We start from the raw sequence: 48,241 nt of genomic DNA on the forward strand, positions 1-48,241 counted from the left end.
GTCAGATGTGTAGTACTCAGTGATTTTACCGATAAGTACACCTGCTACCAAACCAGCGACAATCGCTGAGAAGATTCCAGTTGCAGTGTATTCCACTATACCAGAAGCGGCGAACTCAACCACACCAGTAGGCAGAAGCTGCTGAGTGAGGAACCAAGTTGCGATAATCATCAGAGTAGATGAAATGTACATTCCCATATCGAGAGCGTGCTGTGGGTTACCGCCTTCTTTTACCTTCACAAAGAAAGTACCGATAACGGAAACCAAAATTCCAACCGCTGCGACAACGAGCGGGAAGAAAATTGCAGCGCGTTGTGCGTTTAAGGCATCGCCCTCTACGCCTGTGCCCTGGAGGCTTGCCCATGCAGCGGCCGCAAGTGCCATAGCCGCAATGATCGAGCCAACATAGGATTCGAAAAGGTCAGCACCCATTCCTGCAACATCACCTACGTTGTCACCAACGTTATCAGCGATAACTGCTGGGTTACGTGGATCATCTTCAGGAATACCTGCTTCAACTTTACCAACAAGGTCGGCGCCAACATCAGCTGCCTTGGTAAAGATTCCGCCGCCTACGCGTGCGAAGAGTGCGATAGACGAAGCGCCCATTGAGAAGCCGCTTACGACAGCAACAATTCGCTGCCAATCGCCGCTGATGCCGCCTACAGTTGTTTCACTCAAAAGAAGGGTCAAACCTGCTACGCCGCAAACACCGAGACCAACAACGCTCATGCCCATGACGGTTCCGCCAGAGAATGCTACGCCGAGTGCCTCAGAAAGACCGGTGCGCGCTGCGTTGGTAGTACGAACATTCGCTGAAGTTGCAATGCGCATACCGAAGTAGCCTGCGAGTGCAGAGCAAATTGCGCCTAGAATAAACGCTACAGCTACCAACCAGTGAGAGCTTGCGCTTCCGTTGTTTGCTACACCTAGCAATACGGCTACCACGAGAGCAAAAACGGCCAAGATGCGGTATTCGCGATTCAAGAACGCCATTGCGCCGTCACGAATGTGGCCAGAGATTTCACGCATTTTGTCTGTACCGACATCATGCTTGTTAACCCAGTTAGACTTCACCAATGCGAAAATCAGGGCGATAACACCTGCAACAGGTGTAAAAAAGAAGAGCTGTTGAGCTAAAGACACGTTGGTCTCCTCCAGTTGTTTATTTCGAACTTCCGTTGAATCGACTCATGGCTTCTTTCACACCATGTTCGATAATCAACTCCACGGCACTTGCCGCATCCTCGATTGATTCGTCAATGAGTTGCCGAGTTTTCTTGTCGAAAGGGGCCAGAACATGATCTGCACCTCTTTCAACCTTCGGGGGCTTTCCTATACCAAGCCGAACCCGATGAAAATCTCTTCCAAGGTGATCAATGATTGATCTCAACCCGTTATGACCACCATGGCCACCACTTGTCTTGATCTTCACCGTACCTGGGTCGAAGTCGAGTTCGTCGTGTATAACGATCAAACTCGACGGCTCCTCTTTATAGAATCGCAACTGAGGTCCTACTGAGTCGCCGCTTAAGTTCATAAACGTTTGCGGCTTACTGAGAAGAACCTCTTCTCCTGCGATTCTCCCTTTGGCAATCTCACCTTTTTTCCAAGCTTTATAAACTGGGTACCGGTGTCGATTTGCCAACAGATCCACCACATCAAAGCCAACGTTGTGCTTTGTCCCGTCATATTTTTTTCCCGGGTTACCGAGACCAACGACTAGGAACATGGTGTGACCTGTTTAAGAGGTAGGGATCTTACTTGTCTTCTTCGGCTTTAACTCGGCCTGCCTTAGGAGCAACAACCATTGCAACCGCATGGTTGTCATCAGCTGTTGGCGTAACACCTTCAGGTAGGTCCAAGTTTTCCAAGCAAATTGACTCGCTTAGGTCCAAATGGCTTGTCTCGATAGTGAGTGAATCAGGAATCTTGCCTGGCAAGCCCGTAAGCATCACTGCTCGGCGAAGACCGCGGAATGTACCGCCCTTTACAACACCTTGAGGACGTCCTGTGAACTCAAGAGGTACTGAAAGGCTGACAGGTGCATTTACGTCTACGCTCCAAAAATCTACATGAAGTAGCTTGTTGCGAAATGCATCTACCTGAACGTCTTGGATCAGTGCAGGAATTTTTTCGCCGCCTTCAATATCGATGAAATACAAGTGACTCAGACCGTAATGCAGTCGAGACTTTGCAAATTCCTTTGGATCAATGCTGAAATAAACGGGCTCACGTCCCTTGCCATAGGCGATTGCTGGAGCTTGACCAGCTAGACGTAACTTTCGTGCTCCGCTTTTGCCGGCTGGCTCACGTGAGGTTGCTTTAAATGTATCAAGAATTTCGGACATAACGTCACTCCTCTGCAATCAATTCCTGCCCTTAAACAAAGAGAGAACTGACAGACTCTCCTAAATGAATGCGCCGCAAAGCTTTAGCCAACAGCGGGGCAATAGACAGAACTTCGATTTTTCCGCACGCTTTCGCTTCTTCACTAAGCGGAATCGTGTCGGTTACAATTAACTTTTCAATGGGTGAATCAACCAAGCGCTCAATCGCTGGACCACTGAGAACGGGGTGTGTCGAATATGCTAGAACTCGGCGGGCACCCTTATCTTTTAAGGCGCGAGATGCTTCGGTAAGTGTACCGGCAGTATCCACCATGTCGTCGAGTAAGATGGCATCGAGACCTTCTACTTCACCGACAATGTTCATAATTTTTGCGATATTGGCCTTTGGACGACGTTTATCGATGATCGCAAGGCCCATTCCGAGAACCTTGGCATAGGAGCGAGCACGCTCAACACCACCAGCATCTGGGGAAACAATGACCGCTTCATCGAGATTCTCGAATTCCTCTCGCATGTGACCGAGTAAAACTGGCTTAGCGAATAGGTGATCGAATGGAATATCAAAAAAGCCTTGAATCTGGCCGGCGTGTAAATCAACCGACAAAACCCGTGAAGCACCTGCCGCAGAAAGAAGATCGGCAACCAATTTTGATGTGATCGGTGTTCGCGGTGCAACTTTGCGATCTTGGCGGGCATACCCATAGTAAGGAATGACTGCGCAGATGGTTTTTGCAGAGGCTCGCTTCAGAGCATCGATCGTAATCAAGAGCTCCATGAGGTTTTCGTTGGCTGGTGTACAAGTCGATTGAACGATGTAAACGTCTGAATTTCGGACGTTTTCTCCAACTTCAACGTACATTTCCCCGTCGGAAAAACGCATCGAACGCATCGCCCCAAGCGGGACATCCAGTAGTTCAGAGATCTTGCGGGCTAGGTCCGGATTAGACGTACCTGCAAAAACCTTGATGCTCTGCTCATTGGCCATGGCGTGTTGATCCTCGATCTCCGAGATAGGTAAAAAAGAATGGTTGGGGTACTAGGACTCGAACCTAGGAATGCCGATACCAAAAACCGGTGCCTTACCAACTTGGCGATACCCCACCAAACCTACCTGAATTCATAATGAAATCAGGACCTTAGAGTTGCGCTAAACAGATTCCTAAGATTTGCATCTCGAAATCTATCGGAGACGGGAATGCCTCTTGCGCTACTCGCTGCGCGCATTTAACAACAACTTCGAAAGCTGTCAACGAAATTGGAATCGAGAAAAGCCGGTGTTTCGAAGTAGTTAGGGCAAATTTTACCGGATGCCGATCAACCGAGGGGAAATTAGGGCGGCCTCGACCAACACCACCTGCTTATGTAATAGTGTCGTCATGTCTATTTCCTACATGGTAGTGGCCGATCCTGTGCCTGAGGTCGCCAACAGAATTGCGGCAGATTGTGGCAGATTAACCGAGCACACCATCGTTACGACCACCGGTGACGACACCATCAAGGCGATCAAACGCTATAAACCACAGATTGTTATTCTCTCCTTAGAGCTTCAATCGCCCTCAATTACCGAGGTTGCCGCGACGATTCGGAAGAAAGTGCGACGCTGCGTGGCCATTGGTACCTACCGAGAGCTCTCCATCCCGACCATCGAAAAGCTCAAGAAGGAAAATGTTGTTGAATTTGTGGCACAACCGGCCAAACGGTCAGAGATATTTCGAATTGTGGCCAGAAGATGCGGTGTTCAGACCCGGGTTCATCCTCGATTCGAGGCCAGCATCGAGGTTCACCGTGCTGACGGGGTACTCATTGGCAAGACTCGGAATCTCTCACGAGAAGGTATGTTGATCCGCACAATCCATCCGGCCGTCGTCAATCAGTCACTTTTCGTAAAACTCAGCCTCCCCACACAGGAATTGAGGCTTCGATGCAGAATTCTCGACGCAGAACCAACCTCTGGCGGTGGAACCATCGCTCGAGCCATGTTTGAACAGGTACGCGGGCCGGAGCGAATGACCCTTTTTCGCTACATTGACCACTTGGATCATAAAGGCCGTGAACTGCGTTAGAGACGAAGCTTCCGAGTTAGCCTCTCACCGGCTATGTAAATTTCAAATCAAAGAACGTTAACTTCCGGCCTAGACCATGCTTGATGAGTATCGGTGCTTGCATTAATGGGTTGCAGGCACATGAATGCCCCCGGGAGCTTGACCATGAAAAAATCTGTCTTCGTACTCATTGTAACCATCAGTCATTTCATAGCTTCGCTTAGCTTGGCCGCGCCCAGTGCGGGTCACGCCGGAATGGTCGTCAGCGCTCACCCGATGGCGACCCAAGCTGGTGTTGAGATCTTACGCGGCGGCGGCAATGCAGCAGATGCGGCAGCAGCAGTGGCCTTTGTTCTCGCAGTCGTTGAGCCCTACTCATCAGGCATTGGTGGGGGCGGATTTGCACTGCTTAAAAACAACAACGACATCCGCTTCTTGGATTTTCGCGAAGTAGCGCCCAAACAAGCCACGCGAGACATGTATATTCGAGACGGTAAAGCAGACACCAAACTCTCGCGGGACGGTATCCTATCCGTTGCGGTGCCCGGCGCTGTTGCCGGCTATCTTGAGCTCCAGGAGCAATACGGAAAACTAAGTCGTCAGGATGTTCTCAAACGCGCCATCGAATATGCCCTCGATGGTTTCGCCGTAACCACGCGCTACCAAAACTATGCAAAGAAACGTTTAACCCAGCTTCGCAAAGACCCAGAAATCAGCCGTATCTTTTTGGTCAAAGATAAAAACGGCGAATACCAAGCGCCAGCCATTGGCCATGTTGTCAAACAGCCCGAGCTTGCTCAAACGCTTTCCTTAATTTCAAAAGACGGAGCGTCTGCTTTTTATAAGGGCAGTCTTGCCGACGCGCTGGCAGCAGATATGAAAGCCCGTGGGGGTATCGTCTCAAAACAAGACTTAGAAACTTTTAAAATTAGATACCGTGAACCTTTAGTTGGCTCTTACCGGGGGCATGCATTGGTTTCGTCTCCGCCTCCATCGTCTGGCGGCCAAATTATTTTGAGCCTGCTTAATGTGATGGAGCAAAGGTCGGTGAGTAAGTCGTACCGCAGCGTGGACAGCCTTCACCTTTATATCGAAGCCAGTAAGCGAGTGTTCGCAGACCGCGCTCTCCTGGGCGACCCTCACTACCTTTCATACCTTCCCGGACTCATTCCACATCTCATCGCTAAAGACCGCGGTCCTCTTTTACTAGAAGCCATTGAACCCACCGCCACTCCAGCTACAAGCATCGCCCCTGCTCAAGGCAGCGCATTGCCTATCGATGTGCCACGTACACAAGGGGCAAGTCACTCGGCCGGGATGGATACCACCCATTTAAGCGTGGTGGATAAAGACGGGAATGCTGTGGGTATGACCACAACCGTGAATTACAGCTGGGGCTCGTGCATCGTTGCCAAAGGCACAGGCATGATTTGGAACGATGAAATGGATGATTTCGCGGCAGCTCCAGGGGTGCCCAATGCTTACGGAATCGTGGGAAGCCATGCAAACGCGGTTGAGCCTGGTAAGGTCCCGCTCTCAAGCATGTCGCCCACATTTGTTTTCCAAAAAGACTCGCTCACGAGCCCGCTTCAAATGGTGATTGGCTCACCCGGCGGCTCACGTATCCCAACAACTGTTGCTCAGGCCATCATGCACGTGGTCGATCACGGTGCTAACGCACAAGAGGCCATCAGTATTGGGCGTATTCACCATCAGCACCTTCCTGATTTGGTCTTCGTCGAAGACTTCGCATTGGAAGAGGCAACACTCAAAGCACTCGAAGCCAAAGGTCACACCCTTAAGCTTGGAGGTCGGTGGAGCAACGCAACCATTATCACCATCGATCCCAAAACGAATATTCGCTACGGCGCAGCCGACCCCAGAGGAGTAGGCACCGCTCTCGCAGAATAAAGCCCTAAGCCTTGAAGCAAAAAAAAGCCCACCCAGTCCGAGGACCAGGTGGGCTTTAATTGTTTAATCTCAGAAATTACGGAACGACATCAACCAATGGGTTGCCTGTGCCGCCTCCTATGGTGTTAACCTCAACGCTTTTACCTTCGCTCGCGATAAACGATGTAATCTGACTCCAAGCTTCTTGGCGAAGCTCTTCGTTTGCCGCATTACATGCGAGGTCCAGCTCTGCCACGCCGCAAGCATTGGTTACACAGCCAAAGTACGGAGCAAGAAACGTTGCATGAACGCCCCAGCTGTCGTCGGTGTTCAAGCGTGTAATAGCTCGAACCGGACTATCTCCGTCGGGATCGTGGTTTGTTGCAATACGGTCTAGCCCGAGCTGCTTAGCCAAGACACTGCTGCCCGCCAACGGCCGCTTAGCAACCTCGGCTGGGAAGAAGTCATCGTCTTCAATCTCAACAATCAAGAGCGCTTGATGGTCATCTAAGTGCTCGGTGAAGTTGATTGGATCCACTTGATCCAAAGCAGTTTGAAGAACAGCAAAGAATGATTCCCAGAGTGGGGTATCAGGGTCTAAACCAGCGGCTGCTTTCAGCCCGTCCACCAAGAGTGGGCGTACTGTATCAGAATACTCGAAAGAGTAAGCAAGCGCGCCCGAAGGAGCAGCCATCGCTACCTGAGAAATCCCTGGCTCCATGGTTGCTGCTACAAAACCGAGTGCAGCGCCCACACCGTGGCCTGTGACAGAGATGCGTGAAGCATCAAACATCGGCACGCCAACGTTCCAAGCCGTTAATGCCGTAGTGATATCACCCGTTGCTCCCGAAAGAGCCGTGAGTGAATCGAGGGCACCTTGAGCAGCTGCCAATAGGCTATAAGCTGGACCAATCACTGTCTCTGGGTCAACGGGGTTTTCAGCATCGGCAACTTCCGCCGCGAATAAAGCAACACTTCCTGCCGCATTACCAACTGCTGTGACTAAATCACTGGCCGCTGTTGCCGCGGCACCCAAAGGTGCCAAGAGCGCAGGGTCTGTACAACTACCCAAGCGGAAGTCCACAATAGCGGCCGATGCGGCCGCCCCAGTTGATGCATAGGTGGCAAGAGCAGTATCCACTGCCGCAGAAGCACCGGCCACTGTCTGTGAACCGGTATCCACGTCTTGAAGCTGGAGGGCAAGGTTCGCAATCAAACCGTCCCAGCCCGCTTCACCTAAATCCATAACCGCTTGGGCTTGGTTATAGGCTGTTGCAGCCGTGATGTACGTAGCCAACAATGAGTCCCGCGTACCTGCCGAAATATTACCCGTGTTGGGGCCCAAACAAGCAACCTCGCCTGGAGCGCAACCTACTGTGGTGATTCCGCCCAAAGCTGCCAGAGCATCAACGCCGCCGCCAAGCGAACCCACGCCTTGTCGAAAATCGGGGACGTATGCGCCGCCCTCAAATGTTGCGATATAATTTTCCAGCTGCGGTCCCATAGCCTGAGCAGAGGCCAAGATGGACGCCGCGTAGCCTGTCCAATCACCGTTGCTGATATCTGCAGTGGCCGCAGCAACTGCCGCTGCTGCATTATCCGATGCTGCCTGCAGCGCTTCATCCGCTGTGGTCGCAGTGCCAAGTGCCGCCGCAACATCTTCTTCCGTAACGTTTGGTACGCTGTAGGGATCTACGGCTCCTGGAATCCCAAGACTCCAAGCACCCGATGGGCTTAAGTTACCACCCGCTCCCGAAATTAAACTGAGTGTCGCCGTAACATTTGCGCTGATAGTCGCAGCATTCACTTGTCCACAGCTGTTCAGGTACTCTTCCGAAACCTGACCGGAAATAGTCAGTGCCTTAATCGCATCGTAAAGAAGACCAGAGGTCGGAACTTCCGCGTTTTCATGGTTCAGTTCAGTGGTTGCAATAACTGCTCCCGCCGAAGCACCGGCTGCAGTTAAATCGCCAACGATGGATTCAACCGTGCCGCCATTCGGGCCCAACAAGCCTCCCTGATCTGAAATCAATAAAGCCGGGATACCCGTGGTAATCAGAGGTCCACATGACGGAATCGAACTACCTGCGGGCATACAACCGTCAGGAATCAGAGGAACAGTCGATAATTGAACACCTAAGCCGTAAAGAGTACCTGACCAAGTATCCGTGATCGTCGGGATGGATTTAGCCGCCACCATAATATCGACAACAGACTGACGCATGCCATCTCGAAGCGAAAGCATCGCGGCCGGGTTGAAAAAGTGTGAACCCGTTGCATCAGCAATTCCATCAGGCCCGTTCTCGGCACCTTCCACTGGAAAGTTCGCTGTACGATCTACGCCGAGCGTTCGCTCCCGTACGGTGTCACGTACATCGTTAAACCATGGCATCAACTGATAGAGTCCCAAGCCGGTTTGCTCGTCACCCGTATCACCACCCGCTGTGTAAACAGCGTCGCCGTCAGAATCTACAGAGCAAGTACATGACTTCGCTGTATAGCTCGCCGGTGCATCAGCCGAAAAAGCGTAAAGGGCATCAACAGCGCCCTCGCAACCAGGTTGGCCTGCGCTTGCCGACATTTTATCGATACCGTGAAGCGGTAAATCCATCGCAAATCCTGCGATGCACTTCTTCGATACGATGTCGGAGATGGCAAACATATTCCAACGTGCTTGAGTCATCGTGTGTACAAACATATTCACGGGCCAGCCATCAGCAGGCTTCGTACAGCCAGAAGTATCGTTAGGTACAGTCATGAAAAATGGGATCGTCTCAGTACCTTGTTGCTCAGGTCCGTACCCACCGCCTAGATAGTAAAATCGCGTCGGGAAGTTTCCTTGGTAACCTCTCCAGCGACCCGAAATAGCCGGGCAGGCTGCCGTGCCATCATTTCCTTCTGTCTCAAAGTGACATGGCTCGCTGTTCGGGCTGATGTAGTAAGGAACATCGAGGGTTCCCATAAAGACATCGCCTTCGCCTGTACCGAGCGTCAGAGAAGTTGTCACACGTGCACCAGTCGCATCGATGGTTGGCCCAATTCGAACATCTCCGGGCTGCAGGCTTGCTGCAACGGCTTCGAGCATGGTGGAGATGGACTGCGTGGTAAAGCCGAAAGTCATGACCATCTTCTCGGTCGGGACGCCCGTTGCCGTACGAATCGCTGTCTCAAAAGAAGAGTTGATTTGACGAAGTGGCTCTAATGCCGCTGCTTGTTCATCGCCAAGCGACCCTACTGCACCCTCGACGTGTTCGACGATGGTATGACCATTTTCATCGAGGAGAGGAGTTTGGCTTTTGCTCACGCCGTAGATGAGGTCATATACCGCGCGGCTACCGTCTGGCGACCGGATGTCGTTTGTAACCATAACCAAGTAAGCAGTTTCAGGCTTAAGAGGTGCTGTGGGATTAACGGAAACACCGTCGTAAACAAAATCATCCGCAGTACCTTCTTCGCCATCTGGCCCTACATTCACTGCGGTGAAGACAGAAGTTGTATACTCCCCAACCTTACCTAAAAGCGCATCAGGAGCGTCCAACTCGCGAACAACTTTGGTTGCGTAGAGAAAGAAGCTAAAGAGTTCAACTTCAAACACTCGGATGCTGTCGCCTGCGATAACGGTGCTTTCATCAACAACACCGCTAAACGATAGCGTCATCGGTTGCATGGTCGAGAAGCCGTCCAAACTATTTAGAACCACTTGCGGGTCACCGTAATCATCTGGATTCGAGACAGGTATATTAATCGTTCCGTCGGCCGTACCGCTGAACACAAGATTCGACGGGTAAGGCAGAATACCCGCCAGTGGATCATAGTTTGCTATGAGCCGCTCTGGTGGAGCGTTACCGTATTGCTGGTTTAACTCTTCCGCCGTTGGCGATTCGTTAATTAAGAAACAGCCAGTGCTCGTAAAAGCGAAAGTTAGTAGAGTCGCAAGGCCAAGTTTGCGCATCAGAATCCCCCTGAATATTAATGCAATCTAGTTGCCCTTGGAGCCCCCGAGAAAAACAGTTGTCCCCCGCAACCACTCCAAGTGACGATAAGAATAGCCGCAATCAAAGGTCACAGCAATTATCATACAATATTCTTGGGACACTTTTTTAGGGGAGTTGGAGGACGGAATCAGTCCTCGTAACGAAATTGACCGATCAGTCCTTGAAGCTCGCCCGCCATCATTGAAAGATCAGCTGCAGCTTCTTCCGTGTGCCGAGCACCACCGGCGGTAGCGTCGGTAGTCGTTGCAACGGCAGTAATGTGCCGAGCAATCTCTCCAGAACCACCGGCAGCATCCGACACGCTGCGTCGAATGTGACTCATCGTGACACTTTGTTCTTCAACCGCGCCGGCAATCCCAACTTGTAAGTCGTTGATCTGCTCGATGATCTGCGTAATTTCGGCGATCGCTTCAACCGATGCCGTGGCTTCTTCTTGAATTGCTAAAATCTTACCGCTGATCTCACTTGTCGCCTTGGCTGTTTCTTTGGCCAAATCTTTAACTTCTGTGGCAACAACAGCAAAACCTTTACCTGCGTCACCTGCCCGCGCCGCTTCAATGGTTGCGTTAAGTGCCAAGAGATTCGTTTGCTCAGCGATGGCGTTAATCACCTTCGTGATCTTACCAATGTCTGCGCTGCTGCGACCAAGCTTTGCAACGGTCTCGTTGGTACTCATCGATACGGTCACAGCTTCTCTGGCAACACTTGCTGCTTTGTTAGCGTTCAGAGCAATTTCATCAATGCTGGCGCTCATTTCGTCCACGCCGCTTGCCGCTGTTTGAGCATCCTGGCTCACCTGGTTTGCGGAGCTTGCTACATCTGAAGCTTTGGAAGATGCATCTTTTGCACTGTTGGTCATTTGCAGCGCATTCGAGGCCATCTCTTGTGCGGAGTGCGTAAGCGTTTCAGTCGTTTCCCCTACACTGGAAATGATCACCTGCAGCTTTTGCACAAACTCATTGATCCAGCTGGCCAATTCACCCACTTCATCACTGGAAGCAACACGAATACGCTTGGTAAGATCACCCTCGCCTTCTGCAATATCGCGAACCCGCGAGACCATCATGCGCAGCGGGCCCGTGACATATTTACCCATCACGTGAACCAAAATACCAAAAGCGACTAGAACCATAACAATAAAGACGGACAATCCGACTTGGCGGCTGCTTGCTGAGGCGTCAGCCAAACTCTCAAGCTCTGAATCAAGATCACTCGCGAGACCATCGGCCAGTTTGCGTAATTTATCCGCGATCGCTGTCCAATTTTCTCGGACCGGGGCCAACGCTTCCAAGTCTACGTCTTCTACGTCGGCCAAAGGCGCAGCAATCTGCTCTTCGATCTGAGGTGATAACTCGTTGATATTTATAACAATTTCTTTAGCGAGCTTTTGGCGAGCCTGGGACAATCCACCGCCTTTACCCATCTTTTTAAGCTGAGAGAGAACCTCATCAGAAAACTCGACCCCACCGGCCAAGGCGTCCTCGTCTCCAGCCATGACAGCATCTTCGTAGCCCCGGATAGCCTTGCCGTAAGTAACTGTTATACCCTCGGCAAGCCGAAACGCCGGAAAAACAGCGTCACGGGTATCGGCGATACGCATCTCGTTGCGAAGCCCAAGCCCATAACTCACGGCAGTATTTACAAGGTATCCTAAAAACAAGACCCCAATGCTCAACCATATTTTGGTGGTAATACGCACCGAACCACTCCTTCGAGCTGTTATCAAAAACAGGCCAGTCAGTTCAGTTAACCTCACAAAAATGGGTGCAAAGTCCTAACAGCCTGATCCCATTGTGCCGGGATCTTCGTAGAAGTCGAATTTTTGGATCGTTTCGGCACCCGTTTTATCGGCTCCCCGAAACTGTAAGTAGATATATTCCGCATACCCACAAAACTCATTTAACAAATTTCTAGCGTCACCATCCTGAGATCAGTATATTTATTGTCCCATGGGGAAGTTTGGGACTTCTCCAGGGACGGTCTTGTAGGGGGACACTTTCATTTAAAAAAAAATCACGCCGAGGCTGACTTTTGGTTTGGGGTGATTGGCTATTGAATGATGTGTCAATTCGAGATCGTAAACTAATAAGATCCTAACCGGGGAGGATTCTCTCGATGACCCAGAAAAGGACATGCATGCTTCGGAGGCGTAAACGCTTCCGGGCCAGTCTTTGGGGTCCCTTGGCTGCTCTCATCGTAACGATGGGCGCCAGTCCTGGACAAGCTCAGGATGTCGACATCCACGGCTTTTTCAGTCAGGGTTACCTCAAGTCCACAGGCAACAACTTTCTTAACCAAAGCACCAAAGGTGACTTTGAGTTTGCGGAAGTTGGCTTGAACTTTGGTACTCAAGTTACCGATGATTTGCGTTTTGGTATTCAACTATACGCGCGAAGCTTAGGTGACATTGGTAAGTTCATGCCAGCGATTGACTGGGCCTTTCTTGATTATAACATCACAGATTGGTTCAACATCCGCGCGGGTCGAGTGAAGCAGCCGTACGGGCTCTTCGGAGAATATCAAGATTTGGACTTAACACGGGCAACGGTTATTTTACCGCAGTCCGTTTACTTCCTTGGTATTCGAGACCTTTTGGTTAACTACAACGGTGTTCAAGCCTACGGTAACCTTGACCTTGAAGATTGGTACTTAGGTAACTTCGATTATCAATTAAGCCTTGGTGCGGTTATGGGAGCTCCGGTTGATGGAGATGAAAGCTCGATGAAAGCTTTCTTCGAAAACGACGGGTACAACTCCTACACCAAAACTTACGCCGTTGAATACCGGAACATTGATAACTCTCTCTACGCAGGCTTGGCGCTTCAATGGAACACTCCATTTGAAGAGCTTACAGACTACGATTGGGGCTCGCTTGTACTTAAGGTAACCTTCTCCTTCTATGAAGCGACGGTTGACCTGAAGGCCAGTGATAACCTCGTCGATGAGCTTAAGCTTATTGGGGTTGTCGATAATAACTATGACGGAAATCTTGTCATGGAAGTTCCGTATCTACTCTTCTGGGTTGGTTCACTTGAATACACCTACGAAAACTTTGTTTTCACGGCAGAGTATACGCGGTACTTCGGAAAGTTTAAGTCCACAGCCAACGAAGCTGGGACTGTTCCTAACAGCTTTCTAAACCAAGAATCATTCTATGTGCAGGCATCCTATCGCTTCAGCGATTGGCTGCAGATGGCTACATACTTATCCATTCAGTACGACCCAGATTGCCGAGACGGCTTGAACGGTTCAAACTGCGGAGATTATGCGCCTGACCTGCAAAATAACCCAGAACAACTGCAACCACGTCACGATGCATGGCAAAAAGATCTTGCTGTTTCATTGCGCTTCGACGTGAACGACTACTGGCTCATCAAACTTGAAGCACACTTCATTGATGGTACAGCCAGAGCCTACGAAACTATGAACCCTGAACAAGAATCGCTAGAGCGGTATTGGACCATGTTTGGTGCCAAGACCACTCTGACATTCTGATGCGGCGGGAAACGAACATGAACCGAAAGGAACACCACAAAATGATGTGGAATAAGTTAAAATCGGCTCTGCTCGTGCCCGCTCTGTTGTTGAGCTGCACGCTCTTCAGCGGGACTGCACTAGCAGACGCAATTGCCATCGTAAAAGCGGATCACCCGTCTGATACGATATCCAAGAAAGATTTGAAGAAAATCCTTTTGGGCAAAACCAAGAAATGGGATGACGGCAGCAAAGTTATGCTTGTTATCTTAGAAGGCGGTGATGCTCACGATAAGTTTGTGAAAAAGTTCGCAGGCAAGACGGCTAAACAGTTTCAGAACTTTTGGCGAAAGATGGTCTTCTCCGGTAAAGGTAAAATGCCTCAAGCATTTGCCAGTGAGGCAGATTTAGCTGCCTTCGTTGCCGCTAACCCTGGAGCTATCGGGTATGTCGCCAAAGGCGCTGCCATAGATGGAGCCAAAGAAATCAAAGTAGATTGACGTAATAATCATCTACACATTGAAAATATTAAAAGGGGGCCTCACGGTCCCCTTTTTTTTGGCTTGATGAAACAGACTACAGCTAACCCAACAATTGACCGTATTACTGCACACGCTTTATGTAAGATTTGGCCGCCTTAGGCCTTGTAATCAAATACCGCCTGCGAGGATAATCTAAAGGCAGGGGTAGAACTGGTTATGAAAATTCTGATTGTGGATGACAGCAAGCCGATGAGACGGCTTGTGGAGCGCACGATGCACCGCGCGGGCTTTGACGAGCACGAATACGCCGAAGCTTGCGATGGGCTGGAGGCTATTGAACAAATTCAGGTGTTTGAGCCCGAACTGATTCTCTCTGATTGGAATATGCCCAACATGAATGGGCTCGAACTCTTGCAGGCCGTTAGGGCCGATTATCCAGAAATCAAAATAGGCTTTGTAACTTCAGAACAAACCGATGAAATGATTGAGCTTGCCATGCAAAATGGTGCCCTCTTTACCATTGGTAAGCCGTTTACCGTTGAGATCTTTCAAGAAAAAATCTCCCTAATCATCGGTGAATCTTAAACTAAGCGGATAAAGCCTCGCCGTGCTCCATGCCTTCTACGCGGCGCGATATATCGACGGTAGCATGCCGTAGAATCCTCACGACTTCATCGATATTGTCCAGCTTACCACTGAGCGGCTCGAAGGATGCACGAACCTCTTCGCGAAACGCATCAAGGTCGCGAACATGCTCCGAAAGCATGCCTATCCACTCCAGCGACTTACGATTGCCGTTCTTTACGGAGTCGACCTTAATCTCGATCTCGTCGAGCCGGCTTTCAATTCTTCCTAATACTTCCAACAACTTTTGCTCTTCGTTCATGTGTGTAGTCTGACACTTACTTTGTCTTACATCAAAATATTCGCGATCTGCGATCTGCACTTTAGATTGAATTATTCATAAAAAAAGATAGTCGTAGAGGTGGACCTTCAGATGAATTGATCCCATACTTTAATCATTAAGGGCTAGGTGCCAAGCCGGTCGGACGTTCTAGAGCCGATTAGCGCTTCATCTAGATTGTTTGGTGAAGACATTTGGAATTTTATAAGTTGCCAGTTTGTTTACCGTTCGATTCATTCAAAAAAATCAATGCAATCTTTTATCGTGACGAAGCATCCCAATCGGGATTTCTTCGTCGCTAAATTAAATCCGCGTCTAAGACGCGCACGGAGGCTCTATGAGAGTTATTGTGAAAGGCCGGCATTTCAACTTAACACCAGCAGTGAAAGAACATGCCGAGGAAAAACTTGGTAAGTCTTTGATGAAGATTTTCGACCGGCCCGCCGCAAAAATTGAAATCGATCTAGGATTTCTTGGGGAAAACAAGGGAGAGAAAAGTCACGAATGCCACGTATCGGTATTCATGCCGCATGGTCGGCCAATCAATATTAGAGAAGTAGACGACAATATCTATAAAGCAATCGACCTCGCACGAGATCGCCTCATTGAGCAGGTGAAACGGGAGCAGGGGCGCAAGCGTCATACAAGCCGTACTCGCAAGGAAGCTGCGCAAATGCGCGACGATACTGCACGCAGTCAAATGACAGCTGAACCAGAAACCTGGGAAGCCGAGGTTCAGGAGTACGAGCACTCGCTTTAAGGTGCAGATATGAGTAGATTCGCTTTGTAATGGGTGAATCTAAAGCAACGAATAAAGAACGTAATCTTATTATAGGAGCGGGCCTGGCCGGGTTGTCCTGTGGACATCACCTGCCGGGCCCCTCTTGTATTCTCGAGAAGCAAACCGTGGCTGGAGGACTTGCTCGCTCTTTTGAGCGAAAAGGTTTCACGTCAGACTTCACCGGTCACTGGTTGCACATGCGTGATCCAAGCATCCGCACCTGGATTGAATCCTTGATGGGAGATGAGTTGATTACGGTGGAGCGAACCGCCTCGATCTTCTCGCACGGCATTCATACTCCCTACCCATTTCAGGCCAACACCTACGGGCTTCCTCACGATGTGGTTACCGATTGTCTATTAGGTTTCTTCGCAGCTCGGGAAAAGTTGGCCCGTGGTGATGCCCCTGAGGTCAAAAGCTTCGAGGACTATATCCGGCAACGTATGGGTGACGGTATCGCTGACCACTTCATGGTTCCTTACAACACCAAAATTTTCACAATTCCGCCTTCACAAATGTCTCACGAATGGTGTGAGCGATTTGTGCCCATCCCCAAGCCTGAAGAAGTCGTTCGCGGCGCTTTAAGTCCTATGGGGGCTAGCCACGGCCTTGGATACAACGCGACCTTTCAATACCCGAAGTCTGGCGGCATCGGACGTCTGCCTCAGCGCCTCTACGAAACATCAAAAAGCGATATCCGGCTCGGTGAAGCGGTCACAAGAATCAACTGGAAACAAAAAGAAGTGAGTACCTCATCCGGGCAAAGCTACGGGTACACTTTTTTGGTTTCTACACTTCCTCTAAAAGATCTTATTCTCGCGATGGAAGACGTCCCTGCGGCAGTACTTGAAGCCGCGCAAAAGCTGCGAGCGACCAGCGTCACCTACTGGGATATTGGACTCAAAGGTAAAAACCCAGAAGGCGCACCTCATTGGACTTATTTTCCAGAGAAGCAATTCCCGTTTTATCGCATCGGGTCTGCCAGCGCCGCAGTTCCCCAGGTTGCCCCAGAAGATCACCGTTCTTATTACGTCGAGGTCTCACACCTTCGAGGAACGCCATGCTCCTACTCAGCTGAAGACATTTTAAAGGGCCTGAGATGCGCCGGATACCTTAAGCCCAACGAAGATCCAGTCCTCTTGAATAAAACCACCATCGACTGCGCCTACGTCCTCATGGACCACGCCTATGGCCAAGCACGAGCAACGGTCATGGAGTTCTTGGAGAGCTGTGACATTCTTTCCATCGGCCGTTACGGCTCCTGGACATATGACTCCATGGAAGGAGCCCTGGTCCAAGGCAAAGACACTGCGCAAAGCCTAGCATCCCGACAGCCTCGGCAAGCCTAAGGCAGCCATGCAAGTAACACCAAGTGTAGAGCGCGGATGGATTCGAGGGTGCCTCGACGACGGTGAAGAGCGCGAACGCATCATCGGGCTCCTTCATCACGCCAAATCCCAAGCCCTTGATGGCGAGCTGACATTGCGGGTTCACGAACATCTCAAAACAAACCCTGATCCCAAACGGGTCGAAGAAGGTGTTGAGGAAAAACTCGGATTGCTCTACCAAAACCAGCTCAAGCGGTGGGTCGTGCAGATTGAGACCTCCCAAGGCCCACGTATCGTCAAAATGACCGAGGTTGCCCATTTTCGAGGCAGCCTAGCGGGTCTCTTCTCACGCTCTGTTGCTGCTCGGGAGCATAAATTTCAACGCCGCACGCAAACGCTCAACTTAGCCGCAGCCCAAAGCAAAGGGTATTTAGAGCTTTGGTATGGACCAAGCTTAATTCGATGCTGCCAAATTCAGACCGCGTTTGAGCCAGGCAACCTGATCTTGGACGATTACTTAAGCTTGGCGATGAAAAAAAACGGTCTCAGTGCCATGGAGCCTCTGGGAAGAGCACTCGCACATAGCCATAACCAAGGCTTCTTTCATGGTGACCTCAAAGGTTTTCACGCTTTTGCTCATCCAGGAGCTGAGCCCGGTGAATACACCCTTCGCTGGCTAGACCTCGCCCGCGTGGGTTTTCGCCTTTCACGACGCCAACGCATTATCAATCTTTACCAAATGCTTCGATTTGTAGTACCTGAGCGCGGAGATGCCCGGGACAGCTTTATGAGGTCTTACTGCGCCGCTGCTCGCTGGCATGCAGGTAATCCGAATAAAGCCATGACCATTGTTGGAAAATTTTTAGAACACAAACTCAAAACCCATCCCAACCCATGAACCTTTCTATTTTTCATCGTTTATACCTTCCCCTGTTTTTGGGTTTGGTCGCGCGGCTCATCTCCTCGATTGTGGGCCTAGGCTTTCACGCACGGGATGACTACTACCATCTTCTTGCACCGGCACTGGCTTGGCTTGAAGACCCTGAATTTGATTGGCTCTCAAGCGATCTACCTGCCGCCGGAGCCAGAAGCTTTTTGGCACCTAAAATTTTGTATGGGCTGCTCCGGTTCTTCAAGGGCCTGGGAATCGATGACCCTGAAAATTTATTAAGAGCACTTCACGCATCACTGGGTATCTACAGCCTCCTCACAGTGGTTTGCGTTTATCTTCTGGTCGACAAACTCACGGCCAACCCCAAAACAACAGCCATCGCAACTTGGCTGGCGGCTCTTCATTTTATTATGCCCTACGCCGGGACGCGGCTTCTGATTGAGGCCATGGCTATCCCACCACTGATCTATGGGCTCTATTTAGTCGCTCACCAAAGTCCTCTAAAAATCATCTGGGGCGGATTTTTCATCGCTGCCAGCTGCTGGTTTCGCTTCCAAGTGGGGGTCGCTGCGCTCGGTGTCGCCTTGGCTCTGTTTTGGAATGCGCACCGTGCCCACCAGTCACCCGAGGGACGTAAGCACGTTCTGGCCTTAGCCCTTGGCGGCGGTGTGGGCGTATTGCTTCAAGGGTTATTTGATTACGCCACAACCGGCCAATTCTTGGGCCCTGTCATCGAGAATTTTCGATTGAACCTAGATCCTCACGACGGACTCACCCGATCGGGCATCTTTAGCTATATCGGATTCTTTGCGCTGCTGACCATTCCGCCCTTCACCTTCGTTCTGGCTAAACCTTTCTGGCTGGCCCTCAAACGCTATGCCCTTATCTCCTTTCCACTCATCGCCTTTATCTTGGTTCACAGCCTGATTGGTCACAAAGAAGAACGGTTTATGCTCCCTGTCTTGCCGCTCTTTCTCGTTATCATCGCACTCGCGGTCCAAATGATTGACGAAAGCCCTCAATTTTCCAATGGGATGGTTGGTCGCCAATTTCGACGCTGGTTTAAACCGGTCCTGGTTTTACACGCCGTCTTACTTTTTGTCGTCTGTATGGGGCAAAGCCAAAAGAATCTAAGAGAGACGATGTCTTGGGTACGAGAGCGCCCTGAGATTGTTAACCTCATTTCAATCGGCCCTGAAACCCACACCTTTTTTCTCAACCGAAAAGGCATCAACATTCAGCGCAAGCGACTTTTCCACGCCGAGTGGTTGCATTGGACGATGTTTGAAATGCGAGAACGCACCCATCAAGATGTCTACGTTTTAAGTTATGAACGTGACCGTGAAAAAGCTGGGAATATGTTTATCGCAGACAAGTGGCAGTGTGAGGTTGTTTCAACACAGACCGGTTGGTGGGCTGACCGGCTCGCCTACAAACTCAATTCAAAACACAATGTCAGACGTTCACCGATTCTTATCTGGCGGTGTTTTTTTAGCCAAACCGCCTAGGAGCGACGCGCGGGTAAGCCCTGCATCCCCGAACCGGTTCGCAATACTATCACTCAGATCTTGAATTTTCAGTCGCTTATCATTTTGCGGCGCCTCAAAAAGAGTCATCTGCGAACTTCTCACAAAGTCGCTCACACTAAGCCCTATCAACCGAAGCGGTCGTACGCTCAGATCAACCTGATTCAGAAGCTCACATACAACTTCGTAGATGCTGTCGGTATCACTCACAGAGTTCGAAAGGGTTCGGCGCAGTGTTCGAACTTTAAAATCGTTATACTTAATCTTTAAAGTGACCACGCGGCCATCTAAATCCTTATGATTTAGCCTGCGGGCTACCTCTCGGGCATGACGCAATAAATACCGCCGAAGCAGGGCCACCTCGTTGATATCCGTCTCAAATGTAGACTCTGCTCCCAGAGATTTCGGCGCTGAGCCTGTCACCACTTCGCGGTTGTCTTCTCCTCGAGCACGGGCTTGAACATTTGCTGCATTTTGGCCCAACACTGGCGACAAAACCGATAAGGGTGCCCGTGACAAAGCTCCTAATGTTTCAATCCCGACGCCCCTTAGTCCTGCGCTGGCCACTTTGCCGACACCCCACATTCGTTCAATGGGCAAGGGTGCCAAAAAGCTGCGTACTTCGTCAGGTCTAACGACAACCAACCCATCGGGTTTGTCTAAATCACTGGCAATTTTTGCAACGAGCTTTGATGGGGCAACACCCGCACTGGCCACAAGCTGAGTCTCTTGAGTGATTTCTGCTTTTATCCTCTGGGCAATGCCCACAGCTGTCCCAAATAGCTTCTGACTGCCTGTAACATCTAAAAAAGCTTCGTCTAAAGAGATACCTTCAACCAAAGGCGTGTACCTTCGAAAGACTTCAAAGATTTCCCTGCTCACTTCCGAGTAAAATTTGTGACGCGGCGCCACCACATGAACATCTGGGCAACGAGAGAGAGCCTCCCGCATCGACATCGCAGAACGAATCCCAAAGGTGCGCGCTTCGTAAGAAGCGGCGGCCACAACTCCGCGCCCACTGCGCCCTCCAACCACCAAAGGCTGGCCTATCAAGCTGGGGTTTTCACGTTGTTCTACAGATGCGAAAAAGGCATCCATATCAATGTGAAGAATCTGGCGGCTCTCTTGCGTCAATTGGAGCGAAAATTCCCAAACTCAAGTTCGACGTCAAAGTCCTCAGCCTTCAGAATACTGATGACCTCTTGCAACGAGTCCCGAGAACCCGATGTCACGCGTACTTGGTCTTTTTGAATTTGAGATTGGATTTTCTTAAGCTTCTTGTCTTTAAGAAATTTAACAATCTTTTTTGCCGTATCCGTGGGAATACCCTGCTGGAGCGTCACTTCCTGACGCATCGTCATGCCACCGGCTTTTTGAGGCTCACTGCGTTCCATGTTTTTGATCGGCACACCGCGCCGAATAAACTTAGTCTGCAACACATCCCAAATCGCGTCGAGCTTGTATTCATCGTCGGCCGTAAGAACGACTTTTTCTTCGCCTCGGCTAAACTCCAAAGTGTACTTCACTTTTTTGAAATCAAAACGTTGCCCCAACTCCTTAAGAGTCTGGTTTACAGCGTTATCCACTTCCTGAAGATCACAACCCGTTGTGATATCGAATGATTCCTTGGCAGCCATCGGGCCTTCCTTTTCTATTTTATTCCTAGACGCTCTTTATACAATTCAACAATGTCCCAAGCTTCATCCATTTGTTCTTGAACAGCGGACTTCGCGGTACCCCCAGCGGCAGTTCTACGCTCTACCGACTTAAGTGCACTGAGGCCCTCAATATCCTCGAGCGTGAGAGGTTCCAAGAGAGAAGGGTCAGCTTCTTGAGCAACTTGCTTAATCGAGCACTCTTTTTCACGGGCAGCCGTCGCAATGCGCGAAACCACACGGTAAGCACTTCGAAAAGGAATCCCTCGGTCCACTAAGATGTCCGCCATTTCAGTGGCAAACGTATCATCGGTAAGCGCCTCACCCATTCGTTCCCCATTGAAGCGAATGCCTTCAAGCGCGGCCGCGATGGCAACCAAGTTGCTGTGTGCGATAAATGCTGAACGCCAAACCGGCTGCTTATCTTCTTGAAGATCACGCTGGTAGCTGTGGGGCAAGCCCTTGAGCAACGTTAGCATAGAGACGACTTCACCAAGTGTTTGGGCTGAGCGGCCGCGAACCAATTCCGGAAGATCGGGGTTCTTTTTGTTCGGCATCAAACTGCTGCCCGTGGCCAAATCTGAGCGCCACTTGATGTAACCAAACTCAGCGGAGCTCCAAATGACCAACTCTTCACACAATCGTGAGAGGTGTATCGCGACCATCGAGCACAGGAATACAAATTCAAGCGCGAAATCACGGTCACCAACGGCATCAATGCTATTTTCACTGATGGCCTGAAAACCAAGCTCTGAAGCCAACCATTGCCTATCGATATTAAAAGGGTGCCCTGCCACCGCCCCGCTGCCCAACGGCAACACGCCGCAACGCTCGCGCAGTTGTAAGAACCGTTCAATGTCTCGCTCGAGCGGCCAAAAATAGCTCAAAATCCAGTGCGACAAACGAATCGGCTGTGCCCGCTGCATGTGCGTGTAAGCTGGCATCAAAATATCCAGGTTCACTTCAGCTTGTGCGAGCAGGCGTTCTTGAACGCCAATGAGCGCCTTCACAATCAAGTCGATTTTATCCATGACCGTGAGGCGAAATGCCGTGCCCACCTGGTCGTTTCGGCTTCGGCCCGTATGCAATCGGCCACCGAGCTCAGGAAGTCGCCGGGTCACTTCTGCCTCAATGGCAGTGTGAATATCTTCGGCACCCTTTGGCTTCCAATCTCCAGAATGAAGCTCGTCGCGCATCGTATCCAAGGTACTCCCAAGAATCTCGCCATCTTCTTCACTCAGCACGCCACACCGCCCAAGGGCGCGAGCATACGCCGCACTTCCTCGTAAATCAGCGTCCGCCAACGGCATATCTTGTCTTAGAGAATCCGAAATCACCGCGAGGGCTGGATGCATACCCGCATCCGCGCCATCTCCCCAAAGATGATCTTTCTTGTCTTGTTCTGTCTCACCCATCCAAAAACCGCCTTATTTTACAGCAAAAAGAGTCAAAGATTTCTCTCCGCAGACTCTGGGGCATACAATAGCCAGAGACTAATGGAAAACAACAACCGACACACATGGCTGCAGAGATTTATTGAGCTTGTCCTACGTAGAGCCGGACTTGTGATCCTAATAGCCATGGTTTTGGCCCTTTCGTCCACTTATTGGATCTCACAACTTGAGATCAGCACCTCTCGCCACAACCTCGTCGCCCATGACAACCCCTATCAGCTCAGAATGATGAACTTTATCAAGGAGTTCGGGGCACCTGAAATGCCTATTTTCGTTCTCAGCGGCGGTACGGAATCCCAGCGACGCAATATGGTTGATGCTCTAACCAAGGAATTAGAAGCCAATCCACGTTTTGAGGGCCGTACTTTGGGGCATATGGGTCCCGATGAACTCGCCGAAGCCATCTTGGTCCAAGATCTCAGCCAGCTCACAGATTTAAAGCTTTTGGTGCCAGCGGGTGAGAATCTCGAGAGTTTTATCAGCGGTGGAGTCCCGACCTACGCGAACGCATTTGAGTCCAAGCTCGGAAGTCTCGCTGCCGCCCTGCAAATTCAAATGCTTTCGCCTTTCGGTCCGATGATTTCCACCAAGCAAATCGACCGGGCTCTGAGTCAGGTGACCACGCTTGCCCAAATGACCGATGCTTATTTGGCAGGCGACAGTCCTTGGGCTTCGGTGACGCGCGACAGTGACCCAGAGCCGAATCAATCCGGACTCGACTCAGCCCAGTATCTCGTCGGCGAAGACGGCGAATTTCATATTCTCGTCCTTTTCCCTACTTTCGAAGGTGATGAGATTGCGGAAATTCAGCCCGTAGTGGAAGAGCTAAGAGCTATCCGCGACGAGCTTGAAAAAGATCCCAGCTTCCAAGGCGTCAGTGCTCAACTAACCGGGATCCCAGCTTTGTCCGCGGATGAGGTTGGTATTATCCGCGGCGGGCTGATGCGCTCTGGTATTGCAACGGGTATTGGTATCTTCGCTTTATTCTGGTTCTTCTTTCGCTCATTTCGTCAATCCGTCGTCGCTGGTTTGCCTATGCTTCTTGGCATTATGTTTTCACTGGCTTTCGTCCGCGTGGCCTACGGCGGTCTCAACCTGATTACATCTTCCTTTTTATCCGTACTCATGGGACTCGGCATCGATTTTCCGGTTCATTGGTTATCGCGCTTTAACGAGTTCAAGCGCGTTGGGGTTCCGCTCAAAGAGGCCATTCAAAAAAGTATGGCACGAGCAGGCCCCGCTATTTTAACCGGCGCCGTTACCACCGCTCTTACGTTTTTAAGTATGGCCACCACCGAATTCACCGCATTTGCCGAGCTTGGAGTCATTACAGCTGTTGGGCTTGTGGTCATGCTGGCTGTGACTTTTTGCGTCGCACCCGCTGTGCTCGGGCTATGGGGACAACGTCCACAAGTCCATTCCACAAAGCTGCCTGGGCTCACTGCGCTAACCCTCTGGGTAGAGAAAGCCCCACGGTCTATTATTCTTGGTTGCGTGGCGCTGGCCCTGCTTGGCGGATTGGGTCTCAATCAGATTCGCTTCAATTATCGTTATTTTGATTTTCTGCCGCGTGGCTCCGAGAGCGCCGAGGCACTGCTGCTTCTGGAAAAAAGCCCAAGCTTTGGACCCGGTTTCGCAAACATCATCACCCCGAGTATTGAAGATGCTCGCGAGATGAAAAAGAAATTACTGGCTCTTCCAAGTGTGGGTTCCGTCCACAGTGCCAGTGATGCCTTGCCGCCACTTGAGGGCCAGCGAATACATTTTCTTGAAGACATCATGAAAGAGCTCGACAACAAACTTCCCGATTTCCAATCAGCCGGGAAAACATCTCTTAATTCGCAAGAACTGACACTTCTTGTCAGAACCATTCAAGTTCATATTCAGAAAATTAAGGATGTCCTCAAAGTATTGGGGCGCGACACTCAAGAAGCCAACGTTGCTCTTGGAGCGACCGCTTCAATCATCAAACGTCTAGCAGTCGTGGGCTCAGGTGCAGACGGCAGATTGAGTGATTTCTCTATCTCTTTGGCCAATGTAATGCATCGTGCCTTCTCTTCGGCTCAAAAGATTCTCGAGCGTGGCCATTATCAAATCATGGATTTACCGCCTATTTTACGGCAGCGGTTCGTATCTAAGAAAAACGATGCCCTCGCACTTTACGTTTACCCTTCCGGTAATATCTGGGATCGAGAAGTAGCCTCCAACTTCGCTAAAGAGCTTGAAACCATCGACCCGAATGTTTCTGGCTTCGCCATCACCCTCCACACACACAGCCAAATGATTATCAGTGGATTCAAAAAGGTCGCCATGCTGGCCGCCTTCATCATCTTGGCGATTTTGTGGTGGGACTTTCGTAATTTACAAGCAATCATACTGACCATCATTCCGGTGACGACCGGCTGGCTCTGGATGCTTGGCATCATGAGCGTTTTTGACATTCATTTTAATGCGGCCAATGTGGTGGTGCTGCCCCTGGTTCTTGGCATCGGAGTCGATGCCGGTGTTCACCTGGTGCATCGCTATAAACAAAGCGCGCAGCTACGCGGCGGCGTCGCTCACCTTGAGGACCTTCTTCAAGGGACTGGCAGCGCGGTGGTCGTGGCTTCGATCACAACGATGGTTGGTTTTGCAGGCCTCATGCTCTCAGAACACGGTGCGATGTTTAGCCTTGGTCTGATTATGGTTATCGGGATTCTATGCTGCCTCTTGGCTTGCCTCATCTTATTGCCGGCAATTTTGGTAGCATTTGGTTTGGCCAGCACCCATACGGATGACGTTGAAATCAACGAGGCGTAATAAGAAGTGTTCCCGTCCCTCGGGTAGACGCTAAAACAAACGCAAAGGCACCAGTGGGTACACCACTTTTATACGACGGTGGTTCAATTCGTCCGCGTACACCCTCTTCTTGCAACGCCATCAAGGCATTGCCGGCAACAATACTCACATATTCGCCAAGACAATCCTCATAACTTGGGCGCTCGTCTTCCGGAGCGATTTCGCCCCCCAACAAGCCCCAAAGGATCCCTTCGGCGAAATCTTTATCCACAGAGAGACTGAACTCAATCGGCTCGGGTCCACTGATTAAGACCGATGCTGTATGATCTTTTAAATGGCGCTCAGCCGCCTCACAGCCTTGAGCAATCTTCAAGCGAATATCGGCGATACGCATTGTGATCTTAGGAAAGAAACCTACGACAAATTCGGCCAACCGGTTGCTGGATAACTCCAGCGGTAAGGTTCGAATCTTTTCAACGATAAGATCTTGGCTGCGTTTAAAATTCAGAAAATGAGACTCAATTTTTGTCTCTTCGATGTAACCCAGGCGAACCAACGCTTCACCAATTCTTAGCCGGGTATCGGATTGCCTGTTCAGGAGTTCGTCGAGTTGTTCTCGGGTCATCAAGCCGCGCTCTATGGCCAACTCACCCAGAGGGGAATCAACATAGCGCTGCTCACGGTGCAGCCTTGCTACATCTTCCTTGCGCAAATAGCCGAGCTTAACAGCCAACTCGCCCAGCTTCTCATAGTCTGATTCCATGAGATCGAGGGCTTCCCGCAGCTGTGATGAGCTGATGGCACCTGCTTCAATTAAAAACTGTCCAAAAAATTTTGCACTCATTCCGACCGAGCTGCTCCCGCCGAGTTAATCTTACTTAAGTTTAGAATATGCCTCGGGCTAGAGCAAGATCGTGTTTAATGAACCATCGGGTCGGCTTGTGAAGCACCCCCAGTTTTGTCACAGGTGAACTCACCATCCACGAAATCGACGATGACCGTGTCCCCGGGGTAAAATCTACCCGCCAGAAGTGCCGTTGCCATGTTGTTTTGAACATGGTTTTGAACCGCCCGTTTCAATGGACGGGCACCAAACATGGGATCAAAGCCCTCGGCCAAAAGTGCTTCCCTCGCAGCATCCGTGAGCTCTAGAGTCAGCCCTCGGCTTTCCAGACGCTTGCCTAAAATGACCAACTGCAAATCTAAGATTCGATCGATCTCATCGTGCGTAAGTGCATGAAAAATAACGATATCATCAATTCGGTTGATAAATTCAGGCCTGAATTGCTCTCTCAAAGCAGCCTGCGCCATTTCCCGCATTTTATCTTCATCGCGCCCGGCAAATTGCTGAATCGCATCTGAACCAACGTTGGATGTCATGATGACAACTACATTTCGAAAATCAACCGTTCGTCCTTGGCTGTCGGTTAAGCGGCCGTCGTCTAGAAGCTGCAGTAAGATATTAAAAACATCAGAATGCGCCTTCTCAACTTCGTCTAAAAGAACCACTGAGTAAGGTCGCCTGCGAACAGCTTCCGTCAGCTGACCCCCTTCATCGTAACCCACGTAGCCAGGAGGCGCCCCAATCAGCCGCGAGACCGAATGCTTCTCCATGTACTCGCTCATGTCGATCCGAACCATAGCCTGCTCGTCGTCAAACAAAAATTCAGCCAATGCCCGTGCCGTCTCTGTTTTGCCCACCCCAGTTGGTCCCATAAACAAAAAGCTGCCGATGGGCCGGTTGGGTTCTCCCAAGCCAGAACGGCTCCGGCGAATTGCATGAGAGACTGCCGTTAAGGCTGAGCCCTGCCCGATGACTCGGCAGGCCAGATTTTCTTCCATCCGTAAAAGCTTTTCCACTTCGCTCTCGAGCATGCGCGATATAGGAATGCCCGTCCACCTCGCTACAATGGCCGCAATATCCTCGTCTTTGACTTCTTCATGAAGCAGGCGGTCTTCTTCTTCTTCCTCTGCCGCCGACAAAGCCTCAAGCTCTCTTTCTAGCTCAGGAATACGACCAAATTTAAGCTCGGCCGCGCGGTTTAAATCACCGTCACGCTCGGCCGAGAGCTGGGCTTGCTTAAGCTTCTCCAGATCTTCTTTGACCACTTGGCCACGCTTGAGCTTCTTCATCTCAGTCTGCCACCGAGACTCCATTTCGCCTTCTTCACCGCGCAGTTCGCCAAGCTCCGATTCGATTTTTTCCAAGCGCAAACGGCTTGGCTCGTCTTTTTCCTTAAGCAGGGCCTGACGCTCAATACCAAGCTGAACAATCTTTCGCCTTAAGGTGTCGAGCTCAGCGGGCAATGAATCAATTTGAATCCTCAGCAAACTGGCCGCTTCATCCATTAAGTCGATGGCCTTATCCGGTAAAAATCTGTCGGTGATATACCGGTTGCTTAACGTAGCGGCGGCGACGATTGCCGAATCTTGAATGCGTACGCCATGGTGAATTTCATAACGCTCTTTTAATCCACGAAGAATCGATACCGCATCTTCTACACTCGGTGGTTGGACCAATACGGGCGAAAAGCGCCGCTCCAAAGCTGCATCTTTTTCGATATGCTTGCGGTATTCGTCAAGCGTGGTAGCACCAATACAATGTAGCTCGCCTCTGGCCAAAGCTGGCTTAAGCATGTTTGATGCATCCATTGCGCCCTCACCTGCGCCTGCACCGACCAAGGTATGGAGTTCATCAATAAATAAAATGACCTCCCCATCGCTCTCGGTTACTTCTTTCAACACCGCTTTGAGCCGGTCTTCAAACTCGCCTCGGTATTTCGCCCCGGCGACCAACGCGCCCAAATCCAGAGAGATCAATTGCTTGTTACGCATCCCCATCGGAACATCGCCGTCGACCATACGCCGCGCGAGACCTTCAACAATGGCCGTCTTGCCCACACCCGGCTCACCAATCAAAACCGGATTGTTTTTCGTCCTTCGGCTCAACACCTGAAGCACTCGGCGAATCTCTTCATCTCGGCCAATGACCGGGTCTGTTTTGCCCCGGCGCGCCCACTCCGTAAGATCTCTGCCGTAACGCGAAAGAGCCTGATACCTATTTTCGGGACTTTGGTCCGTGACCCGGTGGCTTCCTCTTACTGCCTCCAGCGCCTGTAAAATACTATCGGTCGTGATTCCATGACGTCGCAAAATCGAAGCGCTCGGAGCCTGCTCACCGGATGCCGCCAAGAGCAGGTGCTCCGTAGATAAATAGTCATCTTGCAAACGGTCTGTATGGGCTTGGCCTTGGGTTAAGAGAGCCGAAAGTGAACCACCCATATAAGTGTGACCCCCTTGAACTTTTGGTAACCGCGCCACCTGAGCCTTAAGCTCCGCGCCAAAGGTTGCAACATCAACCCCTATTTTATCCAAGATAGGACGCACAACCCCGTCTGGCTGCTCGGTTAAAACCAGCAAGAGATGCCACGACTCAACGGCCTGTTGACCATTTTCAATGGCAACCCGCTGCGCATCTTGCAACGCCTCTGAGGCTTTATGCGTCATCTTGTCCGGGTTCATTCACACCTCGCTGATGGGTTACTTCTATAGAATAAGCGGTGTCACAAAAGGCGCAACTGTATAGCTATTTTAGACCGTTTTATTTCGTTTTCTTGAGGCTTTGAGCCTTTTCCGCCTTCTTGCGCAGCGATTCCTGATGAGCTGATGCTTTTTTAGCCTTAGCCTTCTCTTTGGCCTTAGCCGTCGCTGCTGCCTTATCCGCGCGCGCTTTAGCTTTCGCCTTGGCTGCTGCCGCCTTTTCTATCTTTGCCTTCTCCTTAGCTTTGGCTACAGCCGCTGCCTTATCCGCACGCGCTTTTGCTTTGGCCTTGGAAACCGCCGCTGCTTTATCCGCACGCGCTTTTGCTTTGGCCTTGGAAACCGCCGCTGCTTTATCCGCACGCGCTTTAGCTTTCGCCTTGGAAACCGTCGCTGCTTGCTCAGTTCGTTTTGGAGCTTCAGAAGGTTCCGCGATTTCTCGAGTCGTGAGATTCTCAGGTTCTGAATCGCTTATCAGATCTCTTGGGTTGTCACTCTCAAGCTTTGCTTTGCTTTTACGCTTTTTCTCTTTGTCGTCCACCGAATGCCACTGACTGGCACCAAGGAAAATCAATCGCACCTGCTTGATGGTCCGCTGGCGAATCGCATTCACCAGGTTCTCACTATCTGGTGGTAAATCTAAAAGCTCTGAAGCAATCCCCGACACGGTCTGAACCACAAGATGACCAATCATGTCGAGATCAATAGACTCCACATGGCTTAAAATCCTCAACCGGTTTAAATCCATGACCATTTCGGTAGCGAAAAAACTTAATTCGTTACGAATCGCTTCTCGTAAACTCTCCGAACCACCCGTCCTACTTTGGGACATAAAGCGAAAAAGAGTTCGGTTGTTGAGAACGTTGGATATAAAAAAATCTACCGAATCTGAGATCATCCGGTCTGCCGCAAGCCCCTGAAGCCGAGCCTGTCGCATCAGCTGACGCAATAAGAGCCCCACTTCATCGGCCAACGCCAAACCCAACTCATCTAGATTTTTAAAGTGGCGATAGAAAGCATTGGGAACCACGCCCGCTCGCTTGGCCACCTCTCGAAGGCTTAAGCTCGAAAAATGTTGACCCTCGCCAACCAATTCCAGAGCACTGTTCATTAACGCTTTTCGGGTGCGTAGCTTACGATTGATATTATCCATTGCCCTCTTCATCTAACACACAATGAGTGTACATGAATACACTAAGTGCTCATCCAGAGTCCGTCTCATCTATCAAATACGGGGCCTTACACCCCATAAAGTTTCATGAAGTGAGCATTCATACACAAAATTACATCTCCCGATCAGGTCTTATATCCCTAATTTTAAAGGATTATTTAAATTAAACCGTTTCGGGGGCGAAAATAAACTACCCAAAGAGCGACACTTTAGTGTACGACTGTACACAAAAGGAGAAACACATGACATCCCTCCCCCAAATATCGAACTCCCCAAGCCATTGGTACCGCAACTTAGGTCGCGAATTTTCACGTGCCATGGTGAACAACTCTGAACTCGGTTCATACATTGAGCCACTTGTTCAACACTTTAAACCCTACTGGAGCACCAACGGGCACCGGGCACAGGTGATTGAATTACTCGATGAAAGCCCTGAAGTTTTCTCAATCATTCTTAAGCCGTCCCCTGGCTGGCCAGGCTTTCACGCCGGGCAATTCGTTGAGATCTCAGTCAACCAAAACGGGCGCCGTCTAAGCCGCTGCTTTAGTATCAGTTCTTCGCCCTCAACTTATGAGCGAGAAGGGACCATCAGGCTGACGGTCCGTATTCAAGAGCAAGGCCGCGTCACTCCCCGTCTTCGCCAAACTCTTCAAGCTGGTGACTTTATCGGTTTATCCATGGCCAAAGGTGAATTTATACTCGCAGCAGAGCCAAGGCCGCGGCTGCTTATTGCTGGAGGGAGTGGCATCACCCCATTTAGAAGCATGCTGGGCCAAATTTCGCAATCCGCGGAGTCTCACAACACAACACTGATGTACTACAGCGGGCAAGAAGGTTCTCACCTCTTTGAACAAGAGTTAAAAGCCTTAAGCCGGGCCAATCCTCATATCAACGTCCAGCTCATTGCAACCCAAGAGCATGGCCGATTCAATGCTGAACATTTGGCCGATTACTGCCCAGGATTCGCAAGCTCGGACATCTACATATGTGGGCCCACCGGAATGATTCAATCCGCGAAAAGAGTTTGTGTCGAATCCGGAGCAAGCGCAGAGCAAATTCATTTTGAGTATTTCGGCGCGGCGCCCATAGAGCATACGGCAATAGAAGCCGCAGGATTCGTAGCGTTCAACAAATCTGGCCAATCCGTTTCCAGTGAGGGCGACCAACCCAAGTCTATTCTTAGCTTAGCAGAGCAAAGCGGCTTAAACCCGCAGTCCGGCTGTAAAATGGGGCTCTGCGGGCAATGCCAATGCACGAAAACAAGCGGTGTTGTTTACAACACCAAAACCGGCCTTCACTCCGATACCGGAAGAGAGAGCATCAAGCTCTGTATCTCGGTTCCAGTGGGTGATGTGGCTGTTGACCTTTAAAAGGCAGGAAATAACGATGAAAAAACCAAATGCAGAAACTCTCGACTTACTGGGCAAAGACTTGGATAAGATTCGAAACGAAGCCATGAGTAAAGTTGGGCAAGAAGACGCCGACTACATTCGCAAAATAGTAAATATTCAACGAGGCTGTGAAGTTGGCGGCCGCGTATGCTTGATGTTCGGTCTTAATCCAATTTTTTGGACGGCCGGCGTTGGACTTTTAAGTCTTTCCAAGATTCTCGATAACATGGAAATCGGTCACAACATTCTCCACGGCCAGTACGACTGGATGAACGACCCTCACTTGAACTCAAAAACCTATGAATGGGATATCGTTTGCGACAGTGAATCATGGGCGAGAACTCACAATTACGAGCACCACACCTATACCAATATCCTCGGTAAGGACCGGGACTACGGCTACGGACTTTTAAGGCTTACCCACAAGGAAAAATGGAGTCCGCTCCACTTGTTTCAGTTCATCCACTACCTGGTGCTATCCGCGGTCTTTGAATGGGGCGTTGCATTACACGAGCTTCGGTTGGATGAAGTCATTTCAGGGAAAACCAAATTTCGTGAAAAAATTCCCTTTATCAAGTCCCTCGCTCGAAAATCAGGGCGCCAGATTTTTAAAGATTATATCTTTTTCCCAATACTCGCGGGCCCGGCTTTACTGCCTGTTCTTGCTGGTAACTTCGCGGCGAATATCATTCGAAACCTGTGGACTTCGACCATCATCTTTTGTGGACATTTCCCCGACGAGGTGGAGGTCTTCACGGAAGAGGAATCACTCAATGAGAGCCAAGGACACTGGTATTACCGCCAGATTCTAGGATCTGCCAACTTCGATGGTTCAGACCTTTTACACCTTCTCAGCGGGCATCTAAGTCTTCAGGTCGAGCACCACCTCTTCCCGAATGTTCCAGCCCATCGCTACAAAGAGATGGCCCCTCAAGTAGAGGCTGTGGCCAAGAAATACGGCATCCCCTACAACAAAAAGCCGTTTTGGACGCAATACAAGACCGTGGTGAAGCGTATTCTTCGCCACTCAATTCCTGAGTTTGGAAAGCTGAGACCAGCCATCAAGACGGCCGTTTAAGAAAGCCAACTTTGGCTAAATGAGTTTGAGTTCAACCAACTCTCTAGCCGCAAAGATATCAAGCTCACACCGATGATGGCGGACCCGTTGACGACATAAATCAAGTTTACGGTTCACGTCATCATCAGACTCCATAGGATCATGATGAAAAAGTGCCAAGCGCTTCACGTCTGCTTGAATCGCGAGGTCTACCACAGTGGTCGCCCGCGGATGCCCCCAGCCAACCTTCACAGGGTATTCCTCATCCAGGTACTGAGCGTCGGCAATGAGTAAATCCGCATCCTTCATAAAATCTATGTATTTTTGAGGGATAGGTCTGAGCTTGGCAAGGTTTGAGTCGACGTCGAAAGGAACAGAACTCGACTTAAAGTGAGAATCAATTTCACTGTCTGTTGCGTAGATAACTTTTTTCCCGCTGGCCTCTAGGCAATAGGCAAAGCTGCCTCCCGGGTGTACCTGCTTGAGGTAACTCACAGTAATGCCATCAATCACCTGACGGCCTTCCTGAAGCTCTTGAGCCACCACGTTACCACCGAGATCTTTAAAATCGACCGGGAAATATCCTGAGCTCATTTGGCCAGAGAGCAAGTCTGCAATCTTGTGTTCACTGCCAACGTCATAAACGTTCAGCGTATTGCCCGGGATATATGCGGGTGTGAAGAAAGGAAATCCTTGAATGTGGTCCCAGTGCGGATGACTGAAAAGAAAGTTCACGTTGATGTTCGACAACCCTCGCCCCATCAAATCCGCGCCCAAACGCCGTATGCCGGTACCAGCATCTAAAATGAAAAGACCTTGATCGGTTCGCACTTCAACACATGAAGTGTTGCCACCATAAATCCGGCTGGCATGCTCTGGTGTTGGAATTGAGCCCCGTACTCCCCAAAATTTTACGAACATTGGCTAAGGACCCCATTCTCTAAATCGAAAGACTAAGTCACCGAGCTGAATCAAGTCTCCATGATAGAGCTGTGCACCGTAAACCTTCGTACCGTTGAGGTATACGCCATTGGTGCTATCTAAATCGGTAACTGAAAAACTACCATGCTCACGCTTGAGCAAAACATGCTTGCGTGAAAGCTCAGACGACTCCAATGTGATATCGGCTTTAGCAGAGCGCCCCAGTGTATAGAGGTCGCGCTCAAGTAAGATAAGGCGTCCAGAGTCGTCCTTGGTAACTTCCTCAAGCTTCATCACAGAGACCTCAACCTCGGGCCCCTTGATATCAATCTGACCAAAGACAGTGCTCTCTTCAAAAGCGCCGGTCTTAACTCCGTCCATCGCTTACTCCACCCCATCATTCGAGTAACTAGCGAAAGCTTAAATCGGTCGGGACTAAATTGGAAGCTTTCGACCAAAAGCTACTGAAACCTTCGAAAAAACAACCAACTCGCTGATATTGGGGTGAGGCTGTTTATTTGCACGCCACTGGGAAGAGAACGATAATTTAGGCGCAATGCGATATCGAGCGATGAAAACCTTGGCTTGCCTCTCTTTGGCCCTACCCATCTTGGTAGCTCAAGAAGGAATGGCTCAATCGAGTACCCCGGTAAACCTTGTGGAGTGGTCGCCCGGGACGGAACGCATTGGGACCCTGGGTCAATACGGGCTTGAAACTCTACTCGACCAGTCAATGCAACTGACTTTCAACGACGTTCAAAAGCCAGACGCACCATTTATTCAATCAAACGATGTGAACCCTGGAGCCGGCTACGGGCAACAAAATCTTTGGGTAAGGTTTTCTTTCAGAAATTTATCCACTGAGGAATCAAACTTTTTCTTGGAAGCGGAATACGGATTTTACGACGAAATCGAAATCTTTGTGGTTCGGTCCGACGGATCCATTGAGACACGGCTGACGGGCGATAAGTTTGAGTTCGGACACCGAAAATTCGACAAATACACCTTCGTATTTCCGCTCTCCGTCGCTTTCAGTGAAACCGTCGCAATCTACCTTAGAGGGACCTCTGAAGAGCTAACTTTTTTCCCCCTTCATATCCACAATAAGAATTCGATTCAGTCGACTGTCACCGAGATCGACCGAATCGCTATCGGCATGACCTGTGCGATTTTAATTATGCTTCTTTATAATCTCGGTCTCTTTCTCACCAGTCGGGACACCCGCTATTTCCTCTTTATTTTCTACGGACTGGCCAACTATTTTCTGCTCTTCACCTATCTTGGTTTGTCGTATCAATATTTTTGGCCTCAAAGCACAAACTGGCACCAATACTCTGTTCAGTTTTTCGGTTTCCTTCAGGCCTTAAGCTTACTTGTTTTTAGTAGAAAATATCTCGACATCCCCAAACAAACGAAGACTTACAAACTCTTTGTCTGGGCAGAAAGGTTCTCGTTAGCGGGCATCTTGGTCCTGCCTTTTTTACCCCAGCATATGACGCTTATTCTCGTTGGGATTACTCTCGCTCCCGGACTTGGCTTGCCGCTCTTTGCCGCCATCCAATCATGCTTTTCAGGGACCCGGCACGCTTACTATTTCCTCGCTGCCTTCGGAGTGATGACCACATTTCTTCTTCTAAACGCGGTCCTTGCTGTGGTCCCTGCGGAATATCAGACTGCGCTGGGTTCCTTATTCGGACACTCCACAACTTTCGGTCCGATTGGTTTTGGACTTCAGCTTTGCGTTCTATCCCTCGGCTTGGGAGACCGTTTTAATCAACTCCAAAAAACCAATGAAGCCATGACCTCCGCTAATCTGGAGCGGGAAAGCAAAGCACGCCAATTGCTCGAACATGAAGTCAACAAACAGACGCTCTTGCTAAGAGAGCAAAACTCCCAGCTTCAAGACTTGGACCGCCAAAAAACTATATTTTTTCAAAACATCAGTCACGAGCTGCGAACCCCTCTCACACTGATTTTGAATCCACTTGAACAAGTAACTGAGCATCGCCCAAACGACCCTTCGTTGAGTATGGCCATGCGCAATGCCAAGAGGCTTTTACGGCTCGTCAACCAACTTTTAGATTTTCAAAAGCTTGATGCAGGGCAAAAGAAAATAACGCTGCAGCCGCTCAACATTTTGAGGTTCACCCACACTTGTGCCGACTACTTTTCTTCGGCTTGCGACTCCAAAAATATAACATTTAAGGTCTCGTTGAATAAGCGCCCATTGACGAAAGAGACATTAGACGTGCAACGATTATTCGTCATGGGAGAAGTGGACGCATTCGAAAAAGTAACCTTCAACTACCTCTCAAATGCTATCAAGTTCACCCCGGTCGATGGACATATTGAACTAGGGCTCATCGCGGATGGAGACATCATCGAGATTTTTGTGAGAGACACTGGCCCGGGCATTCCTGAGGAAAGTCAGCATCAACTTTTTAAAACGTTTTCACAGATAGATGGGACCGCAAGTCGCTCTCACGAGGGCACAGGGCTAGGCCTGGCCTATGCAAAAAGTCTCACACAAGCGATGGGCGGAACTGTTGGGGTTACTAGCAAAGTGGGGCAAGGCAGTTCGTTCTGGGCACGCTTTCCAAAGTGCGAGGAGCCTGACCATACTGCTCTTGAGGGTTTCGAAGTCAAAGATTGGCTCCTCACGGGCACTGTTGTGAGGAAAAAACAAGAATCGGCCCAGCCGCAAACGGATACCCGCGGTCAGTCACAAACCATTCTCGTTGTGGATGACTTAGAGGATATGCGAGTGCTTATCACCGAAACTCTCAAGAAACGGAGTTACAACGTTGTTTCCGCATGCGATGGGGCGCAAGGTTTAGAGCGGGCACGCAAGCTTCACCCGGACATCATCATCTCTGACTGGATGATGCCCAAGATGACTGGCCCCGAACTGATCAAGGAACTCAAATCAGATGCGGGGCTCTCATCCACACCCGTTATCTTACTTACGGCCAAGTCTGATGACGAGAGCAAGCTTCTCGGAACCCAAATTGGCGCGGACGCTTTCCTCGGCAAACCATTCAACAGCGCTGAACTACTCAGCATGATCCATAACCTTCTCAAGCTCAAAGAGCGAGAAAAAGAGGTGGCGAAACTTAATCGGCACATCACCGAGAATGTACTTAAGCGCTACCTTCCTCCCAATCTCATTGATGACATTCTCAAAGGGCGTCTGAAGATGGAAGATGAAGCACAAACGATGCTCGTTACATTACTCTTTTCCGACTTAAGTGGTTTCACCGCGATGAGCGAGCATTTAGGCGCAGAGCAAATGGCACTCTTGCTCAATGAATACCTCACTAAGATGAACGAAGTCATTTTCGCCCATGGCGGTACCATCGATAAATTCATGGGGGATGGCATCATGGTTATCTTCGGCGCACCACGCAAAATGCCTGAGAATCAACAAGCCCAACAAGCTGTGGCTTGTGGGGAATCGATGCAAAGGGCCCTCTCTGAACTCTGTGAAAAGTGGAGCAAGAAAAACATCTCTCCCGTCACGATGCGCGTGGGCATTCATCAGGGTCTTGCCATTGTTGGGAACTTCGGAAGTAAGCAACGCAGCGACTACACGGCCATTGGGCCCACCGTAAACATCGCGTCTCGTATTGAGACTTCATGCGCACAAAAGAAGGTTTATATCTCTGCCGAGGTTGCTCAGTATCTTCAACCCGGCGCCTGCACTGAAATTGGCGACTTTAAACTCAAAGGCATTGAAGAATTGATGAAACTCTATATGGTTACGATTGACAGCGATGAACACCCTCAGTCTTAAGAGTTATACTTTGATGTTTAGACCAGCTCTCATTTGCCTCACGTTATTTTTATCCGTTGCGACTGCACCCGATACCATCATGGCGGCAACCTGCATCGACTTTGATTCGCCCCATACAACGGGGCAACTTGACCGAGATGCGATATCAGAAAGCTCAGGGCTTACCGTATCTCGAACGCATCTCGACACGTTTTGGACCCACAATGACTCAGGCGATGAAGCACGGTTTTTCGGCGTATCCAGTGGCGGCGACGACCTTGGCACGGTGCGCGTCACCGGCGCCACGGCAAACGACTGGGAAGCTATGACATTGGGAGCATGCGATAATCAAACCTGCCTCTATATTGGTGATGTCGGTGATAATGAGGCGACTCGAAATGACATCAGTCTTTGGCGCGTCACAGAACCCGTCCCGCCTGGTAAAGGAAACGAAACCTTCGCATTGGCAACGGAAATTGAGCTTCGCTACCCCGACGGCCCCATGGACTGTGAAGCCATAGCCTATGACCCGCTTACTTCAGACATTTTATTCATTGAAAAATCCTGGTCGGCCAAAGCGCGTGTTCATCGCTTACCGGCCGGTGCATGGAACACAACCTCAGATGGCGATATTACCCTTACCTATATTGATACGATTGATTTTGATACCGACTCGCTCACCGGCGGGCTGGTCACGGGCGCTGACATCAATCCAGCGGGAGTTTCACTCTTTGCGAGAACCTATGTTGCCGGGTTTCACATCAACCTGATTCGCGACACCGAAGGCAATATCAGCGGCTTCGATACAATCACACAAGACGAAGTTTACGGGGACGGACAATGTGAATCCATTGCCTTTGGACCAGATGGTATGGAACTTTGGTTTACGTGCGAAGACGAAAACGGGCCCATCGGAAAATCTGATTGCCTAACATGGCGAGACGACTCAACCGGAAGCACGACCACGGAGGAGCCCAAGGGTTGTCAAAGCGCTCATGCGCCTTGGTGGCTGTTGCTGATTCTTCTCTACTGTAAGATTCGAATCTCATCCCCCACGATCTCAAGCACGGAAGTACTGCCGCCGTAATAATCGGCCATTCCAACATCCACGCGCCAAACCTTTCCATCGCATTCAGAAGTAATGCCGTCGTATTGAACACTGTGGCCAACAACGATGCGTTGGGCCGGAAGTGCTGCAAGAACCTGCTCCAACAAAGCGCATTCAGTAGCCGTCGTTCCGCTTGAATAGTGGCGGCTCCAAACGGGGCTCGAGTCTCCGGACATCACGGATTCAAAGGGTCCATCACCTTTTAAAAACGCGTGAACACCTTGGTTTATATTTTCCAAGCCGTACTCTACATGGCTCGGCAAAATACCCCCGTGTACGAAAATGGTATCTCCAACAACCATGGTTACATTGTGTCCCGAAAGAATTTCCGCATAAGGACCGCCAGGGCGAAATGCCGCGGCACGTCCCCTTTGATAATCCTCGAAAGCTTCGTAAAACGAATCCGTCTCATCGTAAGGGATATCGTTAAAATCGAGCCAGCCACCAAAGGTGACATAGCGAAAGTCGAGTTCACCGTTCATGGTCTCGTGATTGCCCAGAAGAGAAAAGAAGCCGCCGCCGGCCTCCCACGCCGCATCAGCGATACTTTCAAAGAGATCTAAAATCGCACGCTCGCCATTGCCGCGGTCGAGCTGGTCACCCACCTGCATCACAACCGTATCACCACCTATCCAGCTCAAATTATCGTCGATGACGCCGGCAGTTTTGAGAGCTTCAAGAGCTGCCTCATAGTCACCGTGCACATCGCCCATGGCCACAAGCCGGGTTGGTTCACCCATAAATGTTGGCGGCGGAACAGGACGCTCAGATGGACGATCGGGAACGGTTGTAGGCTCAGATGGCTCGCCAGTCTCGTCGGAATCAGTCCCGGAACCGGTCTCGCCGGGTGTTTCAGCCGCTTTGCAACCCAACATCACCACGAGGATTAAATATGGCAGTAGATTTTTCATAAAGTATCTCCTCTTCGCCTGAGCATCTACGGTGAGTTGCCACCCATGGCAAGCTGTCTGGAGGGCCCCTTGCAATTATGTCCGTAACTTTTTCGCCGCGCACCTGTTTAATCCCGCGTGAGCATGTGAGGGGCCTTAAGCGGGTCGTTCACGAAACCCTCAAGAGGAGCCCAAAAGATGATAAACCCCAATAAATTCAAACGCTTAATTCTGGCATCGGCCATCATAGGGAGCTGTTATGGGTGCGCCGCGGATGAAGTGGCCGGTGAAACGACAGGCGATGAAACATCAAGCTCACAAGATGAAACCACGCAAGAACAAGACGAGCCCGGTGACTCAGACGAGACAACCGATCCTAATGACGATGCATCTGAAGTTGAAAGCTTTCGCCCAGAGGGTTGGGCCGAAGAGAGCCACGCCAAAGGCGTAGACGCCGATTACGAGCGGATTTTCCCAAATAGCGATGTTCAACAGATAGTAATCACCATCTCAGCTCAGCACTACGAAAACATGATGAACGATATGACCGAGCTCTACGGTAATCCGGGTCAGGGCGGAGGCGGTCCCGGCGGCGGTGGTGGCCCTGGGGGCGGATTTTCCGATACAGAGCCGAGCTTTGTTCCCGTGAACGTAGAATACAACGGCTTGACTTGGTGGAACGTGGGGATGCGCTTCAAAGGCAACTCAACGCTGATGGACGCATGGCGCAGCGGCGGTAAGAAACTTCCCTTTCGACTCGATTTTGATGAATTCGAAGACACCTTCGAAGAAATCGACGACCAACGCTTTTATGGGTTTAAGAAACTTACATTTTCAAGCGGGGCAAAAGATGACTCTTTGATTCGAGAAAAGCTAGGCGGTGAACTCTTTCGAGATGCTGGCGTCAAGGTTGCTCGCAGCAGCTTCTACCGAATTTATCTCGATGTGGGAGACGGCAATGGTCAAGTTTATGCTGGGCTTTATACCATGGTGGAAGACCTCTCAGACGACTTTTTGAAATCGCAATTCGAAGACGACAATGGCAATCTTTACAAGCCTGATGGAAACGGCGCTGATTGGCAGAGTTTTGTCGAGGGTGGCTTTATTAAGAAATCCAATGAGGAAGACGCCGATTGGACCGATATTCAAAATGCGATCGGTGCCCTACACGCTTCGCAAAATGATGCTGAAGCCTGGAGAACAGACCTTGAGCGACACTTCAACGTGGGCGAATACCTCAAACTCTTGGCTGTGAACCAATCTATTGAAAACTGGGACACCTACGGCCTCATGACCCACAACTACTACCTCTACGCCGATCCCAGTGACAATGGACGACTTCTTTGGCTTCCCTGGGACTTAAACGAGTGCTTGCAGCCATCAAGGGGCGGCGGCATGAGTGTTTTACTGAGTGAGGTTTCTGACCAGTGGCCCGTCATCCGCTACCTGATGGACGATCCAGTTTACGCAGCTCAATATTATGAAGAGCTTGCGACCTTTTTAGACGGCGCCTTCGCTATCGATAAAGTTGAAAACCGAATGCAAGAGCTGCACGACCTGGTGGCGCCCTTCGTAAGCGGCGAAACTGGAGAAGCCTATCCCTACACCAATTTGAGCAATACTTCTGCTTTTGAAACATCGTTAACCCAAGGCAACTACGCCCTAAAGAACCATCTCCAAGACCGGCACGAAGCGGTTGAAGATGCCTTGTCATCCGTCGGTTTTGAATAAGGCTGGCGGCCCGGACTTGAGGAGTAAAAGATGTCTAGCCCTCGCGAAATCATTGTGGGAATTGGGGCGTTCTTCATAACCATCTTTTTTGTTCAAGGACTTATTGAGTTTTTAGTTTGAGACCGCCGCTTTCACCAGTGCGTGCTTCAATTCCCTATACATCCAACTCAATGAGGCTTTCTCTAAGCTTGGCTAAGCTGCGTTTGTCATTTACTTTGAATTAGAAAATTTGGTAACTTCCCCACTTGGCATGCTAAATCGCCACCATTATCCTGTCTTCTTAGGAGTCATTATGCGCTTAATCGTTTGCTTGAGTATCATCTCAACGATTCATCTTTTCGGCTGCGCCGGCAGTGAGCCGTGCGTTTATTCGGAAACTACCGGTTATGGTAGCGATTGCTCAATCGACGACAATGCAAGCAGTGTTACCCTTAATGAATTTAGCTCAAAGGGTGATGACTTTGTAGAGATCTACAACCAAGGTGACTCACAGGTAGACATCGGCGGCTGGATCCTCACCGATGATGTAGAGGTTGGGAAAATAGACAATTACGACCCGGCCGCAGATCTTGAGAAGTTCGTGTTCCCGGCAGGCACCGTGATTGCAGGGCAAGCATTTCTCGCCATTCCCAAAGGCGCAGAAGGCATCGCACATCCATTTGGCATTAGCTCAAAAGGCGACACGGTCACCTTGGTGGCAAGTAACGGGCAGCTCATCGACCAAGGTCAGGCTGCCGACGGGCAATCAAGGCCGTCCTACTGCCGAATCCCAGACGGCACCGGTAATTGGGAAGTGTGTGAACTTACCGCAGGCAGCGCCAACCAAGCCGTTCAGTGTGGCAATGGAACCGTCGATGCCACCGAAGAGTGCGATGGAACCGATTTAGGCGGCAAGAGTTGTTCAGATTTGGCTGAGAGCTACACGGGTGGAAGCCTCACGTGCTCTTCATCGTGCACACTCATCCGGACCGGTTGTGAAACCAGCGCACTTTGCCAAAGCGGCGTTGTTTTAAATGAAGTCTGCCATAAGAACTCGCTTTGCGGAGTCGTGGGAACAACCACCGGAGACTGGCTAGAACTCTACAACGATTCAGATGAGACCGTTTCGATTTCAGGTTGCAGCATCCAAGTGAGTGAAGGCGGCTCGATGCAGTCCAAAACTCTCATCGCTCACATCAAAGATATGGAAAACCTCGAGCTTTCGCCGGGTGCTTATCTTGTGATCAACGACGTGGAAGAGCTATTTGATGCCGGCAACGATGCATTCGTGTCGCTTCTCGGTGAAAATGAAGAAGCTATCAATTCGCTGACAACATCATCCGCCCTTTCCGTGGACGGCGATCCTCAAAGCGACGCGTGCAGTATCGACGAAGGGACAAGCGCAGCTTCACCGAGTAGCACCAATCAGTGTGTAGGTCTTTAGACTACATGATCGTAGGGCCCTAACTTCAGCACCTTAGCGCTCTATTTAAACTCATATCGTTTAATTTTCCGTAACTTCTACCCCACGGGTCAGTTATTAAGTTAGCACCCACATCAAACTACACGTCGTGGTTAGAGTGTGGAGATTCTTTGAAGCTACTTAAATGGGTTTAGACCGCAAATTTCCCATCCCAATCGTGTGATGTAGTATCATTGGAAGAAAAGTGTCACATCTTAACAGGAGCTTCAGAGGTTGTTTTCAGCGCCCACACAAGTCTTAGAGCGACGAGAGTTTAAGTATCTCGTACCCGAAAAGGTTGCTCAAGATATGGGGCGTGCGCTGAGCAGTATTTGCTCGCGCGATGCATACTCCGGACCAGAAGGCATCTACACCATTCGGTCCCTTTACTTCGACTCTGCTAAGTTTGGCTGTTACTGGGCAAACGAGCGCGAACAATTCGAGCGGTTTAAGTGCCGCATACGCTCTTACCCGCCCCTTTCAAACAATGTCTGGTTTGAGGTGAAGGGCCGAGAAGGTGACACCATTCGCAAAACACGGGTCCGAGTTTCGGGCCGAGACTGGCAAGAACTTTTGCGAAATCCAAGCATCGAGAATCTCAGTAAGATTGACTTGCCCGGCCGCAACTACGCGGAGCGCTTTCTGTCTCTGATTCATACCCACCACCTCTCTCCAAAAGTGCTGGTAGAATACGACCGAGAAGCTTTCTTCTCTCACGTTGATGATTACGCCCGCGTCACATTCGACCGGGGTGTCCGCTGCCAAATTCAGGAAGAGGCTTCGGTGGAGGCTCAGGAAAATGCGTGGCGGTTCGTCGACAATCCGATTGTGACCCATACTCAAGGACCCATGTGCGTCGTCGAACTTAAATTTGGCGCGATGGTACCAAGATGGATGAGTGTTTTGGTTCAAAACTTTGAACTATTGCGATACTCTTTTTCGAAATATTGCTTCAGTGTAGACGCGCAACTGCTCTTACCCAATAGCCATGTGGCCGGTATTCAGGCCCAAGGAATGATGTAATGGATCTTCTCGATAGTATATCTAGACCCGACATAGTCGATTGGCGCACCGCCATCGTCTCGATACTTTTAGCGTTTGCGCTCGCCCAAGCCGTCGCCTCTGTTTATATGCGCACGTTTCGTGGCCTTAGCTACTCGCGCACCCTCGTTCAAGCAATGGCCCTGGCCTCTATTGTTACCTGTATGCTGATGCTTGCCATTGGCAACAGCATTGCAGCCGGTATTGGTATTGCGGGCGGTCTTTCCATCATTCGCTTTCGAACCACCATGCGCGACCCACGCGATATGGTCTTTGTGTTCACGGCCCTTGCCGCTGGTATTGCCTCGGGTCTTCAAGCCTACGCTGCGGCCATTGCGGGAACCGTTGTGTTCTTAGTCGCTGCCATGGCTCTAGACCTCACAGCTTTTGGTGCTCGCAAGCACTTTGACGGCCTCGTACGATTTGCGCTTCCCCCGCAAGGCGAAGCACAAACTTTGGTGGGTCAGCTCCTTAAAAAGCACTGCGACTCATTCGTGCTCGTGACGTTGCGAGAAGCTTCCCAAGGGAAAATGGTAGAGCACGCGTATCAAATTAGCATCCCTCACCCGGAAGCTCGAAGTGAACTCGTTGCCAATTTACAAGCACTGAGCGGCGTCCAAGACGTTACGCTTTTGATGCAAGAACCGACGTTGGATTTATAGAATGATGGATTGGAAAACAGAAAGAAGACTTCGCAGCTTAGGACCTTGGGCAATTTTTTGCTTTTCCCTGGTCGGTGCATTTGCCCTCCACGAGGCAGGCCATGGCACAGACCGGGCGGTAGGCTTTGCTGAGGGTGAAGAGATTTCCATCGGCGCACTCTACACGGGGCGCGTTAGCCAAATAGCTGTCGATGCTGGACAAGAAGTTACGGCCGGACAGGTCGTCGCTCAGCTCGACACCAAAGCCATCGATGCTCAAATTCAAGTCGTTCAAGCGGAATACAATCGCCTGGAAGCCGAAGCCGATGCCGGCCGAATTGGCGCTCAGCGCTCACAAACTCAGGACAACGACGCACTCGAGTCGAAGCGGCTCGCACTTCTTCGGGAACAGGCTCAGCTTAAGAGTTCAAGAGAGAAGCTCAGTATTCTCGCCGCCGAACGAAGCCGTATCCAAGATCTCGTCACACAAAATCTAGCCACCGGTGAAGAGCTCGCTGAGCTTGAAATGAAGTACGTCAGTGTCAAACAAGATGTAGCAGAGCGTCCACAGTCGGTTGCGCTGCTTCGCCGGCAACTCCAACGCGCCGAGCAAGACGCGTCTACTGTAGGTGATAAAGGCATCCACGTTGTTTCTCTCGCATTGGAGCGAAAGCTGGAAGTATCCAAGCGTAAATTGGAGCAGCTCCAAGAAGAACGAAACGCCTACACCTTGGTCGCACCGGTTTCAGGGCTCGTTACCTTGATTCACAGCTACCGCGGAGAAGTTGTGACCCCAGGCGAAGTGGTCGTGGGTATGGTTGGGGCGCAATCTTCACGCGTCATTGCGTGCTTATCTGAAGACCAGGCGCTCGATATCCGGCGCGGTGATATCGCAACACTCTGGCCCCGCGGCGATGCTATGAAATTAAGCGGCCGTGTAGTGACGCTTGGGCCCTTGGTCGACGAAGTTCCCATCCGGTGCCGGCAAATCCCTGGACGCCAGACCTTTGGTCGCCACGTCACCATTTTACTCGATAATCAAAGCTCTTTAATTCCCGGCCAAGCTCTGAGTGTGAAGTTCAACTTTTCAGGAACTGGATCAGGCACTGCCCAGGCCAAGCCCCAAGCCCAAGCTCTCACGGGTATGCTCAGCGCTATGAAAGTGCCAGATACGCTCCAAGCCCTCTCACGCTTTGAGCCTTCGGGCATTCTTTGGCACCAAGCGTCCTCCCGCTACTTGGTTGTCAGCGACGACACCGGTTTTAAGAGCAAGCGCGAAGACAGTCCCTGGATTTTCGAAATGTCGAATGCGGGCGAGGTTGGAATGAACCCCATCGCTATCCAAGGAGATATTCAATTCAGCGATCTTGAGTCCATTGCACCTGCCGAAGATGGGGGCATCTACTTATTGAGTTCTCAGGGGCACAGCCGCAGTGGCAAACGTAAAACGACACGCACTCAATTTATTAAAATTGAGCAAAATGAATCGGGCTTTCAAGCGGCTGCGAAGCAAAGCCTCGTCTCCACCATCGAGGCCCATGGTGAAGCTTATCTAAGCTCCCTGGGTCTTCCTGCCGGCACACGCGAACTGGAAATCGAAGCCATGGCAGCTCATCAAGGTGCTCTTTACCTCGGCCTAAAATCACCTCTCGATGCGGCGGGCAACGCCATGATTTGGAAAATGGAAGAACCAGAAGCATTTTTGCGAACCGGGAACCTCTCGCAGGAAAATCTATCGCTTTGGGCGACGGTTAAAGTACCTGCCCAAAGTGACGCAAAGGCGGTAGCTGGTGGTATTTCTGAGCTTCTCTTTTTACCGAATGGCTCTTTAATGATTGCCTCAACCCCTTCACAGGGTGACGGCAAACCTACGGGGTTTTTATCTTATGCACGTCAGCCTAAGGGCGGACTGATGTCTCTCGAAACGGTACGCACCTTCAAAGGTCATAAGCCGGAAGGTCTTAGTCTCTCGTCCAACCCTGGCTACGTGACCGTCGCATTTGATGCCGGCAACAACACACCGCATTGGGTTCAGGTTCCATGGCCCAAATAAATACGCTTCACCTCGCAGTCCTCGTTATAGGTTCCAGCCTGATCGGTGGTTGTTACTCCCCTTTGGCTCTATCCAAGGCAGACCTTACCGCTCAGGCGCAAAAGGAGCTTAGGCAAGAGCAAACACGGGCTTTTGATACACTGCAAACTCAAGGATCAAGTGTAACGCTCTCGGTCGAACAGGCCATGCAGCTGGCGCTTGAAACAAGCACCAATATCAAGGTTCGCCAAGCTTCACTTGCGTTTGCCAACGCAAAAATCTCCGAAGCAACTCAAATTCGGAATCCTGAAATTCGCTACTCTCAGGAAAAAATCGAAAATGGTTTTGGTGATGATTCCCGTATGGATGTTGAATTTCGAGTTCGCCCACCAAGGCCTGGTGAACTCGGCGCTAAAAAAGCGATAGCACAAGCATCAAGCCGGTCCGCTGAAGCCTCGCTCAAGCGCGAACGCGCCAAAGCCAAGTCCAGAGTACGGACTCTTTTTCGCGAGATTGGGTTTGTAAACGAGGAAATCATCGCCTCTGAAAAATCACTCGAGAAGCGCAAGCAACTCGTTGACTTAGCAAGCCTACGAACCAAGCGCGCCTTGGGGACACAAATTGATGTGGCGCTGGCGCAAGTGGCCTATCACGATGCCAAACAGGATTTAACGGAGCTTACCGCAGAGTTTGATATTCTCAACAAACAGCTGCTTCGCCTCGTCGGCTTGCCCCAAGATATTGAACTGAAGCTTGAGCAAGAAGCTCTGAGCCAGCTTAAGGTTGAGGAGCTTGCACCCGTGGCAGTTTATATCGAAAAGGCGCTGACTAACCGCTTTGAACTCGATATTGCAGCCTCTCGAATCGACGCCGCCAAAGCGCAAACGTATCTACAAAAAGCCGAAGCGTGGCCGTGGTTTTCTCACATTAAAGTCGGCTACGAGATGAAGCCTGACAATGATTTTTCGGGTGCAGTTACCGGAGGCGTGGCCCTTGAGATTCCGCTTTTTAGTCTCAATGGCGGCGGCATCGAAGTCGCTCAAACGCGCGAGTCTGTTCGGCGTACCGAATACGAGCTGCAAGTAGAAAATATCGTGGCGGAAGTGCAGCAGCAGTACCGCCAGGTGCAAAGAGCTGCGCAAGCACTTATCACTCTGCGTGATGGCTCTAAGGTTGCGGCAGAAGCAGCCACAGAAGCAGCACGCGCAGCGATGAACGCAGGTCAGGTTGTTGTTCAAGAGCTTGCCCTCATTGAAGAGCGCTCCGCTTCTACCCACCGTCAGTGGCTCCGGGCCCTGCGACGATACCACCGAGAACTCACCCAACTCTTCGAGCGCATTGCTCCCGCCGATTAAGAGCAGGCCTATCCTCTGTGGGCCAATGTAAACAAACTAAAGAGATCTATTGCGAAACTATTGAGCCCCAATAGCTCTTTAGCAAATTTGTAGAATCGACCCCCAAGCCGCGCTAAAATCCCATGACGACATTCACTTTGAACGGGGTTGCTTCATGAGAAGAGCATGTATCTACAAGTCGGTTGGGATTCTATTTATTTTAAGTATGGTCACGGCCTGTAACAGCGACTCTGAACCCGCTGAGGCTGATGCCAGTGATGTGTCTGACGCCAGTGATCCTTCGGATTCAACAGATCCGGCAGATGCAAGCGACCCAAGCAATACCTCAGATCTGGGCTACCCCGATTTAGCAAGCGTCTATGCCAAAGACAGAGTCTTGGAAGTTCAAGTCAGTATCCCCGAAGACGATTGGAACCAATTGCGATTTGAGCGCCGTTCCATGACGGGAATTTTTGGCGACAATTGCGAGCAAGGCATTGGTCTCGGTGAAACACCCTACAACTACTATCCAGCCTCGGTGACCGTAGACGACACCGTACTCGACAACATCGGTGTGCGAACCAAAGGGCTACTTGGCTCCATCAACCCCGCTCGGCCA

General features: G+C 50.5%; 36 protein-coding genes, 1 tRNA gene and 1 pseudogene. 21 read left to right on the forward strand and 17 right to left on the reverse strand.

Annotated features, from left to right (window positions below):
* From HOK28_21845 to HOK28_21865, 5 genes are all read right to left on the reverse strand, one after another.
* The coding region (locus tag HOK28_21845; protein ID MBT6435751.1) for a sodium-translocating pyrophosphatase at nucleotides 1-1,146 on the reverse strand (1,146 nt) is incomplete at its 3' end.
* Nucleotides 1,147-1,165: 19 nt separating this feature from the next.
* Complete coding sequence (locus HOK28_21850) at nucleotides 1,166-1,732, reverse strand: aminoacyl-tRNA hydrolase (GenBank protein MBT6435752.1); 567 nt, start codon at nucleotides 1,730-1,732, stop codon at nucleotides 1,166-1,168.
* Nucleotides 1,733-1,760: 28 nt separating this feature from the next.
* Nucleotides 1,761-2,351, reverse strand: a complete 591-nt coding sequence (locus HOK28_21855) for a 50S ribosomal protein L25 (GenBank protein MBT6435753.1) — start codon at nucleotides 2,349-2,351, stop codon at nucleotides 1,761-1,763.
* A gap of 31 nt (nucleotides 2,352-2,382) precedes the next feature.
* Nucleotides 2,383-3,336, reverse strand: coding sequence for a ribose-phosphate pyrophosphokinase (locus HOK28_21860; protein ID MBT6435754.1), 954 nt, complete (start codon nucleotides 3,334-3,336; stop codon nucleotides 2,383-2,385).
* A 40-nt stretch (nucleotides 3,337-3,376) separates the two neighbouring features.
* Nucleotides 3,377-3,452: transfer RNA gene (locus tag HOK28_21865), tRNA-Gln, on the reverse strand.
* Nucleotides 3,453-3,727: 275 nt separating this feature from the next.
* On the opposite strand from HOK28_21865, the gene HOK28_21870 reads away from it, so the two are divergent.
* Together HOK28_21870 and ggt are read left to right on the forward strand one after the other, a co-directional pair.
* Nucleotides 3,728-4,414 carry a PilZ domain-containing protein gene (locus tag HOK28_21870; protein ID MBT6435755.1) on the forward strand — a complete coding sequence of 229 codons (687 nt, stop codon included), beginning with the start codon at nucleotides 3,728-3,730 and terminating at the stop codon, nucleotides 4,412-4,414.
* 144 nt (nucleotides 4,415-4,558) lie between these two features.
* A complete protein-coding gene (ggt, locus tag HOK28_21875) occupies nucleotides 4,559-6,304 on the forward strand; it encodes a gamma-glutamyltransferase (protein ID MBT6435756.1) in 1,746 nt (581 codons plus the stop codon).
* Nucleotides 6,305-6,380: 76 nt separating this feature from the next.
* Here ggt and HOK28_21880 read toward each other — a convergent pair whose 3' ends face one another.
* On the reverse strand, nucleotides 6,381-10,235 hold the full coding sequence (locus HOK28_21880) for a hypothetical protein (protein MBT6435757.1): 3,855 nt from the start codon (nucleotides 10,233-10,235) through the stop codon (nucleotides 6,381-6,383).
* 170 nt (nucleotides 10,236-10,405) lie between these two features.
* Entirely contained in the window at nucleotides 10,406-11,977 is a 1,572-nt protein-coding gene (locus HOK28_21885; GenBank protein MBT6435758.1) for a methyl-accepting chemotaxis protein, read from the reverse strand.
* Nucleotides 11,978-12,393: 416 nt separating this feature from the next.
* On the opposite strand from HOK28_21885, the gene HOK28_21890 reads away from it, so the two are divergent.
* The 3 genes from HOK28_21890 to HOK28_21900 all read left to right on the forward strand — a co-directional run bounded on the left by HOK28_21890 (nucleotide 12,394) and on the right by HOK28_21900 (nucleotide 14,819).
* Nucleotides 12,394-13,773 carry a hypothetical protein gene (locus tag HOK28_21890; GenBank protein MBT6435759.1) on the forward strand — a complete coding sequence of 460 codons (1,380 nt, stop codon included), beginning with the start codon at nucleotides 12,394-12,396 and terminating at the stop codon, nucleotides 13,771-13,773.
* Nucleotides 13,774-13,790: 17 nt separating this feature from the next.
* Nucleotides 13,791-14,252 (forward strand): phosphate ABC transporter substrate-binding protein, encoded by a 462-nt coding sequence (locus HOK28_21895; GenBank protein MBT6435760.1) that lies wholly within the window; start codon nucleotides 13,791-13,793, stop codon nucleotides 14,250-14,252.
* Between the two features lie 198 nt (nucleotides 14,253-14,450).
* Nucleotides 14,451-14,819: a response regulator gene (locus HOK28_21900; protein ID MBT6435761.1), complete on the forward strand. Its 369-nt coding sequence runs from the start codon at nucleotides 14,451-14,453 to the stop codon at nucleotides 14,817-14,819.
* A gap of 1 nt (nucleotide 14,820) precedes the next feature.
* Here HOK28_21900 and HOK28_21905 read toward each other — a convergent pair whose 3' ends face one another.
* Nucleotides 14,821-15,120: a hypothetical protein gene (locus HOK28_21905; GenBank protein ID MBT6435762.1), complete on the reverse strand. Its 300-nt coding sequence runs from the start codon at nucleotides 15,118-15,120 to the stop codon at nucleotides 14,821-14,823.
* 355 nt (nucleotides 15,121-15,475) lie between these two features.
* On the opposite strand from HOK28_21905, the gene raiA reads away from it, so the two are divergent.
* Genes raiA through HOK28_21925 form a run of 4 tightly spaced genes read left to right on the forward strand, consistent with a single transcriptional unit; the run spans nucleotide 15,476 to nucleotide 19,647 of the window.
* Nucleotides 15,476-15,898 (forward strand): ribosome-associated translation inhibitor RaiA, encoded by a 423-nt coding sequence (gene raiA / locus HOK28_21910; GenBank protein MBT6435763.1) that lies wholly within the window; start codon nucleotides 15,476-15,478, stop codon nucleotides 15,896-15,898.
* A gap of 29 nt (nucleotides 15,899-15,927) precedes the next feature.
* Nucleotides 15,928-17,268, forward strand: a complete 1,341-nt coding sequence (locus tag HOK28_21915) for an NAD(P)-binding protein (GenBank protein MBT6435764.1) — start codon at nucleotides 15,928-15,930, stop codon at nucleotides 17,266-17,268.
* A 7-nt stretch (nucleotides 17,269-17,275) separates the two neighbouring features.
* Complete coding sequence (locus HOK28_21920; protein ID MBT6435765.1) at nucleotides 17,276-18,145, forward strand: hypothetical protein; 870 nt, start codon at nucleotides 17,276-17,278, stop codon at nucleotides 18,143-18,145.
* On the forward strand, nucleotides 18,142-19,647 hold the full coding sequence (locus HOK28_21925) for a hypothetical protein (protein MBT6435766.1): 1,506 nt from the start codon (nucleotides 18,142-18,144) through the stop codon (nucleotides 19,645-19,647). The genes HOK28_21920 and HOK28_21925 overlap by 4 nt, the downstream gene beginning before the upstream one ends.
* On the opposite strand, the gene dinB is transcribed toward HOK28_21925, so the two are convergent.
* Genes dinB through argH form a run of 3 tightly spaced genes read right to left on the reverse strand, consistent with a single transcriptional unit; the run spans nucleotide 19,603 to nucleotide 22,735 of the window.
* On the reverse strand, nucleotides 19,603-20,763 hold the full coding sequence (dinB, locus tag HOK28_21930; protein ID MBT6435767.1) for a DNA polymerase IV: 1,161 nt from the start codon (nucleotides 20,761-20,763) through the stop codon (nucleotides 19,603-19,605). The two genes, HOK28_21925 and dinB, sit on opposite strands and share 45 nt — an antisense overlap.
* A 32-nt stretch (nucleotides 20,764-20,795) precedes the next feature.
* Nucleotides 20,796-21,302 carry a YajQ family cyclic di-GMP-binding protein gene (locus tag HOK28_21935; GenBank protein MBT6435768.1) on the reverse strand — a complete coding sequence of 169 codons (507 nt, stop codon included), beginning with the start codon at nucleotides 21,300-21,302 and terminating at the stop codon, nucleotides 20,796-20,798.
* A 14-nt stretch (nucleotides 21,303-21,316) separates the two neighbouring features.
* Nucleotides 21,317-22,735: an argininosuccinate lyase gene (argH, locus tag HOK28_21940; GenBank protein MBT6435769.1), complete on the reverse strand. Its 1,419-nt coding sequence runs from the start codon at nucleotides 22,733-22,735 to the stop codon at nucleotides 21,317-21,319.
* Between the two features lie 81 nt (nucleotides 22,736-22,816).
* On the opposite strand from argH, the gene HOK28_21945 reads away from it, so the two are divergent.
* On the forward strand, nucleotides 22,817-25,573 hold the full coding sequence (locus HOK28_21945) for an MMPL family transporter (GenBank protein MBT6435770.1): 2,757 nt from the start codon (nucleotides 22,817-22,819) through the stop codon (nucleotides 25,571-25,573).
* On the opposite strand, the gene HOK28_21950 is transcribed toward HOK28_21945, so the two are convergent.
* The 3 genes and pseudogenes from HOK28_21950 to fabR form a co-directional block, all read right to left on the reverse strand.
* Nucleotides 25,560-26,396 (reverse strand): hypothetical protein, encoded by an 837-nt coding sequence (locus tag HOK28_21950; protein MBT6435771.1) that lies wholly within the window; start codon nucleotides 26,394-26,396, stop codon nucleotides 25,560-25,562. The genes HOK28_21945 and HOK28_21950 overlap by 14 nt on opposite strands.
* Nucleotides 26,397-26,470: 74 nt before the next feature.
* Nucleotides 26,471-29,074, reverse strand: a complete 2,604-nt coding sequence (clpB, locus tag HOK28_21955; GenBank protein MBT6435772.1) for an ATP-dependent chaperone ClpB — start codon at nucleotides 29,072-29,074, stop codon at nucleotides 26,471-26,473.
* 520 nt (nucleotides 29,075-29,594) lie between these two features.
* Nucleotides 29,595-30,245, reverse strand: a pseudogene (fabR, locus tag HOK28_21960) (HTH-type transcriptional repressor FabR).
* A gap of 260 nt (nucleotides 30,246-30,505) precedes the next feature.
* Between fabR and HOK28_21965 the strand changes: the two are divergent.
* Nucleotides 30,506-31,633, forward strand: a complete 1,128-nt coding sequence (locus HOK28_21965; protein ID MBT6435773.1) for a ferredoxin reductase — start codon at nucleotides 30,506-30,508, stop codon at nucleotides 31,631-31,633.
* Between the two features lie 16 nt (nucleotides 31,634-31,649).
* On the forward strand, nucleotides 31,650-32,732 hold the full coding sequence (locus HOK28_21970) for an acyl-CoA desaturase (GenBank protein MBT6435774.1): 1,083 nt from the start codon (nucleotides 31,650-31,652) through the stop codon (nucleotides 32,730-32,732).
* Between the two features lie 15 nt (nucleotides 32,733-32,747).
* Here HOK28_21970 and HOK28_21975 read toward each other — a convergent pair whose 3' ends face one another.
* Both HOK28_21975 and HOK28_21980 read right to left on the reverse strand, forming a co-directional pair.
* Nucleotides 32,748-33,632, reverse strand: a complete 885-nt coding sequence (locus tag HOK28_21975; protein ID MBT6435775.1) for an MBL fold metallo-hydrolase — start codon at nucleotides 33,630-33,632, stop codon at nucleotides 32,748-32,750.
* Nucleotides 33,633-33,635: 3 nt separating this feature from the next.
* Entirely contained in the window at nucleotides 33,636-34,013 is a 378-nt protein-coding gene (locus HOK28_21980; protein ID MBT6435776.1) for an FHA domain-containing protein, read from the reverse strand.
* 175 nt (nucleotides 34,014-34,188) lie between these two features.
* On the opposite strand from HOK28_21980, the gene HOK28_21985 reads away from it, so the two are divergent.
* On the forward strand, nucleotides 34,189-37,425 hold the full coding sequence (locus HOK28_21985; protein ID MBT6435777.1) for a response regulator: 3,237 nt from the start codon (nucleotides 34,189-34,191) through the stop codon (nucleotides 37,423-37,425).
* 13 nt (nucleotides 37,426-37,438) lie between these two features.
* The gene (locus HOK28_21990) at nucleotides 37,439-38,491 is read left to right on the forward strand and encodes a hypothetical protein (protein MBT6435778.1); all 1,053 of its coding nucleotides are present in this window, start codon (nucleotides 37,439-37,441) and stop codon (nucleotides 38,489-38,491) included.
* On the opposite strand, the gene HOK28_21995 is transcribed toward HOK28_21990, so the two are convergent.
* Entirely contained in the window at nucleotides 38,431-39,423 is a 993-nt protein-coding gene (locus HOK28_21995) for a calcineurin (protein ID MBT6435779.1), read from the reverse strand. The two genes, HOK28_21990 and HOK28_21995, sit on opposite strands and share 61 nt — an antisense overlap.
* A gap of 177 nt (nucleotides 39,424-39,600) precedes the next feature.
* On the opposite strand from HOK28_21995, the gene HOK28_22000 reads away from it, so the two are divergent.
* From HOK28_22000 to HOK28_22030, 7 genes are all read left to right on the forward strand, one after another.
* Entirely contained in the window at nucleotides 39,601-41,133 is a 1,533-nt protein-coding gene (locus tag HOK28_22000) for a CotH kinase family protein (GenBank protein ID MBT6435780.1), read from the forward strand.
* Between the two features lie 292 nt (nucleotides 41,134-41,425).
* On the forward strand, nucleotides 41,426-42,556 hold the full coding sequence (locus tag HOK28_22005; GenBank protein MBT6435781.1) for a hypothetical protein: 1,131 nt from the start codon (nucleotides 41,426-41,428) through the stop codon (nucleotides 42,554-42,556).
* Between the two features lie 327 nt (nucleotides 42,557-42,883).
* A complete protein-coding gene (locus tag HOK28_22010) occupies nucleotides 42,884-43,597 on the forward strand; it encodes a polyphosphate polymerase domain-containing protein (GenBank protein MBT6435782.1) in 714 nt (237 codons plus the stop codon).
* The gene (locus tag HOK28_22015) at nucleotides 43,597-44,277 is read left to right on the forward strand and encodes a DUF4956 domain-containing protein (GenBank protein MBT6435783.1); all 681 of its coding nucleotides are present in this window, start codon (nucleotides 43,597-43,599) and stop codon (nucleotides 44,275-44,277) included. Before HOK28_22010 ends, HOK28_22015 begins: the two co-directional genes overlap by 1 nt.
* 1 nt (nucleotide 44,278) lies before the next feature.
* Entirely contained in the window at nucleotides 44,279-46,309 is a 2,031-nt protein-coding gene (locus tag HOK28_22020) for a biotin/lipoyl-binding protein (protein ID MBT6435784.1), read from the forward strand.
* On the forward strand, nucleotides 46,297-47,643 hold the full coding sequence (locus tag HOK28_22025; protein MBT6435785.1) for a TolC family protein: 1,347 nt from the start codon (nucleotides 46,297-46,299) through the stop codon (nucleotides 47,641-47,643). Before HOK28_22020 ends, HOK28_22025 begins: the two co-directional genes overlap by 13 nt.
* A 154-nt stretch (nucleotides 47,644-47,797) precedes the next feature.
* Nucleotides 47,798-48,241 (forward strand): hypothetical protein (locus HOK28_22030; GenBank protein ID MBT6435786.1); only part of this gene is annotated, 444 nt, incomplete at its 3' end.

The sequence above is a fragment of the Deltaproteobacteria bacterium genome (assembly GCA_018668695.1).
In the GTDB taxonomy this organism is placed as follows: domain Bacteria; phylum Myxococcota; class XYA12-FULL-58-9; order XYA12-FULL-58-9; family JABJBS01; genus JABJBS01.

Bases quoted from the DNA above. Each gene is read 5' to 3' on its own strand.
- HOK28_21850 (MBT6435752.1), bottom strand. From the start codon at position 1,732: ATGTTCCTAGTCGTTGGTCTCGGTAACCCGGGAAAAAAATATGACGGG.
- HOK28_21855 (MBT6435753.1), bottom strand. From the start codon at position 2,351: ATGTCCGAAATTCTTGATACATTTAAAGCAACCTCACGTGAGCCAGCC.
- HOK28_21860 (MBT6435754.1), bottom strand. From the start codon at position 3,336: ATGGCCAATGAGCAGAGCATCAAGGTTTTTGCAGGTACGTCTAATCCG.
- HOK28_21870 (MBT6435755.1), top strand. From the start codon at position 3,728: ATGTCTATTTCCTACATGGTAGTGGCCGATCCTGTGCCTGAGGTCGCC.
- ggt (MBT6435756.1), top strand. From the start codon at position 4,559: ATGAAAAAATCTGTCTTCGTACTCATTGTAACCATCAGTCATTTCATA.
- HOK28_21880 (MBT6435757.1), bottom strand. From the start codon at position 10,235: ATGCGCAAACTTGGCCTTGCGACTCTACTAACTTTCGCTTTTACGAGC.
- HOK28_21890 (MBT6435759.1), top strand. From the start codon at position 12,394: ATGACCCAGAAAAGGACATGCATGCTTCGGAGGCGTAAACGCTTCCGG.
- HOK28_21895 (MBT6435760.1), top strand. From the start codon at position 13,791: ATGAACCGAAAGGAACACCACAAAATGATGTGGAATAAGTTAAAATCG.
- HOK28_21900 (MBT6435761.1), top strand. From the start codon at position 14,451: ATGAAAATTCTGATTGTGGATGACAGCAAGCCGATGAGACGGCTTGTG.
- HOK28_21905 (MBT6435762.1), bottom strand. From the start codon at position 15,120: ATGAACGAAGAGCAAAAGTTGTTGGAAGTATTAGGAAGAATTGAAAGC.
- raiA (MBT6435763.1), top strand. From the start codon at position 15,476: ATGAGAGTTATTGTGAAAGGCCGGCATTTCAACTTAACACCAGCAGTG.
- HOK28_21915 (MBT6435764.1), top strand. From the start codon at position 15,928: ATGGGTGAATCTAAAGCAACGAATAAAGAACGTAATCTTATTATAGGA.
- HOK28_21920 (MBT6435765.1), top strand. From the start codon at position 17,276: ATGCAAGTAACACCAAGTGTAGAGCGCGGATGGATTCGAGGGTGCCTC.
- HOK28_21925 (MBT6435766.1), top strand. From the start codon at position 18,142: ATGAACCTTTCTATTTTTCATCGTTTATACCTTCCCCTGTTTTTGGGT.
- dinB (MBT6435767.1), bottom strand. From the start codon at position 20,763: ATGGATGCCTTTTTCGCATCTGTAGAACAACGTGAAAACCCCAGCTTG.
- HOK28_21935 (MBT6435768.1), bottom strand. From the start codon at position 21,302: ATGGCTGCCAAGGAATCATTCGATATCACAACGGGTTGTGATCTTCAG.
- argH (MBT6435769.1), bottom strand. From the start codon at position 22,735: ATGGGTGAGACAGAACAAGACAAGAAAGATCATCTTTGGGGAGATGGC.
- HOK28_21945 (MBT6435770.1), top strand. From the start codon at position 22,817: ATGGAAAACAACAACCGACACACATGGCTGCAGAGATTTATTGAGCTT.
- HOK28_21950 (MBT6435771.1), bottom strand. From the start codon at position 26,396: ATGAGTGCAAAATTTTTTGGACAGTTTTTAATTGAAGCAGGTGCCATC.
- clpB (MBT6435772.1), bottom strand. From the start codon at position 29,074: ATGAACCCGGACAAGATGACGCATAAAGCCTCAGAGGCGTTGCAAGAT.
- HOK28_21965 (MBT6435773.1), top strand. From the start codon at position 30,506: ATGACATCCCTCCCCCAAATATCGAACTCCCCAAGCCATTGGTACCGC.
- HOK28_21970 (MBT6435774.1), top strand. From the start codon at position 31,650: ATGAAAAAACCAAATGCAGAAACTCTCGACTTACTGGGCAAAGACTTG.
- HOK28_21975 (MBT6435775.1), bottom strand. From the start codon at position 33,632: ATGTTCGTAAAATTTTGGGGAGTACGGGGCTCAATTCCAACACCAGAG.
- HOK28_21980 (MBT6435776.1), bottom strand. From the start codon at position 34,013: ATGGACGGAGTTAAGACCGGCGCTTTTGAAGAGAGCACTGTCTTTGGT.
- HOK28_21985 (MBT6435777.1), top strand. From the start codon at position 34,189: ATGCGATATCGAGCGATGAAAACCTTGGCTTGCCTCTCTTTGGCCCTA.
- HOK28_21990 (MBT6435778.1), top strand. From the start codon at position 37,439: ATGTTTAGACCAGCTCTCATTTGCCTCACGTTATTTTTATCCGTTGCG.
- HOK28_21995 (MBT6435779.1), bottom strand. From the start codon at position 39,423: ATGAAAAATCTACTGCCATATTTAATCCTCGTGGTGATGTTGGGTTGC.
- HOK28_22000 (MBT6435780.1), top strand. From the start codon at position 39,601: ATGATAAACCCCAATAAATTCAAACGCTTAATTCTGGCATCGGCCATC.
- HOK28_22005 (MBT6435781.1), top strand. From the start codon at position 41,426: ATGCGCTTAATCGTTTGCTTGAGTATCATCTCAACGATTCATCTTTTC.
- HOK28_22010 (MBT6435782.1), top strand. From the start codon at position 42,884: ATGGGGCGTGCGCTGAGCAGTATTTGCTCGCGCGATGCATACTCCGGA.
- HOK28_22015 (MBT6435783.1), top strand. From the start codon at position 43,597: ATGGATCTTCTCGATAGTATATCTAGACCCGACATAGTCGATTGGCGC.
- HOK28_22020 (MBT6435784.1), top strand. From the start codon at position 44,279: ATGATGGATTGGAAAACAGAAAGAAGACTTCGCAGCTTAGGACCTTGG.
- HOK28_22025 (MBT6435785.1), top strand. From the start codon at position 46,297: ATGGCCCAAATAAATACGCTTCACCTCGCAGTCCTCGTTATAGGTTCC.